Here is a 56,384-nt window from a genome sequence, read left to right as displayed (position 1 = left end):
CGGCCGACGACACCACCGCCCAGCGGGTCGCGACGTGGTCCGGCCTGCGCCGCGAGGGCGTACGCCGGGGCGTGGCCGGCGACCACGTCGTCTACGCCCGGCTCGAGCACGACCTGCCCGCGTCGGAGCCCGAGGGCTTCCGGGCGCTGCTCAACTCCTTCCTCCCCCGCAAGCGCGCGATCAGCCAGCTGCTCGTCCGCGACGACGACGACCGGGTGCTGCTGTGCCAGCTGACCTACAAGCGCGACTGGGACCTGCCCGGCGGGGTGGTCGAGGTGGGCGAGTCGCCCCAGCGTGCCGCGACCCGGGAGGTCGCCGAGGAGCTCGGCCTCGACCTCCCCGCCGGGCCCCTGCTGCTGACCGACTGGCTGCCGCCGTGGAGCGGTTGGGACGATGCCCTGTGCCTGGTCTTCGACGGCGGCCGCCACGAGGCGGCAATCCTCGACCGTGTCGTGAAGGAGACCCGCGAGATCCGCAGCGCGGAGTTCTGCACTCCCGAGCAGGTGGCCGACCGCGCCGCCGACTTCACCGCCGGCCGTATCGCGTCCGCGCTCGCGAACGTCGGCGGGGCCGCCCCGGCCTACGTCGAGCGCGGGGACCGCGACTGATTCGGCCGCGAGACCCTCGCCAAGCCCGCCCCCGACGTGCCATCGTCCGGTATGGGCTACGTGCAGGACTTCGCAGCGGGAGACAAGGACCAGCGTGACCTCCTCGGCGGCAAGGGGGCCAACCTCGCCGAGATGACCAACCTCGGGCTTCCCGTGCCACCGGGCTTCACGATCACGACGGAGGCCTGTCGCGCCTACCTCCAGCACGGGGGCGAGCCCGACGGCCTGGCCGAGGAGGTCACCGCCCACCTCGCGGCGCTGGAGGAGACCATGGGCCGCCGGCTCGGCGACGCCGACGACCCGCTGCTGGTCAGCGTGCGCTCCGGCGCGAAGTTCTCGATGCCGGGGATGATGGAGACGGTCCTCAACATCGGCCTCAACGACGAGTCGGTGCAGGGGCTCGCCAAGCAGAGCTCCGACGAGCGCTTCGCCCAGGACTCCTACCGTCGGCTGCTCCAGATGTTCGGTGCCACCGTCCTCCACGTCGACGCCGAGCACTTCTCCGAGGCCCTCGACGCCGCCAAGTCGGCGCGCGGCACCGAGAGCGACCTCGACCTCGACGCGGCCGCGCTGGCGGAGGTCGTCGAGACCTTCAAGGGCATCGTCCGCGAGCGGGCCGGGCGTGAGTTCCCCCAGGACCCCCGCGAGCAGATGGACCTGGCGATCCGGGCCGTCTTCGACTCCTGGAACACCGACCGCGCGCGGCTCTACCGCCGCCAGGAGCGGATCCCGGAGGACCTCGGCACGGCCGTCAACGTCCAGGCGATGGTGTTCGGCAACTTCGGCATGGACTCCGGCTCCGGCGTCGCCTTCACCCGCGACCCCGCCAGCGGCGCGCAGGGCGAGTACGGCGACTACCTGCAGAACGCCCAGGGCGAGGATGTCGTGGCCGGCATCCGCAACACCGTCAGCCTCGCGGACTTCGCCGAGGTGGACGCCCACTCCCACGGCGAGCTGATGTCGATCATGGCCCGGCTCGAGCGCCACTACCGCGACATGTGCGACATCGAGTTCACCGTCGAGCGCGGCAAGCTCTGGATGCTGCAGACCCGGGTCGGCAAGCGCACCCCGGAGGCAGCCTTCCGGATCGCGGTCCACATGGTCGACGAGGGCCTGATCCAGATGGACGAGGCCGTGCTGCGCGTCACCGGTGACCAGCTCGCCCAGCTGATGTTCCCGCGCTTCGACGAGGACGCCGACCGCACGCTGCTCGCCACCGGCATGAACGCCTCGCCCGGTGCCGCCGTCGGCAAGGCCGTCTTCGACTCCGACACCGCCGTGGAGTGGGCCGAGCGCGGCGAGGACGTCATCCTCGTCCGCAAGGAGACCAACCCCGACGACCTCCGCGGCATGGTCGCCGCCCGCGGCATCCTCACCAGCCGCGGCGGCAAGACCAGCCACGCCGCCGTGGTCGCCCGCGGCATGGGGCGCACGTGCGTGTGCGGCGCCGAGGCGCTCGACGTCGACGCGAAGGCCCGCGAGTTCCGGGTCCGCGACGGCGTCACCGTCAGCGAGGGCGACCTGATCTCGATCGACGGCACCACCGGCGAGGTGTTCGCGGGCCAGGTGCCGGTGTCGGACGCGCTGGTCGTGCGTCACTTCGAGGGCGAGCGCGTCGACGACGACCTGGTGAGCGCAGTGGCCCGGATCATGGCCCACGCCGACGGAGCCCGGCGGCTCCGGGTCCGGGCCAACGCCGACACCCCCGACGACGCGGCCCGGGCGCGTCGGTTCGGCGGCCAGGGCATCGGCTTGTGCCGCACCGAGCACATGTTCCTGGGAGAGCGGCGCGAGCTCGTCGAGCACCTGATCGTCGCCGAGGACGACACCGCCCGGCAGGCCGCCCTCGACGCCCTGCTCCCCCTGCAGCGGCAGGACTTCACCGAGATCTTCGAGGCCATGGACGGGCTACCGGTCACCATCCGCCTCATCGACCCGCCCCTCCACGAGTTCCTGCCCGACCTGACCGACCTGTCGGTCAAGGTCGCGCTCGCTGAGCAGCGTGGCGAGGAGGTCGAGCACGACCGGGTGCTGCTGACCCACGTCCGCCGGCTCCACGAGCAGAACCCGATGCTGGGCCTGCGCGGCGTGCGGCTCGGGATCCAGATCCCCGGACTCTTCGAGATGCAGGCGCGCGCGATCCTCGAGGCAGCCGCCGACCGCGCCGCCGAGGGCATGCGCCCGCTGCCGGAGATCATGATCCCGCTCGTCGCGAGCGTCCGGGAGCTCGAGATCGTCAAGACCGCCATCCTCCGCGTCGCCGAGGAGGTCCAGGAGTCCCGCGACGTCACCGTCGAGTTCAAGGTCGGCACGATGATCGAGCTGCCACGTGCGGCGTTCCTGGCCGACCGGATCGCCAAGGAGGCCGACTTCTTCTCCTTCGGCACCAACGACCTCACCCAGATGGCCTGGGGCTTCTCACGCGACGACGTCGAGGCGGCGTTCTTCTCCCGCTACTTCGACCACGGCATCTTCGACGTCTCCCCCTTCGAGTCCCTCGACCAGCGCGGGGTCGGCGGCATGGTCGAGATGGGCACGGAGAAGGGCCGCGAGGTCAAGCCCGACCTCAAGGTCGGGGTCTGCGGTGAGCACGGTGGCGACCCGCGCTCGATCCACTTCTTCGACTCGGTCGGCCTCGACTACGTCTCGTGCTCGCCGTTCCGCGTGCCGGTGGCCCGGCTCGAGGCCGGCCGCTCGGTGCTCGGCACCCGCTCGAGCCGGGGCTAGACGGCTCCTAGAACAGGGCCGAGGCCAGCGCCTGACGACCCCGCAGGACGCGCGGGTCGTCGTTGCCGACGGCACCGAAGAGCCCCAGCAGGTGCTCGCGTGCGGCGTCGCGCTCCTTGTCCGACGTACGCCGGACGAGCTCGACGAGCCGCGCGAAGGCGTCGTCGACGTGGCCGCCGAGCAGGTCGAGGTCGGCGGCCATGGTCTGGGCCTCGACGTCGTCGGGGTGGGCGGCCGCGGCCTCGCGGGCGGCCTGGAGGTCGACCCCGCGGGTCCGCTGGAGCACCTTGGCCATCGCCAGTCCCGCCGCCGCCTCGGAGTCGGCCGGGTTGGCGTCGACCAGCTTCTGGTACTCCGCCACCGCGCCGTCGACGTCGTCGGCCACCAGGGCGGCCTGCGCGGCGGCGTAGCGCGGGTCCACCGCAGCCTCGTCGTCCTCGCCCTCGCCGTCGACGGGCGCCGCGGACCGCGGCTGGTGGCGCCCGGCGATGCCCTGGGCGGTCAGCTGCTGGGCGAGCTGGGTGAACATGGCGCGCAGGTCGTCGATCCCGGCGACTCCAGGGATCGGCTGGGTCGCCGGCCGCCCGTCGACCAGCACCATCATCAGCGGCACCTGCTGGATCTGCATCATCTGGGCGATCGCGGGCGAGGCGTCGACGTCGACGACGGCGGCGAGGAACTTGCCCTCGTGCTCGCCGACCACGACAGCGAGGTCGTCGGCCATCTGGGCGCTCTCCGGCACCCGCGACGGCGACACGAAGACCAGCACCACCGGCGCGGTCATCGACGCCTCGACGACCGACTGGAGCCCCTGCTCGCCGTCGACGCTGACGGCGTAGGAGGAGCCTGCGCCGGCGACGGGTGCGCCTCCGGACCGATCGGGCTGGCCCCCGGCGGGAGCGGCGGTCTGGGTGAGGGCCGACAGGTCGACGGCCCCGGGACGGCTGAACGGCTGCTGCGTCATGGGTCCATCCTAGGGAGCGGGTGCTGGAGCCAGACCCAGGGCATGGGCCTCCTCCCACAGCTCCTCGCGGACCCGCGGGTGGGCCGCGTGCTCGATCAGCTGCCGGGCCTGCTCGCGCTGGTCGTGGCCGAAGACCTCCGCGATCCCCTGCTCGGTGACCACGGCGCTCATCTGGAACGACGTCGTGGGCTCGTCGAGGAGCGGCACGACGGTCGACACGTCGGCGCGCGGGTGCCACGAGCGGAGCGCCAGCAGCGCCTGCCCGTCGCGGCTGTGCAGCGCTCCGACGATGAAGTCGGTCTGGCCGCCGAAGCCGGAGTGGATCCGGGCGTCGATGCGGGAGGCGTTGGCCTGGCCGAAGAGGTCGACCTCGAGCGCGGTGTTGACCGACACCATCCGGTCGTGGCGGGCGATCAGCGCCGGGTCGTTCGTGGTCTCCGTACGCCGCATCACGACCCGCTCGTTGCCGTCGACCCACTCCAGCAGCTCGGCGGAGCCGAACAGGAACGAGGCCGTCACCGGCACGTCGCGGTCGAGGGCACCCGCCTGCTCGAGGGCCAGTACCGAGTCGCTGAACATCTCCGTCCAGACCCGCAGCCCCCGGCGGTCGCGCAGACCGCGCAGCGCCGCGTCGGGGACCGCGCCGATCCCGGCCTGCAGGGTGGAGCCGTCGGCGACCAGGCCCGCGACCAGGGCTCCGATGCGCTCGGCCGTGGGGTCGCCGGGCGCGGGGTCGGCCACGGGCAGCGGCTCGTCGGTGTCGAGCACGACGTCGACCAGGTCGAGGTCGAGCAGCGCGTCACCGCCGGTCCACGGCATCCGGGCATTGGCCTGCACGACGACCCGGCCGCCGCGGGCCCGCGCGGCGGCGACCGCCGCGGGAAGCACGTTGACCTCGGTCCCGAGCGAGACCCGGCCGTCCCGCGGCGCCGTGGTGTGGAGGACGACCAGGTCGGGCGGCTGCCGCCGCTCGAAGAGCCGCGGCACCAGCGAGAGCCGGCAGGGGACGTAGTGGAGGCGCGGGCTGCGCCGCTGGCCCGGACCGACGAACGACGTCTCGAGCACGACGCCCTCCCGGTCGGGCAGCCCGACCTGCCCGTTGAGCGCCCACAGCCGGTAGGTCGGCACGACCTCGTCCAGCTCGCGCAGCGCCGTCCAGGGCGTGGCGTGGTTGCCGCTGACGACGACGCGGGGGTCGTCGGGCAGGCCCGCCAGCAGGTCCCGCAGGTTCACGGGACCAGTCAACCAGCCCGGCGTCAGAAGCGGGCGGGCTCCCGGTACTCGCCCCACTCGGCACGGAGCGCGTCGCAGATCTCGCCCAGCGTCGCCTCGACCCGGCAGGCGTCGAGCATCGCCTCGATCATGTTGTCCTCGGTACGGCCGACCTCGACCATCCTCGCGAGCGCGGCGTCGACGGCGGCCTGGTCACGGCCCGCCTTGCGCTCGGCGAGCAGCCGCACCTGCTCGGTCTCGACCTCGTGGCTGACCCGCAGGATCTCGAGGTCGTGGGTGACGGAGTGCTCGTGGCAGTTGACGCCCACGATCCGCTTCTCGCCCTTCTCGAGCGCCACCTGGTAGGTGAAGGCGGCCTCGGCGATCTCGGACATGAACCAGCCGTCCTCGATGCCCCGCAACAGCCCGCGGGTGACGGGGTCCTCCCCGTTGCGCGTCGCCTCGGCGAGAGCCTCGGTGTCGCCGTGGGTCAGCGGCGAGCCGCCGAGCGCGAGGATGCGGTCGAAGATCGCGTTGGCCTCGGCCTCGATCTGGTCGGTCAGCGCCTCGACGTACCAGGAACCGCCGAGCGGGTCGGCGACGTTGACGACGCCGGTCTCCTCCATGATCACCTGCTGGGTGCGCAGCGCGATCTCGGCGGCCTGCTCGCTGGGGAGCGCGAGCGTCTCGTCGAGCGCGTTGGTGTGGAGGCTGTTGGTGCCGCCGAGCACCGCGGAGAGAGCCTCGATGCCGGTCCGGACGACGTTGTTGTAGGGCTGCTGGGCCGTGAGCGACACCCCGGCGGTCTGGGTGTGGAACCGCAGCCACTGGGCCTTCTCCGTCTCGGCCCCGTAGACGTCGCGCAGCCAGCGGGCCCAGATCCGGCGGGCCGCGCGGAACTTCGCGATCTCCTCGAAGAAGTCGACGTGGGCGTCGAAGAAGAAGGAGAGGCCAGGGGCGAAGGTGTCGACGTCGAGGCCCCGGCTCAGGCCGAGCTCGACGTAGCCGAACCCGTCGGCCAGGGTGAAGGCGAGCTCCTGCGCGGCCGTCGATCCCGCCTCGCGGATGTGGTAGCCGGAGACCGAGAGCGGCTTGTAGTCCGGGATCCGCTCGGCGCAGTGCTCCATCAGGTCGCCGATCAGGCGCAGGTGGGGCTCGGGCCCGAAGAGCCACTCCTTCTGCGCGATGTATTCCTTGAAGATGTCGGTCTGGAGGGTGCCGTTGAGGACGCCGGTGTCGACGCCGGCTCGCTCCGCCGCGACCAGCATCATGCAGAAGACCGGCACGGCCGGCCCGCTGATCGTCATCGAGGTGGTGACGGCACCGAGGTCGATGCCGTCGAAGAGCACCTCCATGTCGGCGACGGAGTCGATCGCGACACCGCAGTGGCCGACCTCGCCGAGGCTCTTGGGGTCGTCGGAGTCACGGCCCATCAGCGTGGGCATGTCGAAGGCGACCGAGAGTCCGCCGCCGCCCCGGCCGAGGATCATGTGGTAGCGCTCGTTGGTCTGCTGGGCGTTGCCGAAGCCTGCGAACTGACGGATCGTCCAGGTCCTGCCGCGGTAGCCGGTCGGGTAGAGCCCCCGGGTGAAGGGGAACTGGCCGGGCCACTCGGAGTCGTCGGTGCCGTAGGCCGGGGCGACCTCCATGCCCGAGAGCGTCGTGAAGTCGGCCTCCCGCACGCGCGAGGCGTCGTAGCGGGCCTGCCAGCGGGAGCGCGCGTTCTCGGTCATGCTACGAATAGTAGGACGTCCAACTAATTCCCGCGAACCGCCGCCTCAGAAGTCGCCGGCGGCCCGGCGTACCGGGCGGAGCAGCTCCGAGAGCGCCGTGAGGGCCCCCTCCTCCAGCACGCCGAGCCCGAAGTCGGCGCCCACCAGGTCGTCGGTCGCGGCCGCGACGACGGCGCGCCCGGACGCGGTGATCTCCGCGAGCACCGCACGCCCGTCGTCGGGGTGGGGCCGGCGGACGACGTGGCCGTCGGCGTCGAGCTTGCGCACGATCGAGGTGACCGAGGTCGGGTGGACCTGGAGCCGCTCCCCCATCTTGCCCAGCGGCAGCGAGCCGCGGGAGGAGAAGGTCAGCAGCACCAGGGCCTCGTAGCGGGCGAAGGTGAGCCCGTGGGGCCGCAGCAGCGCGTCGAGCCGGCCGATGACGAGCTGCTGCACCCGCATCAGCGACGTGACGGCGTGCATCGCGGGGACCCGGCCCCACCCCTGCTCCGCCCACTGCCGGGCGGCCTCGTCGATCGGGTCGAACGGCAGGCGGGACACGGGCGCGCTCAGTTGACGACGCGCGGACCGCGCAGGCCGGAGCGCTGGACGACCCGCTGGATCGCGAGGTCGCGGTCGTCGGGACGACCGACGAAGCGGATGTCACGCAGCCCCTGCTCCTGGGCCGCGGACTCGAAGACGAAGTGACCGTAGCCGAGGACCCGGCCGATGAACGGCTTGGCGACGGTGATGTCGAGGATCCGCGACAGCGGCATCGTCGCCTGCTGGCGCGAGAGGACCCCGTGGACACGGAACACGCGCATGTTGGTGATGACGAACCGGTCGACCCGCGCCTGCAGGATCTTCCAGCCGCCGTGGAGCAGCAGCCCGCAGGCGACCAGGAACGGGAGCCACGCGAGGTCCGGGTGGGTGAACGGCAGCAGCAGGAGCAGCGCCGCGGCCAGCAGCCACTCGAGCGCCGGACGGACGTAGGCAACCCAGTGCTTGCGCACCTCGTCGACGATGACCTCGCCCTCCTCGCGCAGGAGGTGGCGCCGGATGTCGGGCTCGGTCACCGAGCCGAGCAGACCCATCGCGGAGCCCGTCTCAGACCAGGGCGCCGAAGAAGCGGATGACGGCGCGGAACAGGTCCTCGGCCAGGCTCCAGGTGCCGGCAGCGGCGGACTTCGAGGCCTCGGCCATGCCCGAGGGGTCGGTGAACATCCAGAAGCCGAGGAACACCACGACCAGGATCAGCACCGCCTTCTTGGCGTTCATGTCGTGTCGCTCTCTTTCGGGGGTACGGCACAGGACCCACCATTCGTACCAGCCGTACGCCGACCGCCCGCGCAGGCTCGCCCGGAGCCGGACCGGACGCCACGTGCTAGGCGACCGGGGCCCCGGCCAGCTCCCGGTGGAGGTCGACCATCTCCTCGACGGTCCGGCTCCAGCAGAAGCCCTCCGCCCGCCGGCGTGCGGCCGCCCGCACCGGGCCGCGGGGCCGGGAGGCCAGGTCCAGGACGGCGGCGGCGAGCCAGGCCGGGTCGGGCCCGCCCCACGCGCCGCAGGTCGCGTCGACCAGCTCGCGCGCGCCGCCGTGGCCGGCCGTGACCACCGGGGTGCCGCAGGCGAGTGCCTCGAGCACGGCGAGCCCGAAGGTCTCCCCCGGACAGACCGACAGCGCGACGTCCGCCGCGGCGATCCGCCGCGCCAGCTCCCCGCGGGAGGCGACGTGGCCGTGGAACGTCACAGGGGCGCCCCGGGCCAGGTCGCGCAGCTCGTGGGCGTGGGGTCCGGTGCCGTAGACGTCGAGCCGGACCGGCACGCCGTCCCGGTGCAGCCGGACGGCGGTCGCGACGGCGAGGTGGGGGCTCTTCTCGCGGGAGAGCCGGCCCACGTGCACCAGCCGCAGCGGCTCGCCCTCCCCCGGGCGAACCACGTCGTGGGGCCGGAAGGTGTGCAGGTCCACGCCGAGCGGGATCCGGTGCACCAGGGTGCCGGCCCGGCGGGCGAGCTCGGCCAGCTCGTGGAGGGCGTACGCGGACGTCACGACGACCCGGTCGAAGCTCCGCACGAGCACCCGGTTGAAGACCTCGACGGGAGCGGCGCCGAGGCCCGAGGCACGGCCGGTCTCCAGCCGCAGACCGGTCCGCAGCGACAGCATCGCGTCGAGCCGCTCGTGGGAGAACAGCACGGTGGGCACGCCCCGGCGCCGCGCCCAGCGGGCGACCGGGATCAGGGTGGACTTGTCCGACACCTCGATCGAGGTCGGCGCGAAGTCCTCCAGCAGCTCCGCGACGCGCCACGGCTCGACGATCAGCCGGTAGCCGCCGCCGACCTCGGGCGCGCGGACCTGCACCACGTCGCCGGCGGGCGTGGTCGTGCGGAGGTCGCGCGGCCCGGGGACGACGAGCATGCGCGCGGCACCCGCCTCGACGTAGCCGCGGCCGATCCGGTCGACCGCGGTCTTCATGCCACCGGACGTCGGGCCGACGAAGTTGGCGAGCTGGGCGACGCGCACCCGCGGCCCTAGGCGATCGCGCGCTGCGCCCCCGACGACGGCAGCACGGCGAGGTAGTGGTCGACCAGCTCGTCGACCAGCGACGCCCAGGTCCGGCTCTGCACCTCCGTGCGGGCGTACGCCGCCAGCCGGTCGCGCAGGTCGTGGTCCCGGACGGCCGCGACCACGGCGCGGCGCAGCGACAGCTGGTCCGCGGGGTCGAAGAGCAGCCCGGTGCGGCCGTGCTCGACGAGGTCGAGCGGGCCGCCCGCGGCCGCCGCCACCACGGCTGCCCCGGATGCCTGGGCCTCCTGGACGGTCTGGCAGAACGTCTCGCGGGTGCCGGGGTGGACGAAGACGTCGAGGGAGGCGAAGGTCCGGGCGAGCTCGACACCTCCGAGCTGGCCGGTGAACACCGCGCCGGGCAGTCGGCGCTCCAGCCACTCCCGTTCGGGACCGTCGCCGACCACGACCAGCCGGGTGCCGGGGACGTCGGCGAGCTCGACGAGGCGGCGGACCTGCTTCTCGGGCGCGAGCCGCCCGACGTAGCCGACGACCACGTCGTCGTCCGGCCCGGCCCACGACGCGTGCAGGTCGTCGTCGCGGCGGTCGGGTCCGAAGAGGTCGAGCGAGACACCGCGCCGCCACACGTGGAGGTCGGGGGCGCCCATCTCCTCGAGCTGGTGCAGCGAGGTCGTCGAGGGGACCAGGGTGCGGTCGGCGCGGCGGTGGATCCGCGCGACCCACCTCTCGATCAGCGACTCCACGCGCACGCCGTACTGGCGGGAGAAGCCGGCGACGTCGGTCTGGTAGACCGCGACCGTCGGGACGCCGTGGCGGAGGGCGGACCGCAGGCCGGCGGCGCCGACCACGATCGGCGAGGCGAGGTGGACGACGTCGGGGCGGAAGTCCGCGACCGCGCGCTCCACGGCGGCGTCGGGCAGGCCCAGCGGGAAGGACCGGTAGCCGGGCAGCCCGACCGACCTCACCCGCACGACCGGTACGTCGCCATGGCGCTCGGGACCGGGGCCCGGGGCCACGACCCTCACGTCGTGGCCGGTGCGCACGAGGTGGTCGGCCACGTGGCGCACGGAGTTGGCGACGCCGTTGACCTGCGGCAGGAACGACTCGGACACGATGAGGACTCGCACGGCCCGAGGGTGACGAGCCGGGGTGTCCGGGAGGTGACCTGCCGGGGGGTGTCGCGCCAACCCCGGTGGTGGAGCCGGGGAACGGTGGCTCAGCGGCCGCGGGGAGCCGCCGGGAGGGTGAACCGGAAGGTGGTGCCCTCGACCGCTCGCGGGTCGACCCAGATCCGGCCGCCGTGGCGCTCCACGACGCGTCGGCAGATGTCGAGCCCGAGTCCGGTGCCGGCGTAGGTGGTCGCGCCGTCGGTGCGGACGAGCGGCTGGAAGACCCGCTCGCGCTGGTCGGGCGGGATCCCGATGCCGTTGTCGGCGACGGCGACCTCGAGCAGGCCGTCGGACTCGGTGCCCCTGATCGACACCGCGGGCCTGACCCCCGGCGCGACGTACTTCACGGCGTTGCCGACCAGGTTGTCGACCAGCTGGCGGACGAGGAACCGGTCGGCGGTCACGCACATGCCGGGCTGGACGGCGATCCGGGGCCGGGTCTCGCCCGTCCGTCGCAGCTCGGCCACCTCCTCAGCCATCGCGGACAGGTCGAGCACCTCGAGCTCGAGCTGCCGGTCCCGGGCGATCGTCATCCCGAGCAGGTCGTCGATGAAGCCCCGCATCGAGTCCGACGCGGACACCACACGGGCCACCATCGCGCGCAGCGCCGCCACGTCGGGCGCATCGCCGGCGAGCTCCTCCTGGAGGCTCTCGCTCCAGCCCCGGATGACGGTGAGCGGGTTCTTGAGGTCGTGGGCGACGACCCCGGCGAAGGAGACCAGCTGGTCGCGCTCCTCGGTCTGCTGGGTGATGTCGTGCAGGGAGGTCGTCACCGCCGGCTCGGGCAGGCCGATGTCGGTGCTGTGGGCGACCACGCCGAGCACCCGCTCGGTGCCGTCGGGCCAGCGGGCGCGCAGGGTCTCGCGCACCGGGTCCTCGCCCGCGAGCACCCGCCGCCACGGCATGTCCTCGGGCCGCACGGGGGTGCCGGCGAGGTCGAGGATCCGGGGTTGCCCGGGGTCGTCGAGGGCGGGGTCGCGGAAGCCGCCAGGGCCCGACAGGTCGTAGGAGGCCTGGTTGCGGACCACGTAGCGACCGTCGGCGGTGATCACGCTGATCCCGTCGGAGATGTTGCTGATCACGCGCTCGACCAGCTCGGCACGACCCTCCGCCAGGCGCTCGGCGGTCTCGGCACGGGCGACGGCGCGCACGCGCTCCTGCACGCCCACGGAGATGGCCAGCGCCGCGACCATGACCGTGATGAGGAACCCCTGGGCGATGGCGGCGCTGGCGAAGGGCCGCCCGTCGAGCACGAAGGTGCCCTGGTCGTCGAGCGTGGCCAGCACGGCGATCAGGCCGACCACCGTCGCCACGGCGACCGCCCCGATCGGCGGCACCCGGAAGGCCGCGACGACCACCACCAGCACCAGGGCGAACGACAGCGGCATCGGTCCACCGGTGAAGACCACCAGTGCCATGGCCGTCGCACCGCCGGCCAGCAGCAACGTCTCCGTCATCACCCGGCCCGACGTGCCGGCGAACCCGCTGGAGCGGCGCGACCGGATCCGGTGGAGGACGAGCAGCCCCGGCAGCGCACCGACGAGGATCCCGCTCGTGTTGCGGACCACCAGCAGGGCCCCGACGTCGGCAGGGAGCGGAGGCAGCAGCCCCATGCCGGTCATGCGGACCAGCGCGAGCAACGTCGCGGCGAGGACCGTCGCGACGCTCAGGACGACGACGTGGCGCAGCGTCAGCGGCTCGTCGATCCGCGAGCGCCGCCGGGTCAGCCGGCCGGCGACGAGGAGGAACACGATGGCGCCGAGCACGGCCTGCACCGTCCCGACCGTGACCCGCTGCCAGGTCGCCTCGTCGAGCGCCAGGGTCGACGAGGCCACGGCGGTCAGGGCCAGTGCGTCCCAGGGACGGGTGCGCTCGGTGCCGCTGACCAGCCACAGGACGCTGGCGCCGTAGAGCGGCCAGATCAGGGCGACCTGGAGGTCGGCGTCGAGCGACTCGTAGCCGACCAGCGCCGCCGCGACCGTCAGCACGGTCAGCAGCGCATAGCGCAGCACGGTCGTCGTCGGGGTCGGCGGGGGCACGTCCCGAGTATGAGACACCGACCGGGTCCCGCGGGTCAGGTCGCGGTGAGTCCCTCGCCGATGTCGGCGAGCAGCCGGTCGGCAGCCGCGTAGGGGTCGGTGTCGCCGGCCACGACCGCGCCGGCGAGCTCGTCGAGCTCGCTGCGCCCGTGGACGTCGCCCCAGCGCTCGCGCAGTGCGGTCACCGCGATCGCCTCGACCTCGTCCCTCGCCCGGCGCAGCCGACGGACGTCGCGCTCGCCCGAGGACGCCAGCCACTCCCGGTGGTTCCCGATCTCGGCGACGACCTCGTCGAGGCCCTCGCCCTTCGCGGCGACCGTCTTGACGATCGGCGGGCGCCAGTCGTCGCCGGAGCGCTCGGCGAGGGCGAGCATCGACCGCAGCTCGCGGCGGACCTGGTCGGCGCCGTCACGGTCGGCCTTGTTGACGACGTAGACGTCGCCCACCTCGAGGATCCCCGCCTTGGCTGCCTGGATGCCGTCCCCCATGCCGGGTGCCAGCAGGATCAGCGTGGTGTCGGCCATCCCGGCGATCTCGACCTCGCTCTGACCGACCCCGACGGTCTCGACGAGGATCACGTCGCAGCCCGCGGCGTCGAGGACGCGCAGCGCCTGGGGCGTGCTCCACGACAGTCCGCCGAGGTGACCGCGCGAGGCCATCGACCGGATGTAGACGTCGCGGTCGAGCGCGTGGTCCTGCATCCGGACGCGGTCACCGAGCAGCGCCCCTCCCGAGAACGGCGACGACGGATCCACCGCCAGCACCCCGACGCGCTGGCCGGCCTTCCGCAGCTCGGTCACCAGGGCGCTGGTCGAGGTCGACTTGCCCACCCCCGGCGAGCCGGTGATGCCGACGACGTGGGCGTTCCCGGCGTACGGCGCCAGGCCGGCCATGACCTCGCGCAGCAACGGCGAGGCGTCCTCGACGAGCGAGATCAGGCGCGCGACGGCACGGGCGTCCCCCTCACGCGCCCGCTCGACGAGCTCGGGGACGTTGCCGGTGGAACGTCGGCCCACCTCAGGCGGGGACGCGGATGATGAGGGCGTCGCCCTGGCCGCCGCCGCCGCAGAGCGCAGCCGCCCCGATCCCGCCACCGCGCCGCTTCAGCTCGAGTGCGAGGTGGAGCAGGATCCGGGCACCGGACATGCCGACCGGGTGGCCGAGCGCGATGGCGCCGCCGTTGACGTTGACCTGGTCCTCCGACGCGCCGAGCTGGCGGGCGGACTCGATGCCGACGGCCGCGAAGGCCTCGTTGAGCTCGAAGAGGTCGATGTCGGAGACGGCGATGCCCTCCTTCTCGGCGGCCTTCTCGATGGCGCGCGCCGGCTGGAGCTGCAGGGTCGAGTCGGGCCCGGCGACCTGGCCGTGGCCACCGATCTCGGCGATCCAGGTCAGGCCGAGCTCCTCGGCCTTCTCCTTGCGCATGACCACGACGGCGCACGCGCCGTCGCTGATCTGGGAGGCGGAGCCGGCGGTGATGGTGCCCTCCTTGGAGACCGGGCGCAGGCCGGCGAGGGTCTCGACGGTGGTGTCGCCGCGCACGCCCTCGTCCTCGGAGACGACGACGTCGCCCTTGCGGGTCGAGATCGTGACCGGCACGACCTCGTCGTCGAAGACGCCGTTCTTCCATGCCAGCGCGGCGCGCTGGTGGGACTGGGCTGCGAAGGCGTCCTGCTCCTCGCGGGAGAGGTTGGCGCCGGCGGCGTTGCAGCCGTCGGTGAGGCTGATCATCGCCTGCTTGGTCGCCTGGTCGTAGAGCGCGTCGTAGGCCATCGAGTCGACGAGCGCGGTGTCGCCGTACTTGAAGCCCTCGCGCGACTTCGGCAGCAGGTGGGGCGCCTGGGTCATCGACTCCATGCCGCCGGCGACGACGACGTCGTGCTCGCCCGCGCGGATCATCTGGTCGGCCATGGCGATCGCGTTGATGCCGGAGAGGCACACCTTGTTGATCGTGATCGACGGCAGCGACATCGGGAGCCCCGCGGCGATGCCCGCCGAGCGGGCGGGGTTCTGGCCGGCGCCGGCGAGGATGACCTGGCCCATGATCAGGTAGTCGACCTGGTCGGGGGCGACGCCCGCCTTCTCCAGCGCGCCCTTGATGGCGACGCCGCCGAGGTCGGCGGCCGAGAGGTCCTTGAGGCCACCGAGGAGCCGGCCGATGGGGGTACGCGCCCCGGCGACGATCACGGAACTGGACATGCTGCTGCCTCCATCGGTGCGACTGGCTGGTCCTTGTGACGATACCCACTGGGCACGCCCGGGTGGCAGTGGGTGGGCACGTGAGGAACTCCTCACACCCCCTTCTCGTGGGTGGCCCGCGGGCGCCGTACCGGCCACCATGTGCGCATGACTCCCGTCGACATCCCCGAGCACCTCTTCGTCGCCATCGACCATGTCGGCATCGCCGTCGCCGACCTCGACGAGGCGACCGCCTTCTACCGCGACGCCTACGGCATGCGGGTGCTGCACGAGGAGGTCAACGAGGAGCAGGGCGTGCGCGAGGCCATGGTCGGCGTGGGCGACAGTGGGTCGTGCCTCCAGCTGCTCGCGCCGCTCTCACCGGCGTCGACGATCGCGAAGTTCCTCGACCGCAACGGTCCCGGCCTCCAGCAGCTCGCCTTCCGCGTCACCGACGTCGAGCAGGTCGCCGCCGTCCTGCGCGAGCGCGGCCTGCGCCTGCTCTACGACACCGCCAAGCGCGGCACGTCCGACAGCCGGGTCAACTTCATCCACCCCAAGGACGCCGGCGGCGTCCTGGTCGAGCTCGTGGAGCCCGCCGCCTCCCACTGAGGCACCCACCGCTTGTAACGCCGGGTTGGTGCTTGTTCCACCCAGGGAATACCCCAGTGGAAGAGCTACCAACCCGGCGTTACAAGCAGGCTCAGGGCACCAGGTAGTCGCTGTCCCGGGCGTCGGTCACGAGCATGTGGCCGGGGGCGTGGGTGATCGCGAGCGGCGGTCGGGACTCCATGACGGCCGCCTGCGGGGTCACGCCGCAGGCCCAGAAGACCGGCACCTCGCCGGGGCGTACGTCGACCGCGTCGCCGAAGTCGGGACGCGCGAGGTCAGCGATGCCGAGCGCCGCGGGGTCGCCGACGTGGACCGGGGCGCCGTGCACCGCCGGGTAGCGGCCACTGATCCGCACGGCGTCGGCCACCCGGGCGGCCGGCACCGGCCGCATCGACACCACGAGCGGTCCCGCCAGGGCGCCGGCCGGACGGCAGCGGCGGTCGGTGACGTACATCGGGACGTTGCGGTCCTGCTCGACGTGGCGCACCGGCACCCCCGCCTCGAGGAGGGCGGACTCGAAGGTGAAGGAGCAGCCGACGAGGAAGGACACCAGGTCGTCGCGCCAGTGGGCCGCCACGTCGGTCGGCTCGTCGACCAGCTCGCCGTCGACGAACACCCGGTAGCGCGGCAGGTCGGTCCGGACGTCGCCGTCGAGCAGCGGACCCGACACCTCACCGGCCTCGAGCACGTCGAGGACCGGGCAGGGCTTCGGGTTGCGCTGGGCGAAGACCAGGAAGTCGAGCGCGAGGTCGCGCGGCAGCACGACGAGGTTGGCCTGGGTGAAGCCACGGCTCCACCCGGCCGTGGGGGTGGCCAGGCCGTCACGGAACCGGGCCCGCGCCTCGCGGGGCAGCAGGTCGGCGGGAGCGGTCACGCCGCTCATGGTGCCCCCACCCACCGGAACCGGACCTCCTGGCCGGGCCTGACCTGGGCCGCGCGGTCGACGTCCTCGTCGACGACCACCGCCACGACCGGGTAGCCGCCGGTGACGGGGTGGTCGGCGAGGAACAGCACCGGCTCCCCGCTCGGCGGCACCTGCACCGCGCCACGCCAGGCACCCTCGCTCGGCAGCTGGTCGTCGCGGGAGTGGCGCAGCGACGACCCGGCGAGCCGGGTGCCGACCCGGTTGCTGCGGTCGGTCGCCTGCCACGCCGTCGACGTCAGCAGGTCGACGTCCTCGACCCAGTCGGCGCGCGGCCCGCGGACGGCACGGAGCACCACCGGCTCGTCGAGGTCGGGCCACGGCAGGTGGTCGACGCCGGGCAGGTCGCCGACCGGGGCGCCGACCGGCAGCGCGTCGCCCTCGGCCAGCGGCTCGGGTCCGAGCCCGGCCATGACGTCGCGGCTGCGCGCGCCCAGCACCTCCGGGACGTCGATCCCGCCCCGGACGGCCACGTAGGAGCGCAGTCCGGCCCGCGGCGTCCCGAGGGCGACGCGGGAGCCGGCCGCGACCTGGAGGACGGCGTGCGACCCGGCGCCACGGCCGTCGACGGTCACGTCGACCGGGGCACCGGTGACGCAGAGGCACAGGCCCTCGTCACCGACCTCGAGCGCGAGGCCGCCGAAGGTGACCTCGATCGCGGCCGCCCCCTCGTCGTTGCCGACCGCCCGGTTGCCCAGACGCAGCGACGCCCGGTCGGCGGCGCCCGAGCGGGCGACGCCGATCCCGGCACGGCCGGGCCTGCCGAGGTCCTCGACCAGGGCGAGCGGACCCGTGGCGCGCACGGTGAGGGCCCTCATGGCGAGGTCCCGGTGACGTCGGTGAAGCGCACGCGGACGCCGGGGCGCAGCAGCGCGGCCGGCTCGCGGTCGAGGTCGAACATGGCCAGGTCGGTGCGGCCGATCAGCTGCCAGCCCCCGGGCGACTCGCGCGGGTAGACCCCGGCGTACTCCCCCGCCAGCCCGACGGCACCCGTCGGGACTCGGGTGCGCGACTCCTGCCGTCGCGGCACGTGGAGCCGGTCGTCCTCGCCCACGAGGTAGCCGAATCCCGGCGCGAACCCGCCGAAGGCGACCCGCCAGGTCTGGCCGGTGTGGGCGGCGACGACCTCCTCGCGCGAGAGGCCCGTCAGCGACGCGACGTCGTCGAGGTCCTCGCCGTCGTAGACGACCGGCACCTCGACCTCCTCCCCGTCGCCGGAGGAGCTCCGCTCCCCCGGCCGTACGCCGGCCAGCGCGGCGCGCAGGTCGGCGACCGCGGCCCCCTCGGCGGCCACGAGCAGGACCGTCCGCGCGGCCGGCACCAGGTCGCCGAGCGCCGCGGGCGGGTCGGCGCGCAGCGCGTCGGCGAGCGCCAGCGCGGCCTCGCCGTCGTCGAGGTCGACCAGCAGCGCGCGGTCGCCGTAGGGGTGCACGATCACGTGAAGGCCTCCACGTGGACGCCCGCGTCGTCGAGCGCCGCCCGCACCCGTTCGGCCATCGTGACGGCTCCGGGGGTGTCGCCGTGCAGGCAGACCGACTGCGCGCGGACCGGGACGTCGGTGCCGTCGACCGCCGTGACGACCCCTTCAGCCACGAGCCGGACCACGCGCCGGGCGACCTCGTCGGGGTCGTGGAGCACCGCGCCGTCCTCCGAGCGTGGGACGAGCGTCCCGTCGGGGGTGTAGCCGCGGTCGGCGAACGCCTCGGTGACGGTGCGCAGGCCGGCGGCCTCCGCCCGGGCGAGCAGCTGGGACCCCGGGAGGCCGAGGACCGGCAGCGTCGCGTCGTAGGCACGGACGGCGTCGACGACCGCCTGCGCCTGCGCCTCGTGGTGGACGACCGCGTTGTAGAGGGCGCCGTGGGGCTTGACGTAGGAGACCCGCGTGCCGGCCACCCGGGCCAGCGCCTCGAGCGCCCCGATCTGGTAGGTGATGTCGTCGGTGAGCTCGACCGGGTCCATCTCGATGAAGCGCCGGCCGAACCCGGCGAGGTCGCGGTAGCCCACCTGCGCGCCGACCGTCACGCCCTCCTCGGCGGCGAGCTCGCAGCAGCGGCGCAGGGTGCTGGCGTCGCCGGCGTGGAACCCGCACGCGACGTTGGCGCTCGAGACGAGCCCCAGGATCGCGGCGTCGTCACCGAGCGTCCACCGCCCGAACGACTCCCCCACGTCGCTGTTGAGGTCGACCGTCGTGCCTCGTTCGTCTCCGTCGCTCACAGGTCCCCCAGCAGCAGCAGCGCGTTGTAGCCGAGGTAGAGCGTCAGCATCCAGGCGAGCACGCCGACGACCAGCAGCCACGCCGGGTAGCGGTAGCCGCCGAGCAGGTCGCGGCGACGCCAGGCGACCCAGAGCAGCAGCGTGAAGCCGATCGGCAGGATGAGGCCGTTGAAGGTGCCGGCGAACACCAGCAGCTGGGCGGGCGCCTGCTCGATGACGACGAACACCGTCGCGCTGAGCGCGATGAAGGCGACCGTCAGCAGGTTGCGCGTGCGGGCCGGGGTACGGCTGGTGGTGAGGAACGAGACCGAGGTGTAGGCGGCGCCGATGACCGAGGTCAGGGCGGCCGACCACAGGATGAGCCCGAAGGCGCGCAGGCCCCACTCGCCGGCGGCGGCACGGAAGGCCGACCCGGCGGGGTCGTCGGCGGAGAGCGAGACACCCCCGGCCACGACGCCGAGGATCGCGAGGAAGAGCAGCACCCGCATCAGACCGGTGAGCAGGATGCTGATGACCGACGACCGGGTGATCTCCTCGACGTGCTCCACACCCGTCCGGCCCGACTCGATGAGCCGGTGGGCGCCGGCGTAGGTGATGTAGCCGCCGACTGTGCCGCCGATGATCGTGGTCGTCGCGAGGAAGTCGAACTCCTCCGGCGCGACGGTGCTGCGGAGCGCCTCCCCAACGGGGGGCGACGTGGTGACGGCGATGACGAGCGTCGCGACGATCATCACCAGGCCGAGCACCACGACCACCCGGTCGAGGGCCACCCCCGCCCGGTGGGACAGGAAGATCCCGATCGCGAGCGCCGCCGAGACAGCGCCGCCGATGCGCGGGTCGAGCCCGAACATGGCGTCGGTGCCGAGGCCGGACCCGGCGACGTTGCCGATGTTGAAGATGAAGCCGCCCAGCACGACGAGCGCGGCGAGCAGCCAGCCGGCGCCGGGGAGCACCCGGTTGCCGAGCTCGTGGGCGCGCAGCCCGGAGACGCCGACGACGCGCCAGACGTTCATCTGGACGGCGACGTCGACGACGATCGAGACGAGGATCGCGCACGCGAAGGCCGCGCCGAGCTGGCCGGTGAAGGTCGCCGTCTGGGTGAGGAACCCGGGTCCGATGGCGCTCGTCGCCATGAGGAAGACGGCGCCGAGCACCGCGGAGCGGCCCGCGGCACCGCGCACGGCCTGACCGGTCGAGGGGGTGGGTGTGTCCTGGGTCATAGACCCCGACCGTGCCAGTTGTTCAACAATCCCGCAATACCTCAACCCAACAATTTCCGGCACCGGATGGCTACGATCGCCTCGTGAGCACCACCGGCCCCACCCGACCCGACCCGGGTCCCACGTCCGGCTTCGAGTCCGTGCTCGACGCCCTCGACGCCGAGCGCCGCGCGCGGCGGGCGGTCATGAGCACCTCCGCCGACCGGGCCGCGCGCACCGTGCGCGAGCAGGTGGTCGAGGGCCGGCTCCGCTCGGGGACCCGGCTCCCCGAGGAGCGGCTCGCCGCGGCGATCGGGGTCTCGCGCAACACGCTGCGCGAGGCGCTGAGCCAGCTGGTCGCCGAACGGATCCTCGTGCGCGAGGCCCACCGCGGCGTCGTGGTTGCCACCCCGGACGCCGACGACGTCCGCGACCTCTACGCCGTCCGCCTCGTCCTCGAGCCCGGTGCCCTCGAGCACGGCACCGCCGCCACGCCCGCCGCCGTCGCCCGCGTCCGCGACTCCGTCGCCGAGGGGTACGCCGCCGCCGACCGCGGCGACCACGCCGGGATCGGCGACGCCAACCAGCACTTCCACCGGGCGGTCGTGTCGCTGGCGGGCAGTCCCCGCCTCGACGCCCAGATGGACCTGCTGCTCGCGGAGATGCGGCTGGTGTTCCACCGGATGGGTGACCCGGAGGCCTTCCACGCCCCCTACCTCGCCGACAACGACCGGATCTGCGGCCTGCTCGAGGCGGGCGAGCGCGGGGCCGCCGCCCACCACCTCGCCGACTACCTGGCCAGGGCCCGGGACCACCTGCTCGGAGAGCTCCCGGCCTGACCACGGGTCCGACGCCGGGGCGGCTGCGAGCCAGATGGGTCACATCGGGCTGACACCCCGCCTACCCGTCGGTATCTTCGCGGCACCCGTCAGCGCCGAACTTCCAGGAGCTCCCCCGTGCAGCAGATCCTCGACGCCATCACCTCCGACGACTCGACCGCGGAGGACTTCGCGGCCCTGTCGCTGCCGGAGTCCTACCGTGCGGCGTTCGTCAAGAAGGACGAGGTCGACATGTTCGAGGGCATGGCGGCGCGCGACAAGGACCCCCGCAAGTCCCTCCACGTCGACGAGGTCCCGGTGCCCGAGCTCGGACCGGGCGAGGCCGTGGTCGCGGTGATGGCGAGCGCGATCAACTACAACACCGTGTGGACCTCGATCTTCGAGCCGGTCTCGACCTTCGGGTTCCTCGAGCGCTACGGCCGGCTCTCCGAGCTGACCAAGCGGCACGACCTGCCCTACCACGTCGTCGGCTCCGACCTCGCCGGCGTCGTGCTCAAGACCGGCCCGGGCGTGACGAAGTGGAAGCCGGGCGACCGGGTCGTGGCCCACTGCCTGTCGGTCGAGCTGGAGTCGCCCGACGGCCACAACGACACGATGCTCGACAACGAGCAGCGGATCTGGGGCTTCGAGACCAACTTCGGCGGCCTCGCCGACGTCGCGCTGGTCAAGGCCAACCAGCTCATGCCGAAGCCCGAGCACCTCACCTGGGAGGAGGCCGCCTCCCCCGGGCTGGTCAACTGCACCGCCTACCGCCAGCTGGTCTCCAAGAACGGCGGCGACATGAAGCAGGGCGACAACGTCCTCATCTGGGGCGCCTCGGGCGGGCTCGGCGGCTTCGCGACGCAGTACGCCCTCAACGGCGGCGCCACCCCCGTCTGCGTGGTCTCCAACGAGGAGAAGGCCGACATCGCCCGCAGCATGGGCGCGGAGCTGATCATCAACCGTTCCGAGGAGGGCTACCGCTTCTGGAACGACGAGGGCACCGAGCAGGACCCGAAGGAGTGGAAGCGGTTCGGCGCGAAGATCCGCGAGCTCACCGGCGGCGAGGACATCGACATCGTCTTCGAGCATCCCGGCCGCGAGACCTTCGGCGCCTCGGTCTACGTCACCCGCAAGGGCGGCACCATCACCACCTGCGCCTCGACCTCGGGCTACATGCACGAGTACGACAACCGCTACCTGTGGATGAACCTCAAGCGGATCATCTCCTCCCACTTCGCCAACTACCGCGAGTCGTGGGAGGCCAACCGCCTCGTCGCCAAGGGCAAGATCCACCCCACCCTGTCGCGCACCTACGCGCTCGAGGACGTCGGCCAGGCCTCCCTCGACGTCCACCACAACAAGCACCAGGGCAAGGTCGGCGTGCTCTGCCTCTCCCCCGAGGAGGGCCTCGGCGTCCGCGACCACGAGATGCGCTCGGAGCACCTCGACGCCATCAACCGGTTCCGCGGCGTCTGAGCGGGGGTGTGAGAAGGGTCCCGAAATTCCCCGGTCCACGACACGCGGACCGGGGTGGGATCCCGACCACCGATCGGAGAGGATGGCTGTGGAGCGGCACCCCGCTCACCACACCGATCCGGGAAGAGGTTTGGCGCCCATGAGCGACAGCGGTCTGTCCATCTTCGACGACGACGAGCCGGACACCGGCGACGCCGCGACGGAGCCGCGGGGATCGTCACGATCAGGCACCACGACCTCGTCGGACGACGAGAAGACCCAGGTCATCCCGACCGTCCCGGCGCGCACCCGCGACGACGACGCCGAGCGCACCCAGCCGGTCCGCACCGTGCCGCCCGCCCGCCCGGGCGCCTCGGCGCAGGCGAGCACGGCCGGGTCAGCGGCGGTGACCTTCCCGGCCGTACGCCGTGGCGGCTACGACCGCGCGGCGGTCGACTCGGCGGTCACGCAGCTGCGGGGCGAGAAGGCGGGGCTGTCGTCCTCGCTGTCGGCCTCGGAGAAGCGGGTGCTCGAGCTCGAGTCCCAGCTCGACGAGATGCGCCGGCAGGTCGAGGAGAACGCCAACCCCTCCTACGCCGGCCTCGGCGGCCGGGCCTCGGCGATGCTGCGGTTGGCCGAGGAGGAGACCCAGGAGATCCGCGCGGCTGCCGCGAAGGAGGCCGACGAGATCCGGGCCCAGGCCACCCGCGACGCGACCGGCATCCGCGCCGACGCCTCGCGCGAGGCCGAGGACATGCGCCTGGTCCAGCTCAAGGAGCTCGACGAGACCCGGCAGCGGCTGCTGGCCGAGGCCGAGCAGGACCGCAAGCTCGCCAGCGCCGAGGCCGAGGACCTGCTGGCCTCGGCCAGGCGCGAGGCCGACCAGGTGCGGCTGGCCTCCCAGCAGGAGTCCAACGACCTGCGGACCAGCGCCAAGCGCGAGGCCGAGCAGGCGCGTGCCGCGGCCGACCGCGAGGTGCAGGAGGCACGCCGGACGCTCGCGGTGGAGAAGGAGCGGCTGGCCAAGGAGGCCGCCGACCACCACTCCAGCGCGATGGCCGAGACCCAGCGGCTCGTGACCGAGGCCGAGGAGCGTGCCAAGGCCGCCGAGGAGCGGGCGCGCGAGGCCAACAAGCAGGCGCAGGCCCACCGCCAGCAGGCCTCCAAGGAGGCCGAGGCGACGCTCCAGCGGGCACGCCGTGAGGCCGAGCAGGTCGTCGCCTCCGCACGGACCCAGGCCGACTCGATCAACACCACCTCCACCGCCGAGGCCGAGCGCGACCTCGCTGCGGTCCGGGCGGAGGTCGACCGGGCCGCCAAGCGTCGCGACGCGATCGCGGCCCAGCTCGCCTCGCTGCGCGACGTGGTCGCCGGATTCGGCACCGACGACGACGACGACGAGCCGGCCTCCAGCAAGGCGACGAAGCCCTGAGCGGCTGGACCGGCCGCCGGCGCGACCGGGAGCGGGCGGAGGCCGCGGCGCTCCGTGCCGAGCGGGCGGCCGACAGCGTGGCCGCGTCCGGTGCCGACGACGGCACGGAGGGACGGCCGGTGCCCGCCCTGATCAGGCACTCCCCCTTCACGGTCGGGTTCTTCGGTGCCCTCGGCGCGCTGTTCGCCATCTTCCTCGCCCAGCAGGTGCTGTCGATCTCCTCGACGCTGATCCTCCTGGTGATGGCGATGTTCCTCGCGGTCGGGCTCAACCCCCTGGTCGAGTGGTTCGTGAACCACGGCGTGCGGCGGGCGGTGGGCGTGCTCATCGTCCTCGTCCTGGTGCTGAGCATGTTCGCCCTGTTCGTCACGGCCCTGGCACCGGTGATCAGCGACCAGATCCGGCTGATCACCGACAACGCCCCCCGCTGGCTGCGGGAGCTCCAGACCAACCAGCTCGTCCAGGACCTCGACGACCGGTTCGGCGTGATCAGCAAGGCCGAGCAGTACTTCGCGTCCGGCGACTTCGGCCAGCAGGCGTTCGGCGGTGCGCTCGGGGTCGGGCTCGCCGTGCTCTCCGCGCTGGCCAACAGCGTGATCGTGCTCGTGCTCTCGATCTACTTCCTCGCCTCGCTCCCCTCGATCAAGCAGGCGTGCTACCGCCTGGCCCCCGCCTCGCGCCGCCCGCGGGTCAGCGAGCTCGGTGACAAGATCGTGCGCTCGACCGGCGCCTACGTCGCGGGGGCCTTCCTGGTCGCCGTCTGCGCAGGCCTGACCACGCTGGTCTTCACGTTCGTCGTGGGCCTGGGCGACTACGCGTTCGCGCTCGCCTTCGTGGTCGGCCTGCTGAGCCTGATCCCGATCGTCGGCTCGATCATCTCCGGGGTGCTGATCACCGCGCTGGGGCTCACGGTGTCCCCCACCGTCGCCCTGGTCTGCATCATCTACTACGTCGCCTACCAGCAGCTCGAGGCCTACGTGATCTACCCCCGGATCATGGCGCGGTCGGTCTCGGTGCCCGGGGCCCTCACCGTGATCGCCGCGCTCGTCGGGGGTGCCCTGCTCGGCATCATCGGCGCGGTGCTGGCCGTCCCGGTCGCCGCCGCCCTCCTGCTGCTGCACCGCGAGGTCTTCCTGGTCCGCCAGGACGCCCGCTGACCGGACCAGCGGTCAGGGCTGCCGGCTGAGGAGGACGGCGGGGACGCCCCCGGTCGACCAGGGCTCGACCAGTGCCTCGGTGAGCCCGACCGTACGGCCGTCCCCCTGCACGTGGGGGCAGCCGTGCAGCTGCGGACGCACGACGTACGCCGTGCCCGCGACCTGGACCACCACCCACTCGTCGTCCCCGCCGAGGTCGCACGCCCGCCCGGCGGGCAGGTCCTGGTCGGGAGCCGCGTCGAACGCCGCGACGAACCTCTGGGCGCGCTCCCGGTCCAGCGGCGTGGCGTAGGTCAGCCAGGCCTCGCCGCGCTCACGTCGGTAGGCGCACACCAGGTCCTCCTCGTCCTCCGGCGGCACCACCTCCGACGACGGGTCGAGCAGGTCGCCACGGTTGGCCAGGCAGGTCGCCCCGCCCACGGCCGACCCCACGACGTGGCGGCGTACCTCGTCGTCGGTGGTCGCGACGGTCATCCGGGTCCCCTCGAGCTCCCAGGTCTGCTCGACCCAGCCCTCGGCGAGACGCCGGACGCCGATCGGGAACGGCGAGTCGAACCACAGGTAGGGCTCCACGGGGACGCTCGCGCTCTGAGCGACGTTCTCGCAGGTGTCGTCGAGCGGGACCGGCCGGCCGACGTAGCCGGGCTGGACGCGCATCGCCTCACGCGGTCCGGCACGGTCGCCGGCCGGCGAGTAGGTCGCGCCCCAGCCGCAGTAGAGGTCGACGTCGCCGGCCTGCGGGAGGCGCAGTGGCGCGCTCCCGAACCACCAGTCGCCCGGCACCTCGACGGCGACGTCGTGCCAGTACTCCGCGCGCCACGCCGGCTCAGGGTCCGCGGAAGCCGTCGCGGAGGCCGTCGCGGTGGCCGACGGCGAGGACGCCGACGGGTCCGCCGGATCGGACGGCGAGGCGGTCTGCTCGTTGCCGCGGCCGCCGAGGCACACGACCAGCAGCGCGGTCGCCACGACGGTCCTCACGCCACGCATTCAGCCACATCGCCGCCTGCTGCGGGAGCGAACCGCTCAACCCCGGGCGGTGCTCCGCTCCCCGAGCTTGACCAGGACGACGCCGGCCACGATCAGGGCCCCGCCGACGAACTGCACGGCGATCGGCAGCTCACCGAGGAACAGCCAGGCGAAGAGCAGGGCGAAGAGCACCTCGAGCAGGGCGACGAAGGACGCCAGCCGCGAGCCGAGCAACCGCACCGCCATGATCCCGGAGGTGTAGGAGACCGCGCAGGTGATCGCGCCGAGGCCGAGGACCGGGATCCACCAGGCGACCTCGGTGGTGCCGTAGACCGCCGGCTCGGTGGTCCAGGTCATGTCGAGCAGACCGACCGCACCGGCTCCGAGCAGCCCGAGGCTGCCGACCGCCAGCCCGGCCGCGGCGAGGACCACCGGCGGCAGCGCGTTGTCGGCCTGGGCCGAGAGGACGAAGAAGGTCGCGCAGCCGATCATCGCCAGCGTCGCCCAGGCCACGCCGAGCGGGTCGAGGTCGGCGCCGCCCGAGACCAGGTCGAGCACGAGCACGAGCCCCACGGCCGCGACCACCCCGCCGAGCGCGGTGAGCCGGCCGGGGCGCATGCCGTGGCGCAGCCAGAGCCACACGACGACCGCGACCGGCGCGATGTACTCGATCAGGAGGGCGACGCCGACCTGCATCCGCTCGATGGCGCTGAAGTAGGCGAACTGGGTGACCGCCGTGACCATCAGCCCGTAGCCGACGACGAAACCGGCGTTCTCGCGCAGCAGGTGCCAGCGGCCGCGCAGCGCGACGACTCCCGGGACGAGCAGGACCAGGGCACCGACCACGATGCGCGCGGTGACCGCCGCGGCCGGGGTCCACCCGGCGGCCAGGAGGCCCTTCGCCATCGCGCCGGACGCACCGAAGCTCGCCGCACAGATCAACGCGAAGGTGAGACCCGCAGCCGTGCGGGGCGAGGTCACCTCCTGCACCCTGTCATCCGTCATCGTCGCCATGGCATGTGACACTAGGTCACCCGCATGTAAGGTGTCAACGTGGTTTTCGCCTATGACAGCGAGATGTCGCTCCAGTCGGCCGTCGAGCTGGTCAACAGCGCCGAGGAACCCGACACGCTCGACGCCGTGGCCGACCTCGACGACTTCTGGTCGCGGTGGCGCTACACCGGCCGGCACGACCGGACGCGCGCGGAGCTGTCGGAGGTCCGGGACCTCCGCCCGCGGCTGCGGGCCCTCCTCCTCGCCCCCCGCGACGAGGCCGTGGAGCTGGTCAACGCCGCACTCTCCGAGGTCAGCTTCCGCCCCGCGCTCGTGCGCCACGAGGAGTTCGACTGGCACCTCCACGCCGTCGACCACGACGCCCCGCTCGCGGAGCGGATCCTCGTCGAGACCGCGATGGCCATGGTCGACGTGATCCGCGCCGACGAGCACTCCCGGATCGGTGTCTGCGCCGACGACGGGTGCGGCGGCGTCGTGCTCGACCTCTCCCGGAACCGGTCGCGTCGCTACTGCTCGACCACCTGCGCCAACCGGAACGCCGTGGCCGCCTACCGCGCCCGGCGTTCCTGAGGCGTCACTCGAGCCTCACTCCACGGTCACGTCGACGCTGCCTGCGGAGCTGTACTGGTCGCTGAGCAGGTAGTGGATGCGGTAGTCGCCGGGCGGCAGCGGCCACGGCCGGCCCTGCGACTCCGGCCCCAGGGTCATGTCGCCGAACACCGTCGGGGGCAGCGCGCCGGCGTCGTGGTCGCCGGTGTAGCCCCACAGCAGGTAGTCGTCCCGTTGCGGGTCGGCGGCCCCCCGTTCGTAGACCCCGATCCAGTCCCACCGGTTGGCCGGGCCGCCGTCCCAGGTCACCTCGATCGGCTCGCCGACGGCGTACGTCGTCCGGTCGGTCGTCAGGCTCACGCCGTCCTCGGCCGAGCGGACCCAGAACGAGTTGCGCTCGAGCTCGCTCCCGTCGGGATCGGTCAGGACGACGTCGTAGCCGCCGGGGGCGAGCGGCGCGGTGTCGAACGACGTCTCGCCCGACTCGCCCTCGACGTCCTGCGAGGCCAGCGGCTCCGCGCCCGACCCGCCCTCCGGGACCACGGAGATCGTGGTCCGCGGATGTCCGGGCGCGTGGTGGAGCACCCCGAGCTGCTCCCCCTCGGTCAGGAGCCGACGCTCCAGGGACAGCGTCCGCCGGAGCTCGACGGGCGTGACCTCGAACGTCGACAGCACCGCCCGGTGGTCCGAGGTCCAGGGCTCGTAGCCACGGTCCACGTCCGGCCCGCCGGTCTCGCCGACGAGCTCGCTGGTCCGCGTGAGCGCCGGACCCCCGGCGTAGAGGTAGTCGATCCGGTCGCCGCGATCACCGTCACCGAAGGTCACGCCGGGGTTCTCGACGGGGTCGGGGTGGACCTCGCGGAAGGTGTCGCGCAGCCCGATGCCGAGCAGCACCTCGCTGACCGGCCAGGGCACCGCCTCCGTGACGCCCACGCGGGCGCCGCTCCCCTCCTCGGTCCAGTCCAGGCTCGAGGGCTGGTTGAGGTCGCCGGTGAGGAACACCGGGTAGCCCTCGGCCAGCAGCTGCTCCACGCTCGGGGTGAGGACCTCGATCGAGGAGGTCCGCACCTCGTCCTCCGAGGCCAGCACGTCGGCCATCGGCACGCCGTTGCGCAGCAGCCGTGGCCCGTAGCGCACGTAGTCGAGGTGGGTGTTGACCATCGCGACCACGAAGCCCGGTTCGACCTCGATCAGCGAGTAGAGGCCGTCTGCTCCGGACGGCTCGTGGATCGGGTATTTCGAGAGCAGCTGGAGACCGAGGTTGTAGTAGGGGTAGCCGGTCCTCCGGGCGATCTCGGGCAGCCGGTCGTAGGACTCGAGCACCCCGACGACGTCGGCGTCGACGTCCTCGATGACGGCGTCCGTGGACCGGTCACCGCCGTACTCGATGTTGTAGGTGAGGACGCTCAGCTCCCGCGCGTCCCCCGGCGCGAGGCCCGCCTCGGCGGGCTCGGGACGGTCGGCGCCGTCGACGCCGGTGCACCCGACCAGCACCAGTGCGGCCATCCCCGTCGCTGCCGACCGCCAGGAGCGCCGCACGGCCGGTCAGCCGATCCGGGCCACGAGGTAGTAGCAGCCGACGCCGGCCAGCTCGCCCTCGGCCTGCGGGAGGTAGGGCGCCGGCCCGTCGACCTCCGCCTGCGCGAGCACGCCCTCCGCCACCAGCCGGTCGACGACGGCCTGGCAGCCCCGGGGCTCCCACAGGTCCTCCCGCTGGGTCACGGCGACGACGCCTCCACGCCGTACGACGCGGGCGAACTCGCGCCAGACAGCTTCGACGTCGGGCAGGTAGGTCATCACCCCGACACACACCAGCGCGTCCACCCCGTCGTCCTCGACCGGGAGCGGCTGCTGGAGGTCGGCGCGGTCGAGCCGGTCGTAGGCGCCGGTCCGGCCCGCGACCTCCAGCGACGCCGGCGAGATGTCCAGCCCGATGATCCTCGCGGCGCAGCCGCGCTCGCGGAGCGCCGTCCCCACCAGCCCGGTGCCGCACCCGACGTCCAGCACCGCCTCGGCCGACGGGACCCGGGTGACCACGACGTCGGCCACGACCGCAGGTGCCCGGTAGGACCAGGCGGCCAGGTCGTCGTCATAGCTGCCGGCCCACGCGTCGTAGCGGCCCGCCACCTCGTCCGGGTCGGTGGTGCCCGCGTAGAGCCAGTCGTCGCGGGAGGTCTCCTCAGCGCCCATCGGCACAGCGTCTCACGGTCGAAGGGGTCGACACCCTGCTCCTCGCGCGCCACAATGGCCGCCACTGGCTGAACAGTCAGTTAACCGGCAGCCGACCACGGGAGGCGCGCACGTGAGCTTCGACCCCGCCGATCCATCGCTGAGACGCCGACGGCCCGCACCGCTGGGCCGCCGGGAGGTGCTGCGAGGGGGGTTCTGGCTCAGCGTCGGGCTCGGCGCGTCCCCGCTGCTCGCGGCGTGCGGGGGCGACGGCGGCGGCTCGGCGCAGTCCGGCGGCGCGCCCTACCCGCTCGCCCGGCCGGACGACCCGGTGGCCCAGCCGCTCAAGGACAGCAACCCGCCGATCGAGGACGGCCTCGACCCCGAGAGCGGCGGCGTCCTCCGGATCCTCAACTACGACCAGTACATGGCCCCCGGGGTGATGAAGACCTTCGGTGCCGAGCACGGCGTCGAGGTCCAGGTGACGCCCTACACGACCTACGACGAGATGCTGGCCAAGCTGCGGGCGCCCGGCGAGTCCTTCGACCTGGTCTTCCCGGGTCCGAGCGTGCTGAGCAAGATGGTCTACGCCGACCTCATCCAGCCGCTCAACAAGACCTACGTCCCGAACCTGACGAACGTCTGGCCGGAGTACCAGGACCCCTGGTACGACCAGGGCGCCCGCTACACCGTGCCCTACACGATCTACGACACCGGCGTCCTCTACCGCGCCGACCGGGTCTCGAGCGTGCCGGACAACGGCTACGACCTGATGTGGGACGAGGCCTACGCGGGCAAGATCTACCTGCTCGACGACCAGCAGGAGGCGATCGCGATGTCGCTGCTGCGCAACGGGATCACCACCGACATCAACACCAGCGACCCCGCCCTCGTCGCCCAGGCGACCGACTCGCTCATCGAGCTCATCGACAAGGTCCAGGTCAAGGCCAACATCAACGCCTACTCCGAGGTGCCCGAGGGCACGGCCACGGTCCACCAGGCGTGGTCCGGCGACGCGATCGCGGGCCAGTACTACCTGCCCAAGGGCGAGGGGCCCGAGGTCCTGGCCTACTGGCGCCCGGAGAGTGCTGCGGAGCGGGTCATCGGCAACGACAACATCGCCATCCCCCGCAGCGCCGAGAAGCCGGTCCTCGCCCACCTCCTGATCAACGACCTCCTCGACGACAAGATCGGTCTGAAGAACTTCGGCTGGAACGGCTACCAGCCGCCGCTGACGACGCTGTCCGCGCAGTTCCTGGTCGACCAGGGCTACATCCCGGAGAACCTGATGAACGCGGTCGTCGAGCCGTCGGACTTCGAGGAGGGTCTCACCTTCTACGAGGTCCCCCCGACGACGGAGGCCCTCTGGCGCCAGTCCTGGTCGCAGTTCAAGGCCGGTGGCTGACCCCGCGGCCGACCACCGCCGTACGACGCGACGGCTGTGGCCCGCGCTCGCGCTCCCCGGCACGCTGTGGCTGGTCGCCCTGTTCCTGGTGCCCGTCTACGCCGTGATGGCGGTCGCGTTCAGCGGCAACATCAACATCTTCGGCGAGCCGATCCCGGCGTGGAACCCGCTCGACTGGCAGTTCGCGACGTTCTCCCAGGTCGTCACCGAGTCGGTCTCGGGCCCCTACCGGGCGGTCTGGGTCCGCACCGCGGTCTACACCGGCCTCGCCCTGATGATCTGCGCGGCCATCGGCTATCCCGTGGCCTACTACACGGCCCGGCTGGCCGGGAAGCGGCGCGGCCTGGTCCTGGCCCTGATCCTCGCCCCGTGGTGGATCAACTACATCACCCGGATGCTCGCGTGGGTCAACCTGCTCCAGGACGACGGCTACGTGAACAAGGCCCTCGGGATCGTCGGCGTGGCCCCGGTGTCGTGGCTGGCCGGCAACCCGGTCACCGTCGTGATCGCCCTGGCCTACGGCTACCTGCCGTTCTTCATCCTGCCGCTCTTCGCGTCGCTGGACCGGATCGACCAGCGGCTGCTCGAGGCCTCCCGCGACCTCGGGGTCGGCTCGGTCCGCACGTTCCTCCACGTGACGCTGCCCCTGTCGAAGCTCGGCCTGGTCACGGCGTTCGTCGTCACGGCCCTGCCGATGGCCGGTGACTACTACACGAACACGATCGTCTCGAGCTCGCCGAACACCACGATGATCGGGAACCAGATCGAGCTGTTCCTCCTCCAGGGCCCCTCGAAGAACTTCGGCGCGGCGCTCGTGCTCCTGCTCTCGCTGGTGCTGCTGTTCTTCATGGCCTACTACCTCGTCCTCACGCAGCGGGCGAGCCGGGAGGCGCGATGACTCCCCCGTGGCGCAACCCGTGGCGACGCCCCTACGCGCTGGCCGGACTCACCTGGCTCTACATCCTGTGGTCGCTCGCCCCGGTGCTGATCGCGGTGCAGTTCTCGTTCAACGACGGCCGGTCGCGCAGCACCTGGCAGGGGTTCTCGACGCAGTGGTACTGCTGCGCCGAGGGCTCGGTCGGCGAGGACCCGAGCCTGTTGCTCGCGCTCCAGAACAGCCTGGTCCTGGGCGCCGTGACGGTCCTGATCGCCACGCCCCTCGGTGTCGCTCTCGCGCTGGGTCTCACCCGGTGGCGCTCCCGGGCCAGCAAGGTCGCGAACGGCATCGCCCTGGTCCCGCTCGTCACCCCGGAGCTCGTCGTCGGGTCGGCGCTCTACCTGGTGATGGTCAACCTCTACCAGTTCGTGCCGCTGGGCCTGCCGGCCATGATCCTGGGCCACGTGACCTTCTCGGTCTCCTACGTCCTGGTCGTGGTGCGCGCCCGGCTGCTGGCCATCGGCGGCGACTACGAGGAGGCGGCGCAGGACCTCGGCGCCAGCCCGTTGCGGGCCCTGCGCACGATCCTGCTCCCGCTGCTGACGCCGTCGATCCTCGCCTCGTCGATGCTGGTGTTCGCGACGTCCCTCGACGACTTCGTCGTCAGCCAGTTCCTCTTCGGCGACGCCTCCAACGTGACCGTGCCGATCAAGCTCTACAACGCGGTGCGCTCCGCCCCCACCCCGGCGCTCAACGCCCTGGCGACGCTGCTGCTCGTCGCCTCGTTCCTCGCCCTCGCGCTGGCGTACGTCGCGCTGCGGGCGCGCCGACGCGGCGACGGGGGCTCGGCGCTGGAGGACCTCGCCGACTACGGCTGAGGCGCGGCTGCCGCTTCGGAGGACTCGGACGCCGCGAGGACCCGCAACGACTCCGGCGGCAGGTGGACCGTCACGGGCTCCCCGGAGGCCGGGCTGGCGCCCCGGCCGGTGTTGGTGACCAGCGACTGGAGCACGTCGCCGTGGGGCAGGCGGACCGCCAGCTGCGTGGTCGACCCGAGGAAGACCTGGCGGTCGACCATGCCCGGGATCCGGTTGGAGCCGGTCAGCCCGGCCTCCTGCACCTCCACGCACTCCGGCCGGATGACGGCACGGCGCGCGGCGGGGCCGGCGCCCGCAGGCACCTGCGCCTGCAGCGTGAACTCGCCGTACTGCACCGTGCGGGTCCCGGCGTCGCCCGGGGTGCACGCCACGTCGAGCAGGTTGGCCACGCCGAGGAAGTCGGCGACGAACTCGGTCGAGGGCTCGCGGTAGACCTCCTGCGGGGTCCCCAGCTGGACGACACGGCCCCGCTCCATGACCGCGAGCCGGGTCGACATCTCCAGCGCCTCCTCCTGGTCGTGGGTGACGAAGACGAAGGTGATGCCGACCTCGCGCTGCAGCGCGGACAGCTCGGCCCGCAGCGAGTGGCGCAGCTTCGCGTCCAGCGCGCCCAGCGGCTCGTCGAGGAGCAGCACGGACGGCTCGAGGACCAACGCCCGCGCCAGCGCCACGCGCTGCTGCTGCCCGCCCGACAGCTGGTGGGGACGGCGCTGCGCGTAGTCGGCGAGCCGCACCAGCTCCAGCGCCTTCGCGACCCGCGCGTCGCGGGTCGCGCCGTCCAGGTCCTTGCGCCAGCGCAGCCCGTAGGCGACGTTCTTCTGCACGTCGAGGTGGGGGAAGAGCGCATAGCTCTGGAAGACGGTGTTGACCGGGCGCTTGTGCGGCGGCTTCGGCGCGACGTCGACGCCGTCGAGGAGGATCTGGCCGCCGGTGGGCTGCTCGAAGCCGCCGAGCATGCGCAGGGTCGTGGTCTTCCCGCACCCGGACGGGCCGAGGAGGGTGAAGAACTCCCCCGCACCGATCTCGAGGTCGATGCCGTCGACGGCGGTGACGCCGTCGTAGTCCTTGCGGAGACCGAGGATCGAGATGGCACCACCGGGCATGCGTCGGAGCCTAGACAGCCGAGCGGCGGTTGTCACTGGTGACTGAACAGTCAGTTAGTTGATTCTGCCTAGCGACACCACGACTCACTGACTGTACAGTTAGCGAATGGTCAGCGAGATCCGAGAGACCCTGCCGGGTGCGGCCTACCACTCCGCGGAGACCTACGCCGTCGACACCGAGCGGGTGTTCTACCGCAACTGGGTCTACGTCGGGCGCGCCGAGCGGGTCCCGAAGCCGGGCTCGTGGATCCGGGTCGAGGTCGCCGACGAAAGCATCCTCGTCGTGCGCGGCAAGGACGACCGGATCCGGGCGTTCTACAACGTCTGCCGCCACCGCGGCTCCCGGCTCTGCGAGGAGCCGCAGGGCGAGGTCCGCACCCACCTGCGCTGCCCCTACCACGCGTGGGGCTACGCGCTCGACGGGACGCTGGTGACCACCCCGATGATCGAGAAGGAGGAGATCGACCGGCCGTCGACCTCGCTGTGGCCGGTCCACGTCGACGTCTGGGAGGGCTTCGTCTTCGTCAACCTCTCCCGCGAGGAGCCGCAGCCCCTGCTCGACCACCTCGCCGACCAGCTCGACGAGCCGCTCCACCTCGCCCGGTTCGGCCTCGGCGAGCTGCGCATCGGCCACATGACGAGCATCGAGGTGCAGGCCAACTGGAAGATCGTCATCGAGAACTACAACGAGTGCCTGCACTGCCCGACCGTGCACCCCGAGCTGGTGTCGGTGGTGCCGGCCTACAAGAAGGGCTGGATCCTCGAGGACGGCCGCGACGACGGCGGGGTCTCGCTCGCCGACGGTCGCACCACGGTGGCCCTGGACCCGCGGCTGCGGCTGCCGCTGCTTCCGGGCGTGACGGAGGGCGAGACCCAGGCCTACTACGGCGCGCTCGTCTATCCGACGATGTTCCTCGACGTCGACGGCTCGGCCTGCCTGGCGACCGCCGTCTTCCCGACCGGTCCCCAGAGCTGCCTGCTCGTGACGGAGTACCTCTTCAGTCCCGAGGCGGTCGCCGACCCCGACTTCGACCCCACGCCGGTCGTGGAGTTCAACGAGCTGGTGATCCGGCAGGACAACGACGCGTGCGAGCGGGTCCAGCGCGGGGTCACCTCGCGTGCCTTCGACCACGGCGTCTTCCCCGAGAAGGACTCCTGGGTCTACGAGTTCGACCAGCGCTACCTGCGCGACGTCGAGACCCCCTAGGACGGGTCCTCGGCCAGGACGACGCGCGCGTCCAGGGCGACCACGCCGTCGGGCCGGGCCAGCACCGGGTTCAGCTCCAGCTCCGCCAGCTCCGGGTGGGCGGTCGCGACCAGGGACACCCGGGCGACCAGCTCGGCCAGGGCGTCGAGGTCGACCGGCGGCCGGCCGCGGGCGCCGAGCAGGACCGGTGCGCCCTGGAGCGAGAGCAGCAGGTCGCGCGCTGCCGCCGCCCCGACCGGGGCCAGCGCGCACCGGGTGTCGTCGAGCACCTCGGTGAGGACGCCGCCGAGCCCCACCATGACGACCGGCCCGAACCGCGGGTCGCGGACCGCTCCGACGATCAGCTCGGTCCCGCCGGAGGTGTCGGCCATCGCCTCGACCGAGACCGACGGCGGCGCCAGCCGGTCGACCAGGTCGGCGTGGGCCGCCAGCACCTCGGTGCGGTCGGCCAGCCCGAGGACCACGCCTCCCCCGTCGGACTTGTGGACCCGGCCGGTCGCCTTGAGGACGACCGGATAGCCGATCTCGCCCGACGCCAGCGCCTCCTCCAGCTCTCGGGGGCCGGCTACCGACCGGGCCGACGGGAAGGCGATGCCGGCGTCCGCGAAGAGCGAGCGCGCCGCGGCGTACGACGCGTCGGTGACCGGCGGCGCCGGGTCCGGGACCGCGACGTCCCCGGTCCGGGCCGGTTCGACGAGGCCGGCGAGCACCGCGGCGGCCCGGTCGACGTCACGGTGCACCGGGATCCCGGCCTCGGCGAGCACCTGGCTCGCCGCACTGCCGGGGTCGACCGTCTGCACCACGAGCGGCGTCGTCCCCCCGCTGACGGCCGCGGCCATCTCGTGGGCCGCCGTGAGCTCCGCGCCGGTCATCCCGGGGTCCCAGGCGCCGTAGCCGCCGAAGTAGCCCGTCAGCAGGACGCCGTCGACCTGGTCGGAGTCCACGAGCACGCGCACGCCCCGCGCATAGCTGGACAGGTCGCGCTCCCCCGCGCCGGCGAGGTCCACCGGGTTGGCGAGGGACGGGTGGGGCCCGAGCGCGGACCGGAGCTCGCCGAGGACCGGCTCCGCCAGCGACGGGGTGTCGAGGGCCGCGGCCGACAGCACCTCGGCAGCCACGGCGCCGTGCCCGCCGCCGTCGGTCAGGATCGCCACCCGGCGGCCCCGCATCCGCCGCGGCGACCGCAGCGCGACCAGGAGGTCGGCGAGCTGAGCCAGGTGGTCGACGCGCCGTACGCCGGAGGCCGCGCAGGCCGCGTCGATCACCATCGAGGAGGTGGTCAGCGACCCGGTGTGGGAGATCGCGCTCCGGGCCGCCGTCTCGCTGCGCCCCGGCGCGAGCAGCACCACGGGCTTCCCCGCGGCGGCCAGCGCCCGCGCGGCGGACACGAACCCGCGTCCGTCGACGGCGTCCTCGGTGTAGACCGCGACCGCGCGCGTGCCGTCGTGGTCCACGCAGGCGCGCATGAAGTCGACGACGCCCAGGTCGGCCTGGTTGCCGAGCGAGACGAACCGGGAGATCCCCAGGCCGCGGTCGGCGAGGAGCCCGGCGAGGTCGAGCACGAGGTTGCCGCTCTGGCTCAGGACGGCGACGTCGCCCGGCGGCAGCGTCCCGGGGGCGAGCTGGAGGTCGGAGGTGTGGTCGACCACCCCGAGGCAGTTGGGCCCGACGATCGCCGTCCCGCCGGCGCGGGCGACCGCGACTGCCTCGGCCTCCCGGGCGGCGCCCTCGGGACCGGTCTCGGAGAGGCCGGCGGTGATCGCGACGACCACCCGGACCCCGGCGTCGACGGCGTCGGTCACCGCCGCGACGAAGCCCGTGGCCGGGACGCAGAGGACGGCGAGGTCGACCGGGTGCCCGACGGCGGCAGCGGCGGCCCGCACCGAGGGGTGGGTGGCCCGGCCGAGCACCTCGTGGCTGCGGCTGACGAGCAGGACCGGGCGGTCCGCGGCCGAGCCCAGCGCGCGGCGCGCGATGATGTGACCCCACTTGGCGGGGTCGTTGCTGGCGCCGACGACGGCGACCGAGCGGGGCGCGAAGAGGGCGTCGAGCCGGTCCGGCACGCCGTCGTCGTGGTCCTCCGGCGGCCCTTGACGCCTCACGGGCCAGATCCTAGCATCACTGACTGACTGGACAGTCAAGCAACGAGGGGCTGATCGATGACGGACGCGACGCCCCGGCCCAGCCAGCGGGCCCAGGCCGCTGCCGAGGCCAGGTCCCGGATCCTCGCGGCCGCCGCCGAGTGCATCGTGCGCGACGGCCTGGCCCAGGTCCGGATGGCCTCCATCGCCCGCACCGCCGGGGTCTCGGCGGGGCTCCTGCACTATCACTTCGAGACCAAGGAGCTCCTCTTCGGCGAGGTGCTGCGCTACTCCCACGAGGTCTCCGCCGAGCTCAACCGCCACGCCCTGGCCACCGGCGGCGACGGCCCCGCCGAACGGCTCGCCATCTTCCTCGACCGCTGCCTCCCGAGCGACGAGCAGCGCTCCGACGAGTGGCTGCTGTGGCAGGAGCTCGCGCTGCTCTGCATCCGCGACCCCGGGCTCGCCACCGTCGGCGCCGACCTCTACGAGGACCTCTACGCCACCGTCGCCGACATCGTGGCCGAGGGCGTCGGGGCCGGGGTCTTCACCACGGGCATGAGCAGCCGGGCCGTCGCCGAGACGGCGGTCGCCCTCACCGACGGCTTCGGCGGTCGGATGCTCGCCGGCGACCCGGGGTTCGGCATCGACGAGGCGCGGGCGATGCTCGCCGACGCGGTCGGCGTCCTGGTCGGTCACGACGGTCCGCTCCCCGACCCGACCCGCGCGGAGGGCGCAGGATGAGTCGCCCCGACGTCGTCGTGGTGGGTGCGGGGCTGGCCGGCCTCTCCGCCGCGCGCGACCTCGAGGCCGGCGGTGCGCACGTCACCGTCCTCGAGGCCCGCCCGCGCGTCGGGGGCCGGGTCGAGCAGGTCGAGCTCGACGACGGGCGTCGGGTCCAGCTCGGCGGCGAGGTCGTCGGCAACGCCCACACGAGCTATCTCGGCCTGGTGGCCGAGCTCGGCCTCACCCTGACGGCGTCCTACGTCGCCGAGCCGGGCGAGGTCACCCGGCAGGTCCCCGAGGCGGTCGACGTCGGCGAGTGGCCGTCGTGGTGCACCGAGGCCGACCGCGCCTCCGCGGAGAAGGTCGAGGCTGCGCTCGCGACCGTCGTGCGCGGGATCGATCCTGACGACCCGTGGTCCTCCCCCGACCTCGAGCGGCTCGACCGGACCAGCGTCGGTGACTGGATGCGCGAGGTGGACGCGTCGCCGGCGGTCATGCGGCTCGCCGAGATGTTCCAGCTGAGCATGTCCGACGGATCGATCGAGCGGACCAGCATGTTCGCCCACGCCCGCCAGCTCCGCGCCGGCGGGAGCACCGGCAGCTACGACTACGAGCAGTGGGAGAACCTGCGCGTGGCCGAGGGATCGGCCTCGGTCGCACTGACGATGGCGGCGGGGCTGCGCGACGTACGCCTGTCCACGCCGGTGGACCGCATCAGCGTCGGCGCGACCGGGAGTGTCGTCACGACCACGGCCGGCGAGACGCTGCGCGCCGACGCGGTCGTGCTCGCCGTCCCGGCGGGTCCCGCGCGCGACCTCGACATCGACGGCGTGAGCGAGGAGCGGCTGCGCTCGCTGCGGCGCCAGCGTCACGCGTGGGCCGCGAAGTTCGTCGTCGCCTACGACCGCTCGTTCTGGCGCGACCGCGGGCAGAACGGGCTCGCGGAGAGCGAGGGCGTGCTGGGGTCGACGTGGCCGCAGCAGGAGGGCGTGCTGTCGGCGCTGGTGCCGCCGGAGCGGTACGCCGCCTTCGCGGCCGCCGACACGGAGACCCGGACCCGCGAGGCACTCGCGCAGGTCGCCGGCCTCTACGGCGCCGAGGCGACGTCGCCGCAGCAGACGTGGACCCGGCTGTGGGGCACCGATCCTTGGACCCAGGGCTACGTCACCCAGTGGCGTCCCGGCGACGTGACGGAGGTCGGTCCTCTGCACGGGACCCACGAGCCACCGTTCTACGTCTGCGGCTCCGACCAGTGGGTCGCGGGCTACATGGAGGGCGCGGTCCGCACCGGGCGCGCCGCCGCGGCGGCCGCCCTCGGCGGCGGCTGACCGAGAAGGAGGGGCAGCGATGGACTTCGGCCTGACCGACGAGCAGCGCAGCATCGTCGAGGTGACCCGCGCCTTCGTCGAGCGCGAGCTCTACCCCCACGAGGAGGAGGTCGAGCGCACGGGCGTCGTCCGGCCCGAGGTGGTGGCCGAGATCCGTCGGAAGGCGATCGCGGCCGGCCTCTACGCCGCGAACATGCCCGAGGAGGTCGGGGGCGCGGGACTCGACACCGTCACGTGGGTTCTCTACGAGAAGGAGCTGGGCCGGGCCAGCTATGCGCTGCACTACTCCGGCGTCGTCCGGCCCTCCAACATCCTGCTCGCCGGCACCGAGGAGCAGCGTGAGCGCTACCTGCTCCCCTGCGTGCGCGGCGAGAAGGTCGACTGCCTCGCGATGACCGAGCCGGGTGCCGGGTCGGACATGCGCGGCATGCGCACGCGGGCGACCCGCGACGGCGACGGCTGGCGGATCAAGGGAAGCAAGCACTTCATCAGCCACGCCGACGAGGCCGACTTCGTGATCCTCGTGGCAGTGACCGGGGACGACCCGGTCCGGCCCGCCATGTCGGTCTTCCTCGTCGACCTCGACACCCCGGGCGTGGCCGTGCACGACGGCTACCGCAACGTCTCCCACCGCGGCTACACCAACTCGATCCTCGACTTCGACGACGTCCGGGTCGGGCCCGAGGCGCTGCTTGGCGAGGAGGGCAAGGGCTTCGAGCTGTCCGGGACGTGGCTCGGCTCAACCCGGCTCCAGGTCGCGGCGTCCTGCCTCGGCCGGGCCGAGCGGGCGCTGGAGCTCTCGGTGAGGCACGCCGCGACCCGCGAGCAGTTCGGCCAGCCGATCGGGAAGTTCCAGGGCATCGGCTTCAAGCTCGCCGACATGGCGACCGAGCTCCGCGCGGCCGAGCTGATGACGCTCCACGCCGCCTGGAAGTACGACCAGGGCACGGCCACGGACGCCGACATCGCGATGGCCAAGCTCAAGGCGACCGAGATGCTCGCGATGGTCGCCGACGAGGCGATCCAGGTCCACGGCGGGATGGGCCTCATGGACGAGCTGCCGCTCGAACGGATCTGGCGCGACGCCCGGATCGAGCGGATCTGGGACGGGACGTCGGAGATCCAGCGCCACATCATCAGCCGTTCGATGCTGCGACCCCTGGGAGCCTGAGATGACCGAACCGGCCGGCACCGTACGCACCCACGTCGAGGACGGCGTGCTCGAGGTGACCCTCGACCGCCCGAAGGCGAATGCGATCGACCTCCCGACCAGCCGCGCGATGGGCGAGGTCTTCGCCTCCTTCCGCGACGACCCCGCCCTCCGGGTCGCGATCGTGAGGACCGAGGGCGACAAGTTCTTCTGCGCCGGGTGGGACCTCAAGGCCGCGGCCGAGGGAGCGGCCGTCCAGGGCGAGTACGGCGTCGGCGGGTTCGGCGGCCTCCAGGAGCTGCCCGACCTCAACAAGCCGGTGATCGCGGCCGTCCACGGCCTCGCGATGGGCGGCGGCTTCGAGCTCGCCCTCTCCTGCGACCTGATCTACGCCTCCGAGGCCACCCAGTTCGGGCTGCCGGAGATCAACGCCGGCACCCTGGCCGACGCCGCGACCATCAAGCTCCCCAGGCGGATGCCCTACCACGTCGCGATGGAGCTGCTCCTGACCGGACGCTGGATGCCGGCCGAGGAGGCGGCGCGCTGGGGCGTGGTCAACCAGGTGCTGCCCGACGAGCCCGGCGTACGCGCGCGTGCCTGGGAGGTCGCCCGGTTGCTCGCGTCCGGTCCCCCGCTGGTCTTCGCGGCCATCAAGGAGACGGCGCGCGCCGCCGAGTCGCTGGGGTTCCAGGACGCCCTCGACCTCGTCACCTCCAGCAGCCTCCCGACGGTGGCGACGCTCTATTCCTCCGAGGACGGCGTCGAGGGCTTCAAGGCGTTCGCCGAGAAGCGGAAGCCGGTGTGGAAGGGCCGCTGACCTCAGCCGCCGGCTCCTTGCGTCGCTGCCGGCGGTTGCGCCGGCCCGCCCGGAAGCCGCACAGGGTGAGTCCTGCCAGACCCGCGCCGATCGCGACGGCGGGCCCGCGCCCTCGCGGCGTGAGCGTGGCGTCGTCGACGTCGTCGACGTCGTCCACGTCGTAGAAGACGAGGACGGGCACGGTCCTGTCCCTCGGGCGGTCCCTCGGGTTGTAGCCGCACCACCGCCGCTCGCTCGGGGTCCGGAAGTGGAGGTCGCGTCCGTCGACGGAGTAGGCGACGGTGAGGTAGCACGCACTCCCGTCGAGCTTGAACCCGAAGCCCGCGACCCTGCCCATCACCGAGGTGTCGGGGCCGGGCGTGCGGACGACCCCCACGATGCCGAGCACCACCACCGCCAGGCTGACCAGCGCCCACCGTCCCACGTCCGACCGCAGCACCCGCACGACCGCACCCTGTCACGTCGGATGGACGGGCGCGGACGAATCACGGGTTGCCGCCGTGGCCCCGGCGGGGCAGCATCAACACATGGGCCGTGCACCTGTGGGGTCGACAGCGGGTCGGTTCGCTGTGCCCGAGTGGGTGCTCGGCGCCGTCGTCACTCTGGTGGTCCCGGCGCTGCTGGTCGGGTCGCCGGACCTGGCGTGGACGGTCGTGACGGCCGCGGTCGTGGTCGCCCTGGCCACGGCGCTCACGGCGAGTCGGTGGACCGCCTACTGCGCCACCCGGCTCGCAGTACCTCGCGTGCGAGAGCACCACGACGTGAGGGCGGCGGTGGACGGACCGGCCACCGACCCTGTCCACCACCCCGTACGTCCGCGCGCTCCTGGGCTGGCCTGACGTCGCCTCGGCGACCCGTCAGGCCATCCATAAACCCCGACCCAGGAGCACGACATGTCCCCTCTCGAACCGATCTCGCACGCCCTCGCAGGTCTCATCGCGCCCGTCCACCACGGCCTGGACGCCCTCGGCGCCGACCCGGCCTCCGGCAGCACCTGGCTGCTCTGCATCGCTGCCGTCGTCGTCATGGTCCGTGTGGCGCTGCTCCCCCTCGTCGTCCACAGCGTCCGGCTCGCCCACGCGTCGGCGGCGGCGCGGCCGCAGCTGCAGGAGCTCGCGCGCCGCTACCGCAACCGCACCGACCCCGAGAGCGTGCGTCGCCACGTGGAGGAGCGACGACGGATCAGCGCCGAGCACGGGATGTCGCGCCTGGGGTGCCTGCCGATGCTGCTCCAGCTCCCGATCTGGTTCGCGCTCTACCGCCTGGTCTCCGACGTCGCCGCCGGAACGCCGGTCGGTGCGATGGGCGTCGAGCTGGTCGCCTCGCTCGGCGCCGCCACGCTCCTCGGCGTACCCCTGGCCGAGCGTGGCTACTTCGGCGCCGGACCGACCCACCTCGCCGTCGTGGCAGGCATGGCCGCCACGGCGGCCGCCCTGTCCTACGTGTCGCAGCGGTTCTTCGTCGCGCCCAACACCGTCACGGAGGCACTCCCGGCCGCCGCGGCCGCGACCCACCAGTGGATGCCCGTCCTGACCGCCGGGGGCCTGCTCCTCGCCGGCGGGGTGGTGCCGGTGGCGCTGCTGGCCTACTGGATCTGCAACTCGGCCTGGACGCTCGGTCAGTCCGCAGCGGTCTGGAGGTGGTGGCCCACGCCGGGCTCACCGGCGGCGGCCCGCACCGGGCGGTCCTGACGCCGTCAGCGGGTGTGACAGGCGGGGGCGCAGAAGTAGCACCCGTCGACCTGGCGGTAGTGGCCCGTCGCGGCCCGCACTGCACCGTGGCACGAGGCGTGGTTGCCGAGCGCCAGCCGGCTGCTGGGAGCGGGAAGGTTCGAGCAGCCGGCGGTGAGGTCGTGGACCTCGTGGTCCCCGGTGGGCTGGGCGAGCTTGTTGACACAGAAGTTCGGCACGGTGTCTCCCTTCGGTGGTTCGACCCAGCCCAACGCAGTTCGAGCGGGAGCGTCACGACCTGTTCCGGCTCCGAGACAGGCGTCGTCCGGCTCTCACGCCGTGGCGTCGCTCGGCGCCAGCACGATGTCGAACCTCGTCCGCGCCCAGGTCCGCTCGCCGAGGTCCCGGCCGTCGGGAGTCGCCGTCCCGGAGGGCTGCTCTGCGAAGTCCCTCACCAGGGACTCCTTGACGCCGAAGACGCTGTCGTCGTCCAGACGGTCGTCGCCGCGGACGAAGACGTGGGTGACGAGGGTGCGGTGCCCCGGCGCGGAGACCATGAAGTGCACGTGGGCGGCACGCATGGGTGAACGCCCCACTGCCGCGAGCATCCGACCGACCGGCCCGTCGTGAGGGATCGGGTAGGGCGTCGGGGTCACGCACCAGAAGCGGAACGATCCGTCGTCGGCACTGAACAGGTGGGCGCGCCCGGCGACGCGGTCGTCGCCGTACTGCACGTCGTAGAAGCCGTCGTCGTCCGCCTGCCACACCTCGATCCGAGCTCCCGCGACCGGCTGACCCGCGGTGTCGACGACGCTGCCCTCGACCCAGCACGGCTGGCCCTGCGCGCCGCCGGCGGTGTCGCCGCCCTGCTCGGTCTCGGGAGAGCTCTCGGTGAAGAAGGGACCGAACACGGTCGCCTCGGTGGCGTTGCCGTGGGCCTCGTTGTTGATCGCGATCGTCTGCATGGACAGCCCGAGCACGTCGGAGAGGAGGATGAACTCCTGGCGCCGCTCGTCGGTGATGTGCCCGCACGCGGTCAGGAAGTCGATGCCGGCCTTCCACTCCGCCTCCGTCAGCCTGACGTCGCGGGCGAAGGCGTGCAGGTGGTCGGTCAAGGACTGCATGATCTCGCGCAACCTCGGGTCGTCCGTGTCGTCGAAGGAGGCGCGGACCCTGTCGACCAGCTCGTCCTCCCGTCGGCGCTGCTCGTCGGAGGTCACGGGCCGGCTTCTCGTGTCGCGACGGTTGGTGGTCACCGGGGATCTGCTCCTTCCCAGGCGCGTCGCAGCAGTCGCTCCAGGTCGTCGGTGGACAGGGTGACCGGGTTGGACGGCGGGACCGCCGGCAGCACCGCGCTGGCTGCGTCGGCGAGCTGCTCCTCCCGGAGTCCGAAGTCGCGGAGCGAGGTCGGCGCGTCGATCCGGTCACGCAGCTCCTGCAGACCGGCGAGGGCGGAGTCGGAGCCGAGAGCGCGCGAGATCCGCGCCTCGGCCTCGGGTGAACGCGGGGCGTTGAGCGCGAGCACGTGGGGCAGCACGACGGCGTGGGTCTGGGCGTGCGGCAGTCCGTAGCGGCCGCCGAGCACGTGGCAGATCTTGTGGTGCAGGCCCGAGCCGGCGGAGGAGAACGCCACGGCAGCGAGGTAGGCGCCGTAGAGCATCCGCTCCCGACCCGCCAGGTCCCCGGGGGCATCGACCACGCGTGGCAGGGCCCCGCCCAGCGCCCGGATGCCCTCCTCCGCGAGCGCGCGGTCGATCGGGTCCGAGCGCGGCGCCCACATCGAGTCGACACAGTGAGCCAGTGCGTTCAGCCCGCTCGCCACGCTCAGGTCCACGGGAAGGGACGTCGTCAGCGAGGCGTCGTAGACGATCGCGCGGGGCAGGACGCGCGCGTCGACGCCCGTGGTCTTGACCGCGTCCTCGGTCAACCCCCACACGTTGGTCGCCTCGGATCCTGCGTAGGTCGTGGGCACCGCCACGATCGGCAGCCCGGTGGTGAGCGCGACCGCCTTGGCCAGGCCGGTGGTCGATCCACCGCCGAGGCACACCAGGGCGTCCGCTCCGGAGCTCTCGGCGGCCTCGCGGGCACGATCGGCCACCTCGACGGGCACGTGCATCACCACGTCGTCGTGCACCAGCACCACGGGGATGTCGGCCGTGACGCGGGCGGCCAGCGCCTCCCCGGCTCCCGAAGCGATGACCATCACCCGCTCGGCCCCCAGGTGCGACACCTCCGCGGCCACGCCCTCCGCGGCCCCGTCGCGGGTGAAGCGGACCCGTTGCCCGAGGGTCTCGTGCTCGAAACCGGTCGTCATGCGGCGCTCCGTTCGGTGGTGGGGTCCGGCGCCCAGACGCGGGCCCCCGGCCAGCGCGGCAGTCGAGACGACGTCGGTGACCTGACGATGATCGCGCATCCGACCCCATCCGGACAGAGGCACGGACGCACGGGCGAGCGGAGATCCCGGCACGCGTGATCCCCTGTCCCTGCTTGGTGCCGACTCCAAAACCAGGTACGTGCTCTCATGCCGCCATCCGCTCAGCGGTATGTGCAGGCGGATCCTGGAAGTTCAGAGCATCCCGACCGCGAATCCCTCAACGGTCAGGCCACGTGACCATCCGGCTGTGGCCACACTGCGGCACCGTCGCAAGTTCGGTACGTGGGGAGGTTCTCCCGATGTGGAGCAGGAGAGCCCGGGAGACGGTGGTGGGGTCCACAAGACCGGCTGGGCCACGCGCCCGAAGGAGAGCATCATGATGACCCGGGCCGCCACGTGCATGACCTCCCCGGCGGGAGACTGGCGATGACGACGATGACTTCTGACCTGCTGGTCGTGGGCGCTCGCTGCGCAGGCGCCGCCACCGCGATGCTGGCGGCACGCGCGGGCTACGACGTCGTGCTGGTCGACCGCGCAGCTGTGCCGACCGACACCACCTCCACACATGGGCTGGTGCGAGGGGGAATGGTGCTGCTGGACCGCTGGGGACTGCTCGACGCGGTGCTGGCGAGCGGGGCACCGGCCGTGCGCCAGGTCGACTTCCACCGCCACGACGCGACCGGTGTCCGGTCAACGAGCCATCGAGTGAGGGCGCGGGCAGGCGTCGACTTCCTGTTGGCGCCACGTCGGCGCGAGCTCGATCGGCTGCTGGTGGAGGCCGCCGTCGCCGCTGGCGCGCGGCTTCTCGACCGCACCACCGTGGACAGGGCCGTCGTCGAGGACGGGAGGGTGCGAGGGGTGACCGCGCGCGCAGCAGACGGGAGCCGCCACGAGATGAGAGCGCGGCTCGTCGTCGGAGCGGACGGGCGCGACTCACGCGTCGCACGGCTCGTGAGTGCCCCACTGACGCAGTCCCACGCCAACGGCGGCGCCTGCTTCTACACTTACGTCGCCGGCGTCCCGTGGCAGGGCTTCGAGATGCACGTCTCCCGCAGGCGGTTCGCCGGTGTCTTCCCCACGCACGGTGGTGAGGCTGCCGTCTTCCTCACGCTCCCGACCGCTGACGCCTCCGACCTCGTCCGGGCCGGCGCACGGAGGACAGAGGTGTGGCGAGGTCTCATGCGGCAGGCAGCGCCGGGCCTGGCCGACCGGGTCGACGCCGGAGTCGTGACAGCACCGCTACGCGGAACCGTGTCGCTGCCGCACCACGTGCGCCAGGCGGGCGGCCCCGGATGGGCCCTGGTCGGCGACGCGGGCTACCACCGTGACCCCATCACCTCGCACGGCATGACCGACGCCTTCCGCGACGCCGAGCTGCTCACCGCGGCGGTAGGAAGGCTGCTGAACGATCCTGCCGAGGAGTCAGCGGCGCTCGCAGAGTACGGCGAGCGCCGCGACGCGATGCTGGCGCGTACCTATGCGCTCACACGCGAGCTCAGCGCCTTCCCGGACCCCGACCGCTTCCTGGCCCTTCAGGCCGAGCTCGCCAAGGCCCTGGACGCCGAGGCTCTCGAGCTCGCCGGTCTCCCGGTCGCGACCGCGCGCAATGCGGCCGCGACCTGACCCTGAGCTCGACCCATCACCCGAACCACCACCTGGGAGGACCCCCATGACCACCTTCACCACCCCCGCAGCCTTTCTCGAGGACCCACCGGTCGACGACGTGGTCGACCGCATGTACACCTCCGACCTTGAGGTGCAGGGCTACGTCGCAAACCTCACCCGCGTCTGGGCCCACTGGCCCGATGCCCTGGGCGTGCTGTCCGCGGCCCTGCGCATGGCCACCGAGCTGGCCGAGCTGGACGCTGTCGAGCGCGACCTGGTCGTCACCGCCGCAGCCTCCGGGCTGGGGGACGCGTACTGCTCGTTCGCCTTCGGTTCGAAACTGGCGCAGCGGGTGGGTCCGGACATCACTGCCGACCTCGTGCAGGGTCGTGATGACGCCCTGAGCGCCCACGGCCAGACCCTCGCGGACTGGGCTCGACGTGTCGCCAGCGACCCCAACAGCACCACCACCGCCCACGTCGAGGCTCTCCGCAGGGCCGGGTTCGACGAGCGAAGGATCTTCGGACTCACATTCTTCGTCGCGCTGCGCGTCGCGTTCTCCACCGTGAACGACGCGCTCGGGGCCGCGCCGGACGCCGAGCTCCTGTCACGCGTCCCGCGGGCCCTGGAGGACGCTGTCACCTTCGGACGACGTCCGTCTGTCCCGGAAGGACAGGAGGCATGACTGCGTGGCTGCACGGTGCACCCTCCGTGGGCGACCGAGCCTCGATGACCCGCACCATTCAGGCCGGCGACATCATCCAGTTCACCGCACTCAGCGGCGACCGCAACCCCTTGCACTACGACGCTGACGTCGCGGCCGCTACCAGGTTGGGTGGCATCGTGGTCCAGGGCGGCGTGACCACAGCCATCCTCAATGCCGTCGTAGCCGAACGGTTGCCCGGCCCCGGCACGGTGTTTCTCGAGACCGCCTGGCGCTTCTTGGCGCCCGCGCGACCGGGCGACACGATTACCGGGGAGGTCGAGGTGGAGACGGTGCGAGCGGACAAGCCGATCACGTCGCTGCGCACCCGGGTCCTCCGCCATGACGGTGAGGTGCTCGTGGCGGGGACGGCCGTCTGCTGGACCTTCGACCTCCGGCAGGCCTGAGTCACGGTTTGGCGAGGGAGCACAAGGCCCGTCGTCGGCGACGGCGAAAGGGTCGTGAACCGGTCCGTCGAGGACCTCGGTGAGCGGTGGGACCCGGGGGGGGTCGGGCGGCAGTTGGCGACGATCCGGTTTGGAGAAAAGCCTGTCAACCCATGCACTTTGCTGACGCCCGGATCATGGCCCACCTCGACGAACCGGGGTCGAGCGGGTCGATGCGCCCATCAGTCCTCTGGACCGGCGGGCCTCCGGATTCCGAGCCCGATGCCGGCACCCGGATGGCGCTCGAGACGACTTCACACCCGCGGGGTCGCGGTGGTCACAAGATGCGTTGCATGGTGGGCGGGAACGAGTGCCCCGCGAGATGGGCGACGAGGTGGTCGGCGAGGTCGCGCGTGTCAGCGTTGGAGCCGTCGATGTAGGTCGATCTTCTCGTCCGCAGAGTCGGAAGTCCGAGCACGTAGAGCCCCGGCCACGGGACGACGCCGCCGTCATGGCGTAGCCGGCCGCGCCGGTCGAGAACCGGGACGCCAAGCCAGGAATGGTCCGGCTGGACTCCTGTCGCCCAGACAACGGTCGCGATCTCGCCCGATCGGAGGTCGAGCTCGAGCGGACCAGCCGGGGTGGCGGTGGGCTCGAAGCGCTCCCCTCGGCCCCCGATCCGGTCGTCGATGGCGTCGAGAAGCCGACTCAGTTTGAGGTCAGCCAAGGCAAGGGTGTTCGTCAAGGACCCGGAGAACTGCACGGTTCCCTCGCGCAGGGAGACCACCTTGCCGACGGCGCGGATGCCGCGCCGGATCAGCGAGGCGACGTCGAGGCTGCGCCCCGATCCACCGAGCTGCGGAGAGGGCAAGGCGCGCAACCGGACCAGGTCGTCGACCTGGTCCCAGCGCTGGTCGAGGATGCCGAGGGCTTCCAACCAGACGAAGATGTCGTGGCCGCGGTAGTGGCGGGGCATCCGGACGTGCTCCCCAACCGCCAACGTCACCGGCCGCCCGGAACGGTGGAGCTCGTCGGCGATCTGCACCCCGCTGGCCGAGGCACCGACCACCAAGGCGCCACCCTCCGGCAGCTGAGCCGGGTTGCGGTAGGCCAGGGCTGGCAGCGAGTGAACCCGGTGCGGGACATGGGCAGCGTGCCCCGGAACCGATGGCAGGGTCGGCCCGCAGGCCAGCACGACGGTTCGAGCGTGCCAGGGGCCACGCTCGGTGTCGACCACGAAGCCGGGCTCGGATGGCCGCACCGAGGTCACCGCGGTCCCGGTGACCAGCGGCGCGGCCATCCGCGTGGCGTAGGTGGACAGAAGTGCCGCGACCTCCGCCGCCCCCTGATAGCCGTGCGTCCTCTCACCGTCGTACGCCCACCCGGGGAGTCGGGTCATCCAGCCGGGGGTGAGCAGTCGCAACGAGTCCCACCGCTGCGTGCTCCAGGAGTTGGCGACGTCACCGCGCTCGATGACCACATGGTCGATCGAACGTTCGGTGAGTCGACGGCTCATGGCGAGCCCGCTGTGGCCGGCCCCGATGACGACGGTGGTGACGCTCCTCATCGCACCAGGTCGACCTTGACGTCGGTCGGGTTGGTCATGATGTCGAAGACTGCGGAGCGCTTCTGGGACTGGGCCAGCAGCGCCCGCAGCTCGTCATCCGTCGCGTCGGCCTCGATCTGGTAGCTGACCGAGACGCCGCTGAAGCCGTTGCGGACAGCCGCGTCGGCGCCGAGGATCCCGTGCAGGTCCATCTCCGCCGCGATCGTGGCCGTGACCGAGTGGAGCTGGATCTGACGCTGCTGGGCGACGGCCGCAACACCCGCGGTGAGGCAGGCGCCGAGGGCGACCAGCACGTACTCCACCGGAGTCGGTCCGTTGTCCCGGGCCGAGAACTGCTCCGGGTGGTCGGCGTCGAGAGTGAATGACGTGTGGTGGGCCTGCTCGTCACCGAAGCCGTAGAAGCCCTCGATGGTCGAGCGGCTGTGGGTGCCTTGGACCCAGGTCACGCTGGAACGCCACTGGAACTGGGCGATCTCGGGGGTGTCCGCGAGGGCGGCCCGTGCGCCGAGCAGTGCCTGGACGTCGACACCGTTGTCGACGGGAGCGGTTGCAGTGGTGGTGGGCGTGGTGGTCATGTCGTGCTCCTTCTCGGCCGTGGGCCGGATGGTGGGTGTGGTCGAAGCACCACTGTCAGTCCGATTGGGCCCTGTCGACATCGGGAGCGACTCCCCAGCTCCTGGCGCGCGTTCCCCATGCGCAGCTCAGCCGACCGTTTCGGCACCTGGCCCATGACGACGACCACTGGCAGGGCGCTCCCGGCGCACCCCTTGCCTACCCGCCGTCGGGACGAGACCTCGGACCTGATGGTCAGTCCGCCCGACCGATGCAGGCCCTGGACTCGGCTCCTCAGGCCGCTGAGGGGTCGACAGTTTCGGGTGCGATCGTGGGCCGAGGACGGCCGGCGTCGACCGGGCGTGCACCCGACCGCCCAGGCTGGCTGCGGCGGGCCTGATCGTCCCACGGGCGCTCGAGCGCGACGGCGTACTCCCACACGCCGAAGCCGAGATCCATCCGGGTCACTTCGAGCTGGGACCGGTCGAGGAGGGCACGGACACCGGCGTTCTCCGCCGACACCGTCATGGTGAGACGCCGCACGCCGACCGCGACGGCGCAGGCAATAAGACAATCCGCCAGCAAGCCACCGATGCCTCGGCGCTGCCAGGCGTCCACGACCGCAAGGGCGACCTCAGCCGACCCGGCGTCGAGTCGATCGCGCACGAAGCGGGCGATCCCGATCGGTTGTTGGCTCGTCAGTGTCGATGCCACGACGGCGAGGTGCGTCCAGCCGTCGACCGAGGTGAGCTGCCGCAGGTCCGCGTCGGTCAATGCTGGCTTTCCCGACAGGAACCGCAGCCAGCGGGACTGCGGCCCGAGGCCCGCGAACACCGCTTGCACGGCGGGGGCATCGTTGGGCTGGAGCAGACGTAGTCCTACGCCGAGCGGTGCGCCGGCCGTCAGCGTCGTCTGGAGGCCGCGAGCGTTCGATACGGTCATGCCGCCCTCCCCTCGGGCAGCGTCCCGTTCGCGCGGTTGCGGACGGACTGAGCTGGCGCCAGTTGCGGCCCGGTCCCACGTCCGCGTGGTCGGCCGAGTCGGCGTGTCGTGGGGTGGCGTGGCATCCCCTCACGCGCCCGATGCGCACGGGCCCTTGTTCGCTCTTTCATCTGTGCATGGAGTGTGAGAGCGATGTACTCGTTGGTCATGATGGTTCCTCTCGGTTCTTCCGGCTCGTTGCCGAGGAAGACGATGCGGCCCGCTTGCGGGGCGACGCATCGGGGAGAGTTCCCCATCTGTCCGACTGGGTGACCGAGGCGGCTTCGGTCACCGCATGGGTGGCCGCCTCGTGACGTTTCTGATCACGGCGCTCATCGTCGGTCTCGGTACACAGACCTTCGCCCGGCCCCACCGGCCGGTGCGGACGTCATGAGGCGTCGGGCTGGTGAGGGCCGACGCAACGGTTCCGGAGGGGGCCGACGAGGCCCGGCGCCATGCCCAGACGACTCCCACCTCGGGGTCGTCCTCGTCGGCGATGCGCTCGAACCCGAGCCTGGCGAGGACTCTCGTGGAGGGGTTTGGACCGGGAAGCGTGTGCGCGATGACGTGGTCCACCTCGCCGCTGGCGGCAGCGTCCTCGACCAGGGCACGGGCTGCTGCCGCGCCGAACCCGCGGCCCCTGAACTCCGGCGCGACCTCGTAGCCGATCTCGACGGTCCGGCCGGCGGGTGGGCCGGCGAAGCCGCCCGAGCCGACGAGGCGGCTGGTCGCCTCGTCGAGGAAGAAGCGCATCGACCAGGCACGGTCGTGCTCCGCGGCCGTGCTGAGATGGTTGCGGGTGCTGTCGATGGCCTCGGGGAACTCGGGCCAGCCGTCGGGGATTGTCGAGCCGACCATCTCGGCGAAGACGGATCGGTCGTTGTTCAACGCGTCGAGGAGCGCCTCGGTGGCGGGAACGAGGCGGACTCGCGGGTGGGACACCATGGAGTTCTCCGATCGTGTCGGACAGAAGGACGACCGATCGGCCGCCTGGAGGGTGTCCATAGTCGGGGCGCTTCCCGCGCACCCACATCGGGACAAACTCCCCATATGATCTGTTGGCCGCGGGCGTTCGGGTGGAGCCCGCATCGGTGATCACTTTCGGGGCGGGCGTCCACGCGGTTGTCTCACCGCAGGTTCACTTCAGGCCGAGTTGCTCTGCCTTCCGGGCCACGGCACGCCGGCTCTCCAGCCCGAGCTTGCCGAGGATGGCAGAGACGTGGTGGTCGGCGGTCTTGGGCGAGATGTAGAGCGCGGCCGCGATCTCGCTGTTGGAGAGGCCGCGGGCGACCAGCCTCGCGACGTCGAGTTGACGGTTGGTCAGGCCGCCGGGGTTCGCCCGAGTCGCCTCACGAGGACGCTGTGGCACCGCCCCGACCCCTTCGGCGCGCAACTGGGCACGCAACCGGTCGGCCGTGCCGACCGCACCGAGCCTGTCCAGGACGGCGACTGCCGCGAGCCGGTGCTGGGCATCGGGTGAGTCCGACAGTGTCATCGCCTCTTGGAACGAGTCGCCGGCGGTATGCCACCAGCTGGCGGCCTCAGCGTGCCGGCCTTCGATGGCGAGCCGGAACGGGGTTGGTGCGTCGGCTGGCATCTCGACCGGCAGTCCGAGGCGCCGCAACCATGTGGCCAAGGCCGCGGACGACCACGCCGTGGCTGGACGCGAGAGGTCGGTCAGCCCGCGTGGTGCCAGGTCGTGAACACGGGGGTCCTCCTCTCCGATCATCCACGCGACCTCCGCCAGCGCCGCGAGCACGGCCAGACGACGCAGCGGCTCGTCCAACGAGTCGGCCAGGGTCCAGGCCCGTTCGAGCTGCTCTCGGGGAAATCCCTGGCCGCGGCGCAGCGGGACCAAGGCGGTGACGACGAACGGCCATAGCAGCGCCACCTGCATGCCGCCCTCGGTCCCGAGTACCGTTTCGGCGTCCTCCAGCGCGGCGTTCCACCGCCCCTTGCCCAGGTGCAGGCGGGAGCGGACCCCGGTCTGCCACTGGCGGCAGATAGGAATGTCTCTCTCGACCGTGAAAGGGAGCGACTGGTCGAGCAGCCGCTCGGCGGCCGTCAGACGGCCCTGCTCGACGTCGAGGTAGGACAGTTGTGAGTAGAGGGTCGAGGCGAGCTCGTCGAAGCCTTGGCGTCGCGAGTCGTCGACGTCGTCAAGGATTCGGTCGCGGGCTTCTTCGCGTCCGGCGGAGAGGTCGGTCACGTCCTCGATCAGCCGGCGGCGCAGGCGCAGCAGATCTTGGCCATCGTCGATACCCGGCGCCGTCGCGAGGGCCATGTGGTCGGTGACTGCGGAATCGTCGCTGCTCATGTAGGCGAGGTAGGCCGCGGAGATACGGGCGTGACGAAAGGTCAAGGCGTCGCCGGCGTCCTGGGCAATCGTGGAGGCCGCGTCCAGGTGCAGGTCGGCATGCCTGCGTCGCGCGTTGTAGTACTCATAGATCGCTACTGCCGCGTGAGCCCGTGCCTCGCCGGCGAGATCATTGGCCTGGGCCCAGAGTGGGAAGGTGGCCTCGACGTTGCGGATGGCCTTGGGGAGCTGCCCGGTCATGTACTGCTGGAAGGCGAGGTCGACCAAGAGTTGGGCGCGCTCCGCGGGTGGCTCGGCGCCGAGGTGCTGGAGCGCGATCTCGAAGAATGCGGCGGCCTCACCGTGGGCGCCGGCGCTGATCGCCTCGGCCGCCGCCTGTCGCGCATACGCCGACGCCTTGGGCGCGTCGTGCGCGGCGACCGCGTGGTGGGTGAGCACGGCGGGGTTGCGGGGCTCCAGGCCTTCCAGGGCCTCGAGCAGCCGCGCGTGCAGTCGGGCTGCTCCGCCAACCGGGATGGTGCTCTCGATCGCCAGCCGGGCGAGCTCGTGGCGGAACACGATGCCCTCGGCCGCCCTGTTCAACAGACCGGTCTCGTCGAGGCGGCGCAGCGACGGCAGGTCGACTCCTAGCCTGGGCAGGACCCGATCGTCGACGTGGTCGGGGGCAGAGGCCACCAGCTGCAGGATCTCGAAGTCGGAGGCGGGGATCTCGTGGGTGCGCGCGAGCACTGCGTCCCGCACGGAGGCGGGCATGGGGCGGTGGGGCTCCTTGGCAACCTCCGTGACGAAGAACGGGTTGCCGCCCGTGACGTCGTGGACCAGGGCGGCGTCCAGGCTGGTGTGCGCTACGAGCTGCCGAACCGCGTCGACGCTCAGCGGGGAGAGCGCCAGCGGCGTGACCCCTTCGAGCGCGGCGACGTCGCCGAGCAGGCTGCGAGCTGGATGCCCGGGACCGATCTCGAGGTCCCGGTAGGTCATGACCAGGACGACCGGCATCGCCTCCACCCGGCGAACGAGGAAACGCAGCACTTCCACGGACGCCGCATCGACCCAATGGAGATCCTCGACGACGAGCAGGGTGGGCTCGGTCCGCGCCAAGTCGTAGGCGGCCTCGCACACCTCCGAGAGGAGCGCCCCCTGCTGTGCGAGCAAAGCTCGTCCCGCGCTGTCGAAGAGGTCGCGCACCGGCCCTAGCGGCCGTGGTGTCAGGAGTGGGTCACAGTGACCGCGAAGCACTCGAAGACGGGTCGCGGTCTCGCAGGTGGCCGCCACCACAGCCGACTTGCCAGCGCCGCTGTCCCCGGAGATCGCGAAGCCCGCGCCCGGACCGCCGGCGGCCGCCTGTTCGACCGCTGCGTCGAGTCGCTCAAGCTCGCTCCCGCGCTCCAAGAGCTGCACGGCGCCAATGTAGCGAGCGTTCTGATCTCGCAACACGTACTTTTCCACCGTCTTTGCCGGCCCGGCGCCCGGGAAGTCCAGCGTCCGCGCGGACGCTGGAGCTCCCCGGACAGCAGAGACGTTCACACTACGGCGGTCGCGGTCTGGGGACCGAACTCGTTGGCCACCTCGGTGACCCTGTTGGCGGGGAAGCCGCCTCGGCGCGCGTGCTCGAGGATGGTCTCAGCGTCCTCGGCCTCATGGACGCAGTAGATCTTGTCCCCAGCGACGTAGCTGTTCACCCAGGTGTAGGGCACGCCGAGCGACTCGACAGCCGAGTTGGAGGTCTGGGCGATCTCGGCCAGCTGCTGCGGGGTCAGGTCCGACGCCCCGGGGATCTCGCGCTCGATCACGAAACGCTTCATGGTGGTTCTCCTTGTCTCCGCCCGACGGCCTCATGCCACCGGGACGCCACTCAGCATGGGTGGAAAGTCACCCCTGGCCATCGGTAGGAGTTCCCCATCTTTGCTCGCCGAACGTTTCGCTTCCGGTCGAAGCCGGTCCCACGTGAGGAACCCCGACCGGTGGACCCGCCGGCAACAGCGCCTTCGGACTGCCAGGCATCCCGCAAGACCCGTCCGAGCTCGTTATCCGGACGGGACCCTCTGCTGGCGCGGTCGCTCATGTCGACCGCTCATTGGCTATGCCGCCATCCGCTCAGCGGCATGAGCGAACGCTGTGCCGCCATCCGCTCAGCGGCATGAGCGGTCACGGGCCGTCGTGCACCGTGGGTTGCAGGTCAAGCAGGATGTCCTCCTCGCCGCTCGAAGCCACCCCGGTCACCTGCCAGTCCCCGCGCACATCGGCAAGGCCGAAGTCGTCCCACTCGTAGGAGCCGATGACACTGGCTTGGCCCGTCACCGTGAGACGAGCTCCCTCCGGCACATCGGCAGCCCACCCCGTGCTTTGCACCTGGTAGCGAACAGGTCCCACTGCGAGTACGAAGTCCGTCGCATGATCGCGGACTCCCGGGTCTATCTCGAAGTAGAAGTCACGGGCCTCGCTGGCCCGACCGGTCGCCCGATAGATCACCTCACTGGGTGCAGAGTCCTGCCTGAACTCCTCGATGCCGTCGGACGCCTCGGACGCTGCAGCGGCCACTTCGCCTCGGAATCGAACTCCGAGGTCGCTGAGCACGTCGCCACGGGACGGCACAGGCACCTCGCCATCCGCAATCATCCAGCCCGCTACACGCACCCACACCACGACGCTTCCTCCTGCCAACGAGCCCTCACTGTCGCCCACAAGGCTGAGCATCGGCCACTGGTTAGCCGCCGTACTGACAGCGGCATGAGCGATCACCGAACCGGATTCACTCAACCCGGTTCAACAGTGTCAAACCCGTGGCATTCTCCTCGCACAGGACCGGATTCCGGGACCACTGGACAGAGGTGTTGAGCATGAGTGCCACGGGGGTTCGAGACCTGTCGGTCGGTGGTTCCAGTGCACCCAGTCGCCGCCCTGGCCGCCGTCTTGCGACTGGCTTGGTTGTCGGCGCGCTCGTTGCCGGAGCCGCCTGGAGCCTGTGGTGGTGGAAGCATCCAGAGGCGTTCCACTCGGCACCAGACCGTTGGAGC

The 56,384-nt window shown here is 72.3% G+C and carries 54 protein-coding genes (1 of these 54 running past the window's edge); 21 read left to right on the top strand and 33 right to left on the bottom strand.

The features are described 5' to 3' along the window. Together ABD091_RS16800 and ppdK are read left to right on the top strand one after the other, a co-directional pair. On the top strand, positions 1 to 608 hold the 3' portion of the coding sequence (locus tag ABD091_RS16800) for an NUDIX hydrolase (RefSeq protein ID WP_343920557.1). The gene continues 169 nt to the left of window position 1, outside the view; the window shows 608 of its 777 coding nt (coding positions 170-777); the start codon falls outside the window, past its left edge; it ends in the stop codon at positions 606 to 608. A 51-nt stretch (positions 609 to 659) separates the two neighbouring features. After that, a complete protein-coding gene (gene ppdK / locus ABD091_RS16795) occupies positions 660 to 3,335 on the top strand; it encodes a pyruvate, phosphate dikinase (RefSeq protein ID WP_343920555.1) in 2,676 nt (891 codons plus the stop codon). A gap of 7 nt (positions 3,336 to 3,342) precedes the next feature. Here ppdK and ABD091_RS16790 read toward each other — a convergent pair whose 3' ends face one another. The 11 genes from ABD091_RS16790 to ABD091_RS16740 form a co-directional block, all read right to left on the bottom strand. Beyond that, a complete protein-coding gene (locus ABD091_RS16790; RefSeq protein WP_343920553.1) occupies positions 3,343 to 4,299 on the bottom strand; it encodes a co-chaperone YbbN in 957 nt (318 codons plus the stop codon). A gap of 9 nt (positions 4,300 to 4,308) precedes the next feature. Then, positions 4,309 to 5,532 (bottom strand): acetyl-CoA hydrolase/transferase C-terminal domain-containing protein, encoded by a 1,224-nt coding sequence (locus ABD091_RS16785; RefSeq protein WP_343920551.1) that lies wholly within the window; start codon positions 5,530 to 5,532, stop codon positions 4,309 to 4,311. A gap of 23 nt (positions 5,533 to 5,555) precedes the next feature. Further along, positions 5,556 to 7,244 (bottom strand): coenzyme B12-dependent isobutyryl-CoA mutase large subunit, encoded by a 1,689-nt coding sequence (gene icmA / locus ABD091_RS16780; RefSeq protein ID WP_343920549.1) that lies wholly within the window; start codon positions 7,242 to 7,244, stop codon positions 5,556 to 5,558. Positions 7,245 to 7,289: 45 nt separating this feature from the next. Continuing rightward, positions 7,290 to 7,784: a MarR family winged helix-turn-helix transcriptional regulator gene (locus tag ABD091_RS16775; RefSeq protein WP_343920547.1), complete on the bottom strand. Its 495-nt coding sequence runs from the start codon at positions 7,782 to 7,784 to the stop codon at positions 7,290 to 7,292. Between the two features lie 8 nt (positions 7,785 to 7,792). Beyond that, the gene (locus ABD091_RS16770; RefSeq protein ID WP_343920545.1) at positions 7,793 to 8,317 is read right to left on the bottom strand and encodes a PH domain-containing protein; all 525 of its coding nucleotides are present in this window, start codon (positions 8,315 to 8,317) and stop codon (positions 7,793 to 7,795) included. Between the two features lie 13 nt (positions 8,318 to 8,330). After that, positions 8,331 to 8,501: a hypothetical protein gene (locus ABD091_RS16765; RefSeq protein WP_343920543.1), complete on the bottom strand. Its 171-nt coding sequence runs from the start codon at positions 8,499 to 8,501 to the stop codon at positions 8,331 to 8,333. Positions 8,502 to 8,607: 106 nt separating this feature from the next. After that, positions 8,608 to 9,744, bottom strand: a complete 1,137-nt coding sequence (locus ABD091_RS16760) for a glycosyltransferase (RefSeq protein WP_343920541.1) — start codon at positions 9,742 to 9,744, stop codon at positions 8,608 to 8,610. A gap of 8 nt (positions 9,745 to 9,752) precedes the next feature. Then, positions 9,753 to 10,874, bottom strand: coding sequence for a glycosyltransferase family 4 protein (locus ABD091_RS16755; protein ID WP_343920539.1), 1,122 nt, complete (start codon positions 10,872 to 10,874; stop codon positions 9,753 to 9,755). Positions 10,875 to 10,963: 89 nt separating this feature from the next. Further along, positions 10,964 to 12,955: an ATP-binding protein gene (locus ABD091_RS16750; RefSeq protein ID WP_343920537.1), complete on the bottom strand. Its 1,992-nt coding sequence runs from the start codon at positions 12,953 to 12,955 to the stop codon at positions 10,964 to 10,966. A gap of 35 nt (positions 12,956 to 12,990) precedes the next feature. Beyond that, entirely contained in the window at positions 12,991 to 13,971 is a 981-nt protein-coding gene (gene meaB / locus ABD091_RS16745) for a methylmalonyl Co-A mutase-associated GTPase MeaB (protein ID WP_343920535.1), read from the bottom strand. 1 nt (position 13,972) lies between these two features. Next, positions 13,973 to 15,154: an acetyl-CoA C-acetyltransferase gene (locus ABD091_RS16740; RefSeq protein WP_343920533.1), complete on the bottom strand. Its 1,182-nt coding sequence runs from the start codon at positions 15,152 to 15,154 to the stop codon at positions 13,973 to 13,975. 147 nt (positions 15,155 to 15,301) lie between these two features. Here ABD091_RS16740 and mce point away from each other — a divergent pair, with 147 nt between their 5' ends. Beyond that, positions 15,302 to 15,745, top strand: a complete 444-nt coding sequence (gene mce, locus ABD091_RS16735; protein WP_343920531.1) for a methylmalonyl-CoA epimerase — start codon at positions 15,302 to 15,304, stop codon at positions 15,743 to 15,745. Positions 15,746 to 15,836: 91 nt separating this feature from the next. Here the strand turns inward: mce and ABD091_RS16730 are convergent, their stop codons facing one another. Genes ABD091_RS16730 through ABD091_RS16710 form a run of 5 tightly spaced genes read right to left on the bottom strand, consistent with a single transcriptional unit; the run spans position 15,837 to position 20,101 of the window. Continuing rightward, positions 15,837 to 16,619: a putative hydro-lyase gene (locus tag ABD091_RS16730; RefSeq protein WP_379189945.1), complete on the bottom strand. Its 783-nt coding sequence runs from the start codon at positions 16,617 to 16,619 to the stop codon at positions 15,837 to 15,839. A 5-nt stretch (positions 16,620 to 16,624) separates the two neighbouring features. Then, positions 16,625 to 17,485: a 5-oxoprolinase subunit C family protein gene (locus ABD091_RS16725; RefSeq protein ID WP_343920527.1), complete on the bottom strand. Its 861-nt coding sequence runs from the start codon at positions 17,483 to 17,485 to the stop codon at positions 16,625 to 16,627. After that, on the bottom strand, positions 17,482 to 18,105 hold the full coding sequence (locus ABD091_RS16720) for a 5-oxoprolinase subunit B family protein (RefSeq protein ID WP_343920525.1): 624 nt from the start codon (positions 18,103 to 18,105) through the stop codon (positions 17,482 to 17,484). Before ABD091_RS16720 ends, ABD091_RS16725 begins: the two co-directional genes overlap by 4 nt. Continuing rightward, positions 18,102 to 18,881 (bottom strand): LamB/YcsF family protein, encoded by a 780-nt coding sequence (locus ABD091_RS16715; protein WP_343920523.1) that lies wholly within the window; start codon positions 18,879 to 18,881, stop codon positions 18,102 to 18,104. The genes ABD091_RS16720 and ABD091_RS16715 overlap by 4 nt, the downstream gene beginning before the upstream one ends. Then, positions 18,878 to 20,101, bottom strand: a complete 1,224-nt coding sequence (locus ABD091_RS16710) for an NRAMP family divalent metal transporter (protein WP_343920521.1) — start codon at positions 20,099 to 20,101, stop codon at positions 18,878 to 18,880. Before ABD091_RS16710 ends, ABD091_RS16715 begins: the two co-directional genes overlap by 4 nt. A gap of 83 nt (positions 20,102 to 20,184) precedes the next feature. Between ABD091_RS16710 and ABD091_RS16705 the strand changes: the two genes are divergently transcribed. The 4 genes from ABD091_RS16705 (at position 20,185) to ABD091_RS16690 (ending at position 24,945) form a co-directional block, all read left to right on the top strand. Next, positions 20,185 to 20,919, top strand: coding sequence for a GntR family transcriptional regulator (locus ABD091_RS16705; RefSeq protein WP_343920519.1), 735 nt, complete (start codon positions 20,185 to 20,187; stop codon positions 20,917 to 20,919). A gap of 117 nt (positions 20,920 to 21,036) precedes the next feature. After that, positions 21,037 to 22,377, top strand: a complete 1,341-nt coding sequence (gene ccrA, locus ABD091_RS16700; RefSeq protein ID WP_343920517.1) for a crotonyl-CoA carboxylase/reductase — start codon at positions 21,037 to 21,039, stop codon at positions 22,375 to 22,377. Between the two features lie 139 nt (positions 22,378 to 22,516). After that, complete coding sequence (locus tag ABD091_RS16695) at positions 22,517 to 23,788, top strand: hypothetical protein (protein ID WP_343920515.1); 1,272 nt, start codon at positions 22,517 to 22,519, stop codon at positions 23,786 to 23,788. Positions 23,789 to 23,907: 119 nt separating this feature from the next. Next, positions 23,908 to 24,945 (top strand): AI-2E family transporter, encoded by a 1,038-nt coding sequence (locus tag ABD091_RS16690; protein WP_343920513.1) that lies wholly within the window; start codon positions 23,908 to 23,910, stop codon positions 24,943 to 24,945. A gap of 12 nt (positions 24,946 to 24,957) precedes the next feature. On the opposite strand, the gene ABD091_RS16685 is transcribed toward ABD091_RS16690, so the two are convergent. Then, complete coding sequence (locus ABD091_RS16685) at positions 24,958 to 25,923, bottom strand: hypothetical protein (RefSeq protein ID WP_343920511.1); 966 nt, start codon at positions 25,921 to 25,923, stop codon at positions 24,958 to 24,960. Between the two features lie 45 nt (positions 25,924 to 25,968). Then, positions 25,969 to 26,916: an EamA family transporter gene (locus tag ABD091_RS16680; protein WP_343920509.1), complete on the bottom strand. Its 948-nt coding sequence runs from the start codon at positions 26,914 to 26,916 to the stop codon at positions 25,969 to 25,971. Between the two features lie 48 nt (positions 26,917 to 26,964). Here ABD091_RS16680 and ABD091_RS16675 point away from each other — a divergent pair, with 48 nt between their 5' ends. Next, on the top strand, positions 26,965 to 27,495 hold the full coding sequence (locus ABD091_RS16675) for a CGNR zinc finger domain-containing protein (protein WP_343920507.1): 531 nt from the start codon (positions 26,965 to 26,967) through the stop codon (positions 27,493 to 27,495). Positions 27,496 to 27,510: 15 nt separating this feature from the next. Here the strand turns inward: ABD091_RS16675 and ABD091_RS16670 are convergent, their stop codons facing one another. Both ABD091_RS16670 and ABD091_RS16665 read right to left on the bottom strand, forming a co-directional pair. Further along, positions 27,511 to 29,013: an endonuclease/exonuclease/phosphatase family protein gene (locus tag ABD091_RS16670; RefSeq protein ID WP_343920505.1), complete on the bottom strand. Its 1,503-nt coding sequence runs from the start codon at positions 29,011 to 29,013 to the stop codon at positions 27,511 to 27,513. Positions 29,014 to 29,019: 6 nt separating this feature from the next. Next, on the bottom strand, positions 29,020 to 29,664 hold the full coding sequence (locus ABD091_RS16665; RefSeq protein ID WP_343920503.1) for a class I SAM-dependent DNA methyltransferase: 645 nt from the start codon (positions 29,662 to 29,664) through the stop codon (positions 29,020 to 29,022). 112 nt (positions 29,665 to 29,776) lie between these two features. Here ABD091_RS16665 and ABD091_RS16660 point away from each other — a divergent pair, with 112 nt between their 5' ends. The 3 genes from ABD091_RS16660 to ABD091_RS16650 are packed head-to-tail and all read left to right on the top strand — an operon-like array spanning position 29,777 to position 32,803. Next, the gene (locus ABD091_RS16660) at positions 29,777 to 31,048 is read left to right on the top strand and encodes a polyamine ABC transporter substrate-binding protein (RefSeq protein WP_343920501.1); all 1,272 of its coding nucleotides are present in this window, start codon (positions 29,777 to 29,779) and stop codon (positions 31,046 to 31,048) included. Further along, the gene (locus ABD091_RS16655; RefSeq protein ID WP_343920499.1) at positions 31,041 to 31,946 is read left to right on the top strand and encodes an ABC transporter permease; all 906 of its coding nucleotides are present in this window, start codon (positions 31,041 to 31,043) and stop codon (positions 31,944 to 31,946) included. The genes ABD091_RS16660 and ABD091_RS16655 overlap by 8 nt, the downstream gene beginning before the upstream one ends. Beyond that, entirely contained in the window at positions 31,943 to 32,803 is an 861-nt protein-coding gene (locus ABD091_RS16650) for an ABC transporter permease (RefSeq protein ID WP_343920497.1), read from the top strand. Before ABD091_RS16655 ends, ABD091_RS16650 begins: the two co-directional genes overlap by 4 nt. On the opposite strand, the gene ABD091_RS16645 is transcribed toward ABD091_RS16650, so the two are convergent. Next, positions 32,794 to 33,906, bottom strand: coding sequence for an ABC transporter ATP-binding protein (locus ABD091_RS16645; RefSeq protein ID WP_343920495.1), 1,113 nt, complete (start codon positions 33,904 to 33,906; stop codon positions 32,794 to 32,796). The genes ABD091_RS16650 and ABD091_RS16645 overlap by 10 nt on opposite strands. Before the next feature lie 106 nt (positions 33,907 to 34,012). Between ABD091_RS16645 and ABD091_RS16640 the strand changes: the two genes are divergently transcribed. Beyond that, positions 34,013 to 35,113, top strand: a complete 1,101-nt coding sequence (locus ABD091_RS16640; protein WP_343920493.1) for an aromatic ring-hydroxylating oxygenase subunit alpha — start codon at positions 34,013 to 34,015, stop codon at positions 35,111 to 35,113. Here the strand turns inward: ABD091_RS16640 and ABD091_RS16635 are convergent. Continuing rightward, complete coding sequence (locus ABD091_RS16635; RefSeq protein ID WP_343920491.1) at positions 35,110 to 37,215, bottom strand: acetate--CoA ligase family protein; 2,106 nt, start codon at positions 37,213 to 37,215, stop codon at positions 35,110 to 35,112. The genes ABD091_RS16640 and ABD091_RS16635 overlap by 4 nt on opposite strands. 57 nt (positions 37,216 to 37,272) lie before the next feature. Between ABD091_RS16635 and ABD091_RS16630 the strand changes: the two genes are divergently transcribed. From ABD091_RS16630 to ABD091_RS16615, 4 genes are read left to right on the top strand one after another with little or no spacing between them, the layout of a single operon-like run. Continuing rightward, on the top strand, positions 37,273 to 37,938 hold the full coding sequence (locus ABD091_RS16630) for a TetR/AcrR family transcriptional regulator (RefSeq protein WP_343920489.1): 666 nt from the start codon (positions 37,273 to 37,275) through the stop codon (positions 37,936 to 37,938). Continuing rightward, on the top strand, positions 37,935 to 39,248 hold the full coding sequence (locus ABD091_RS16625) for a flavin monoamine oxidase family protein (RefSeq protein ID WP_343920487.1): 1,314 nt from the start codon (positions 37,935 to 37,937) through the stop codon (positions 39,246 to 39,248). The genes ABD091_RS16630 and ABD091_RS16625 overlap by 4 nt, the downstream gene beginning before the upstream one ends. Positions 39,249 to 39,267: 19 nt before the next feature. Next, positions 39,268 to 40,419 (top strand): acyl-CoA dehydrogenase family protein, encoded by a 1,152-nt coding sequence (locus ABD091_RS16620; RefSeq protein WP_343920485.1) that lies wholly within the window; start codon positions 39,268 to 39,270, stop codon positions 40,417 to 40,419. A gap of 1 nt (position 40,420) precedes the next feature. Beyond that, on the top strand, positions 40,421 to 41,215 hold the full coding sequence (locus tag ABD091_RS16615; protein ID WP_343920483.1) for an enoyl-CoA hydratase-related protein: 795 nt from the start codon (positions 40,421 to 40,423) through the stop codon (positions 41,213 to 41,215). Here the strand turns inward: ABD091_RS16615 and ABD091_RS16610 are convergent. Then, complete coding sequence (locus tag ABD091_RS16610; RefSeq protein WP_343920481.1) at positions 41,169 to 41,660, bottom strand: hypothetical protein; 492 nt, start codon at positions 41,658 to 41,660, stop codon at positions 41,169 to 41,171. The genes ABD091_RS16615 and ABD091_RS16610 overlap by 47 nt on opposite strands. Positions 41,661 to 41,742: 82 nt before the next feature. On the opposite strand from ABD091_RS16610, the gene ABD091_RS16605 reads away from it, so the two are divergent. Together ABD091_RS16605 and yidC are read left to right on the top strand one after the other, a co-directional pair. Beyond that, positions 41,743 to 42,054: a hypothetical protein gene (locus ABD091_RS16605; protein ID WP_343920479.1), complete on the top strand. Its 312-nt coding sequence runs from the start codon at positions 41,743 to 41,745 to the stop codon at positions 42,052 to 42,054. 54 nt (positions 42,055 to 42,108) lie between these two features. After that, positions 42,109 to 42,906 carry a membrane protein insertase YidC gene (gene yidC / locus ABD091_RS16600; protein ID WP_343920477.1) on the top strand — a complete coding sequence of 266 codons (798 nt, stop codon included), beginning with the start codon at positions 42,109 to 42,111 and terminating at the stop codon, positions 42,904 to 42,906. A gap of 5 nt (positions 42,907 to 42,911) precedes the next feature. Here yidC and ABD091_RS16595 read toward each other — a convergent pair whose 3' ends face one another. The 3 genes from ABD091_RS16595 to ABD091_RS16585 all read right to left on the bottom strand — a co-directional run bounded on the left by ABD091_RS16595 (position 42,912) and on the right by ABD091_RS16585 (position 45,199). After that, on the bottom strand, positions 42,912 to 43,124 hold the full coding sequence (locus tag ABD091_RS16595; protein ID WP_343920475.1) for a hypothetical protein: 213 nt from the start codon (positions 43,122 to 43,124) through the stop codon (positions 42,912 to 42,914). Between the two features lie 93 nt (positions 43,125 to 43,217). After that, on the bottom strand, positions 43,218 to 44,105 hold the full coding sequence (locus ABD091_RS16590; protein ID WP_343920473.1) for a dioxygenase family protein: 888 nt from the start codon (positions 44,103 to 44,105) through the stop codon (positions 43,218 to 43,220). Between the two features lie 32 nt (positions 44,106 to 44,137). Further along, complete coding sequence (locus ABD091_RS16585; protein WP_343920471.1) at positions 44,138 to 45,199, bottom strand: maleylacetate reductase; 1,062 nt, start codon at positions 45,197 to 45,199, stop codon at positions 44,138 to 44,140. 495 nt (positions 45,200 to 45,694) lie between these two features. On the opposite strand from ABD091_RS16585, the gene ABD091_RS16580 reads away from it, so the two are divergent. The 3 genes from ABD091_RS16580 to ABD091_RS16570 are packed head-to-tail and all read left to right on the top strand — an operon-like array spanning position 45,695 to position 47,974. Then, positions 45,695 to 46,882, top strand: a complete 1,188-nt coding sequence (locus ABD091_RS16580; protein ID WP_343920469.1) for an NAD(P)/FAD-dependent oxidoreductase — start codon at positions 45,695 to 45,697, stop codon at positions 46,880 to 46,882. A 46-nt stretch (positions 46,883 to 46,928) separates the two neighbouring features. After that, positions 46,929 to 47,549 carry a carboxymuconolactone decarboxylase family protein gene (locus ABD091_RS16575; protein WP_343920467.1) on the top strand — a complete coding sequence of 207 codons (621 nt, stop codon included), beginning with the start codon at positions 46,929 to 46,931 and terminating at the stop codon, positions 47,547 to 47,549. Then, the gene (locus ABD091_RS16570; protein WP_343920465.1) at positions 47,546 to 47,974 is read left to right on the top strand and encodes a MaoC family dehydratase; all 429 of its coding nucleotides are present in this window, start codon (positions 47,546 to 47,548) and stop codon (positions 47,972 to 47,974) included. Before ABD091_RS16575 ends, ABD091_RS16570 begins: the two co-directional genes overlap by 4 nt. Before the next feature lie 316 nt (positions 47,975 to 48,290). Here ABD091_RS16570 and ABD091_RS16565 read toward each other — a convergent pair whose 3' ends face one another. The 7 genes from ABD091_RS16565 to ABD091_RS16535 all read right to left on the bottom strand — a co-directional run bounded on the left by ABD091_RS16565 (position 48,291) and on the right by ABD091_RS16535 (position 56,064). Continuing rightward, positions 48,291 to 49,520, bottom strand: coding sequence for a flavin-containing monooxygenase (locus ABD091_RS16565; RefSeq protein ID WP_343920463.1), 1,230 nt, complete (start codon positions 49,518 to 49,520; stop codon positions 48,291 to 48,293). Then, a complete protein-coding gene (locus ABD091_RS16560) occupies positions 49,517 to 50,095 on the bottom strand; it encodes an OsmC family protein (protein WP_343920461.1) in 579 nt (192 codons plus the stop codon). Before ABD091_RS16560 ends, ABD091_RS16565 begins: the two co-directional genes overlap by 4 nt. A gap of 271 nt (positions 50,096 to 50,366) precedes the next feature. Beyond that, a complete protein-coding gene (locus tag ABD091_RS16555; protein WP_343920459.1) occupies positions 50,367 to 51,014 on the bottom strand; it encodes a GNAT family N-acetyltransferase in 648 nt (215 codons plus the stop codon). A 327-nt stretch (positions 51,015 to 51,341) separates the two neighbouring features. Continuing rightward, positions 51,342 to 51,995: a GNAT family N-acetyltransferase gene (locus ABD091_RS16550; protein WP_343920457.1), complete on the bottom strand. Its 654-nt coding sequence runs from the start codon at positions 51,993 to 51,995 to the stop codon at positions 51,342 to 51,344. Between the two features lie 196 nt (positions 51,996 to 52,191). After that, positions 52,192 to 54,768: an ATP-binding protein gene (locus ABD091_RS16545; protein WP_343920455.1), complete on the bottom strand. Its 2,577-nt coding sequence runs from the start codon at positions 54,766 to 54,768 to the stop codon at positions 52,192 to 52,194. Between the two features lie 122 nt (positions 54,769 to 54,890). Continuing rightward, positions 54,891 to 55,172 carry a DUF4242 domain-containing protein gene (locus ABD091_RS16540; RefSeq protein WP_343920453.1) on the bottom strand — a complete coding sequence of 94 codons (282 nt, stop codon included), beginning with the start codon at positions 55,170 to 55,172 and terminating at the stop codon, positions 54,891 to 54,893. 343 nt (positions 55,173 to 55,515) lie between these two features. After that, complete coding sequence (locus ABD091_RS16535; RefSeq protein WP_343920451.1) at positions 55,516 to 56,064, bottom strand: hypothetical protein; 549 nt, start codon at positions 56,062 to 56,064, stop codon at positions 55,516 to 55,518. Positions 56,065 to 56,384: the final 320 nt, after the last annotated feature.

It is taken from the genome of Nocardioides aestuarii (genome assembly GCF_039527245.1).
GTDB classification, from domain to species: Bacteria; Actinomycetota; Actinomycetes; order Propionibacteriales; family Nocardioidaceae; genus Nocardioides; species Nocardioides aestuarii.
Note: the sequence above shows the minus strand (reverse complement) of the source record. Positions and strands in the feature narration are given on the sequence as shown.

Excerpts from the sequence above, each read along its gene's own strand:
- ppdK (WP_343920555.1), top strand. The coding sequence starts at position 660 with ATGGGCTACGTGCAGGACTTCGCAGCGGGAGACAAGGACCAGCGTGAC.
- ABD091_RS16790 (WP_343920553.1), bottom strand. The coding sequence starts at position 4,299 with ATGACGCAGCAGCCGTTCAGCCGTCCCGGGGCCGTCGACCTGTCGGCC.
- icmA (WP_343920549.1), bottom strand. The coding sequence starts at position 7,244 with ATGACCGAGAACGCGCGCTCCCGCTGGCAGGCCCGCTACGACGCCTCG.
- ABD091_RS16770 (WP_343920545.1), bottom strand. The coding sequence starts at position 8,317 with ATGGGTCTGCTCGGCTCGGTGACCGAGCCCGACATCCGGCGCCACCTC.
- ABD091_RS16765 (WP_343920543.1), bottom strand. The coding sequence starts at position 8,501 with ATGAACGCCAAGAAGGCGGTGCTGATCCTGGTCGTGGTGTTCCTCGGC.
- ABD091_RS16740 (WP_343920533.1), bottom strand. The coding sequence starts at position 15,154 with ATGTCCAGTTCCGTGATCGTCGCCGGGGCGCGTACCCCCATCGGCCGG.
- mce (WP_343920531.1), top strand. The coding sequence starts at position 15,302 with ATGACTCCCGTCGACATCCCCGAGCACCTCTTCGTCGCCATCGACCAT.
- ABD091_RS16725 (WP_343920527.1), bottom strand. The coding sequence starts at position 17,485 with ATGAGGGCCCTCACCGTGCGCGCCACGGGTCCGCTCGCCCTGGTCGAG.
- ABD091_RS16710 (WP_343920521.1), bottom strand. The coding sequence starts at position 20,101 with ATGACCCAGGACACACCCACCCCCTCGACCGGTCAGGCCGTGCGCGGT.
- ABD091_RS16695 (WP_343920515.1), top strand. The coding sequence starts at position 22,517 with ATGAGCGACAGCGGTCTGTCCATCTTCGACGACGACGAGCCGGACACC.
- ABD091_RS16680 (WP_343920509.1), bottom strand. The coding sequence starts at position 26,916 with ATGACGGATGACAGGGTGCAGGAGGTGACCTCGCCCCGCACGGCTGCG.
- ABD091_RS16665 (WP_343920503.1), bottom strand. The coding sequence starts at position 29,664 with ATGGGCGCTGAGGAGACCTCCCGCGACGACTGGCTCTACGCGGGCACC.
- ABD091_RS16650 (WP_343920497.1), top strand. The coding sequence starts at position 31,943 with ATGACTCCCCCGTGGCGCAACCCGTGGCGACGCCCCTACGCGCTGGCC.
- ABD091_RS16645 (WP_343920495.1), bottom strand. The coding sequence starts at position 33,906 with ATGCCCGGTGGTGCCATCTCGATCCTCGGTCTCCGCAAGGACTACGAC.
- ABD091_RS16640 (WP_343920493.1), top strand. The coding sequence starts at position 34,013 with ATGGTCAGCGAGATCCGAGAGACCCTGCCGGGTGCGGCCTACCACTCC.
- ABD091_RS16630 (WP_343920489.1), top strand. The coding sequence starts at position 37,273 with ATGACGGACGCGACGCCCCGGCCCAGCCAGCGGGCCCAGGCCGCTGCC.
- ABD091_RS16625 (WP_343920487.1), top strand. The coding sequence starts at position 37,935 with ATGAGTCGCCCCGACGTCGTCGTGGTGGGTGCGGGGCTGGCCGGCCTC.
- ABD091_RS16620 (WP_343920485.1), top strand. The coding sequence starts at position 39,268 with ATGGACTTCGGCCTGACCGACGAGCAGCGCAGCATCGTCGAGGTGACC.
- ABD091_RS16615 (WP_343920483.1), top strand. The coding sequence starts at position 40,421 with ATGACCGAACCGGCCGGCACCGTACGCACCCACGTCGAGGACGGCGTG.
- ABD091_RS16605 (WP_343920479.1), top strand. The coding sequence starts at position 41,743 with ATGGGCCGTGCACCTGTGGGGTCGACAGCGGGTCGGTTCGCTGTGCCC.
- yidC (WP_343920477.1), top strand. The coding sequence starts at position 42,109 with ATGTCCCCTCTCGAACCGATCTCGCACGCCCTCGCAGGTCTCATCGCG.
- ABD091_RS16585 (WP_343920471.1), bottom strand. The coding sequence starts at position 45,199 with ATGACGACCGGTTTCGAGCACGAGACCCTCGGGCAACGGGTCCGCTTC.
- ABD091_RS16580 (WP_343920469.1), top strand. The coding sequence starts at position 45,695 with ATGACTTCTGACCTGCTGGTCGTGGGCGCTCGCTGCGCAGGCGCCGCC.
- ABD091_RS16575 (WP_343920467.1), top strand. The coding sequence starts at position 46,929 with ATGACCACCTTCACCACCCCCGCAGCCTTTCTCGAGGACCCACCGGTC.
- ABD091_RS16570 (WP_343920465.1), top strand. The coding sequence starts at position 47,546 with ATGACTGCGTGGCTGCACGGTGCACCCTCCGTGGGCGACCGAGCCTCG.
- ABD091_RS16565 (WP_343920463.1), bottom strand. The coding sequence starts at position 49,520 with ATGAGGAGCGTCACCACCGTCGTCATCGGGGCCGGCCACAGCGGGCTC.
- ABD091_RS16560 (WP_343920461.1), bottom strand. The coding sequence starts at position 50,095 with ATGACCACCACGCCCACCACCACTGCAACCGCTCCCGTCGACAACGGT.
- ABD091_RS16555 (WP_343920459.1), bottom strand. The coding sequence starts at position 51,014 with ATGACCGTATCGAACGCTCGCGGCCTCCAGACGACGCTGACGGCCGGC.
- ABD091_RS16540 (WP_343920453.1), bottom strand. The coding sequence starts at position 55,172 with ATGAAGCGTTTCGTGATCGAGCGCGAGATCCCCGGGGCGTCGGACCTG.
- ABD091_RS16535 (WP_343920451.1), bottom strand. The coding sequence starts at position 56,064 with ATGCTCAGCCTTGTGGGCGACAGTGAGGGCTCGTTGGCAGGAGGAAGC.